The organism is Bacillus sp. FJAT-27225 (genome assembly GCF_001685025.1).
Taxonomy (GTDB): Bacteria; Bacillota; Bacilli; order Bacillales; family Cytobacillaceae; genus Bacillus_D.
The window spans coordinates 57,672-115,342 of sequence record NZ_MAYU01000024.1 but is presented as its reverse complement, the minus strand read 5'-3'; the positions used below and the strand labels follow the sequence as shown (position 1 = coordinate 115,342).

At 41.0% G+C, this 57,671-nt stretch carries 46 protein-coding genes and 1 riboswitch (2 of these 47 cut by a window edge); of the genes, 18 read left to right on the top strand and 28 right to left on the bottom strand.

Annotated features, from left to right (window positions below):
* From A8F94_RS21595 to A8F94_RS21570, 5 genes are all read right to left on the bottom strand, one after another.
* A protein-coding gene (locus tag A8F94_RS21595; protein WP_066205527.1) for a DUF2179 domain-containing protein crosses the window boundary here: on the bottom strand, positions 1-509 show its 5' portion. Its footprint begins 10 nt before the window's first position; only the first 509 of its 519 coding nucleotides appear in the window; it begins with the start codon at positions 507-509; its stop codon lies off the left edge, out of view.
* A 110-nt stretch (positions 510-619) separates the two neighbouring features.
* Positions 620-1,360, bottom strand: coding sequence for an amino acid ABC transporter ATP-binding protein (locus A8F94_RS21590; protein WP_066205520.1), 741 nt, complete (start codon positions 1,358-1,360; stop codon positions 620-622).
* An 11-nt stretch (positions 1,361-1,371) separates the two neighbouring features.
* Positions 1,372-2,145, bottom strand: a complete 774-nt coding sequence (locus tag A8F94_RS21585; protein WP_066205517.1) for an amino acid ABC transporter permease — start codon at positions 2,143-2,145, stop codon at positions 1,372-1,374.
* Positions 2,146-2,204: 59 nt separating this feature from the next.
* Positions 2,205-3,047, bottom strand: coding sequence for a transporter substrate-binding domain-containing protein (locus A8F94_RS21580; protein WP_066205514.1), 843 nt, complete (start codon positions 3,045-3,047; stop codon positions 2,205-2,207).
* Between the two features lie 103 nt (positions 3,048-3,150).
* A riboswitch (Lysine riboswitch) is annotated at positions 3,151-3,333 on the bottom strand.
* 613 nt (positions 3,334-3,946) lie between these two features.
* Positions 3,947-7,030 carry an efflux RND transporter permease subunit gene (locus A8F94_RS21570; RefSeq protein WP_066205509.1) on the bottom strand — a complete coding sequence of 1,028 codons (3,084 nt, stop codon included), beginning with the start codon at positions 7,028-7,030 and terminating at the stop codon, positions 3,947-3,949.
* Between the two features lie 98 nt (positions 7,031-7,128).
* Here A8F94_RS21570 and A8F94_RS21565 point away from each other — a divergent pair, with 98 nt between their 5' ends.
* Positions 7,129-7,965, top strand: a complete 837-nt coding sequence (locus tag A8F94_RS21565; RefSeq protein WP_066205506.1) for a TetR/AcrR family transcriptional regulator — start codon at positions 7,129-7,131, stop codon at positions 7,963-7,965.
* A 40-nt stretch (positions 7,966-8,005) separates the two neighbouring features.
* On the opposite strand, the gene A8F94_RS21560 is transcribed toward A8F94_RS21565, so the two are convergent.
* Both A8F94_RS21560 and A8F94_RS21555 read right to left on the bottom strand, forming a co-directional pair.
* Positions 8,006-8,677 carry a YdeI/OmpD-associated family protein gene (locus A8F94_RS21560; RefSeq protein WP_066205503.1) on the bottom strand — a complete coding sequence of 224 codons (672 nt, stop codon included), beginning with the start codon at positions 8,675-8,677 and terminating at the stop codon, positions 8,006-8,008.
* Positions 8,678-8,767: 90 nt separating this feature from the next.
* A complete protein-coding gene (locus A8F94_RS21555; RefSeq protein WP_066205501.1) occupies positions 8,768-9,805 on the bottom strand; it encodes a hypothetical protein in 1,038 nt (345 codons plus the stop codon).
* A gap of 654 nt (positions 9,806-10,459) precedes the next feature.
* Between A8F94_RS21555 and A8F94_RS21550 the strand changes: the two genes are divergently transcribed.
* Together A8F94_RS21550 and nspC are read left to right on the top strand one after the other, a co-directional pair.
* Positions 10,460-11,659, top strand: coding sequence for a saccharopine dehydrogenase family protein (locus A8F94_RS21550; RefSeq protein WP_066205496.1), 1,200 nt, complete (start codon positions 10,460-10,462; stop codon positions 11,657-11,659).
* 1 nt (position 11,660) lies between these two features.
* Positions 11,661-12,788, top strand: coding sequence for a carboxynorspermidine decarboxylase (nspC, locus tag A8F94_RS21545; protein WP_066205493.1), 1,128 nt, complete (start codon positions 11,661-11,663; stop codon positions 12,786-12,788).
* A gap of 148 nt (positions 12,789-12,936) precedes the next feature.
* On the opposite strand, the gene sucD is transcribed toward nspC, so the two are convergent.
* Genes sucD through A8F94_RS21525 form a run of 4 tightly spaced genes read right to left on the bottom strand, consistent with a single transcriptional unit; the run spans position 12,937 to position 19,176 of the window.
* Positions 12,937-13,842, bottom strand: coding sequence for a succinate--CoA ligase subunit alpha (gene sucD, locus A8F94_RS21540; RefSeq protein WP_066205490.1), 906 nt, complete (start codon positions 13,840-13,842; stop codon positions 12,937-12,939).
* Positions 13,843-13,857: 15 nt separating this feature from the next.
* Positions 13,858-15,018, bottom strand: a complete 1,161-nt coding sequence (gene sucC / locus A8F94_RS21535) for an ADP-forming succinate--CoA ligase subunit beta (protein WP_066205488.1) — start codon at positions 15,016-15,018, stop codon at positions 13,858-13,860.
* 27 nt (positions 15,019-15,045) lie between these two features.
* A complete protein-coding gene (gene odhB, locus A8F94_RS21530) occupies positions 15,046-16,323 on the bottom strand; it encodes a 2-oxoglutarate dehydrogenase complex dihydrolipoyllysine-residue succinyltransferase (RefSeq protein ID WP_066205481.1) in 1,278 nt (425 codons plus the stop codon).
* An 18-nt stretch (positions 16,324-16,341) separates the two neighbouring features.
* The gene (locus A8F94_RS21525) at positions 16,342-19,176 is read right to left on the bottom strand and encodes a 2-oxoglutarate dehydrogenase E1 component (protein ID WP_066205475.1); all 2,835 of its coding nucleotides are present in this window, start codon (positions 19,174-19,176) and stop codon (positions 16,342-16,344) included.
* A gap of 328 nt (positions 19,177-19,504) precedes the next feature.
* On the opposite strand from A8F94_RS21525, the gene A8F94_RS25965 reads away from it, so the two are divergent.
* The gene (locus A8F94_RS25965; protein ID WP_175384492.1) at positions 19,505-19,672 is read left to right on the top strand and encodes a hypothetical protein; all 168 of its coding nucleotides are present in this window, start codon (positions 19,505-19,507) and stop codon (positions 19,670-19,672) included.
* A 92-nt stretch (positions 19,673-19,764) separates the two neighbouring features.
* On the opposite strand, the gene A8F94_RS21520 is transcribed toward A8F94_RS25965, so the two are convergent.
* A complete protein-coding gene (locus A8F94_RS21520; RefSeq protein ID WP_066205473.1) occupies positions 19,765-20,670 on the bottom strand; it encodes a LysR family transcriptional regulator in 906 nt (301 codons plus the stop codon).
* 178 nt (positions 20,671-20,848) lie between these two features.
* Here A8F94_RS21520 and gdhA point away from each other — a divergent pair, with 178 nt between their 5' ends.
* The 4 genes from gdhA to A8F94_RS21500 all read left to right on the top strand — a co-directional run bounded on the left by gdhA (position 20,849) and on the right by A8F94_RS21500 (position 25,125).
* A complete protein-coding gene (gene gdhA, locus A8F94_RS21515; protein ID WP_066205469.1) occupies positions 20,849-22,231 on the top strand; it encodes an NADP-specific glutamate dehydrogenase in 1,383 nt (460 codons plus the stop codon).
* 154 nt (positions 22,232-22,385) lie between these two features.
* Entirely contained in the window at positions 22,386-23,603 is a 1,218-nt protein-coding gene (nagA, locus tag A8F94_RS21510) for an N-acetylglucosamine-6-phosphate deacetylase (protein WP_441294210.1), read from the top strand.
* Complete coding sequence (nagB, locus tag A8F94_RS21505) at positions 23,590-24,327, top strand: glucosamine-6-phosphate deaminase (protein ID WP_066205461.1); 738 nt, start codon at positions 23,590-23,592, stop codon at positions 24,325-24,327. Before nagA ends, nagB begins: the two co-directional genes overlap by 14 nt.
* Positions 24,328-24,402: 75 nt before the next feature.
* Complete coding sequence (locus tag A8F94_RS21500) at positions 24,403-25,125, top strand: GntR family transcriptional regulator (protein ID WP_066206087.1); 723 nt, start codon at positions 24,403-24,405, stop codon at positions 25,123-25,125.
* Between the two features lie 313 nt (positions 25,126-25,438).
* Here the strand turns inward: A8F94_RS21500 and A8F94_RS21495 are convergent, their stop codons facing one another.
* From A8F94_RS21495 to A8F94_RS21480, 4 genes are all read right to left on the bottom strand, one after another.
* Entirely contained in the window at positions 25,439-26,380 is a 942-nt protein-coding gene (locus A8F94_RS21495; protein ID WP_066205458.1) for an aminoimidazole riboside kinase, read from the bottom strand.
* A gap of 26 nt (positions 26,381-26,406) precedes the next feature.
* Entirely contained in the window at positions 26,407-27,840 is a 1,434-nt protein-coding gene (locus tag A8F94_RS21490) for a glycoside hydrolase family 32 protein (protein WP_066205455.1), read from the bottom strand.
* 156 nt (positions 27,841-27,996) lie between these two features.
* Entirely contained in the window at positions 27,997-29,400 is a 1,404-nt protein-coding gene (locus tag A8F94_RS21485) for a sucrose-specific PTS transporter subunit IIBC (RefSeq protein ID WP_066205453.1), read from the bottom strand.
* Positions 29,401-29,584: 184 nt separating this feature from the next.
* Positions 29,585-30,574 (bottom strand): LacI family DNA-binding transcriptional regulator, encoded by a 990-nt coding sequence (locus tag A8F94_RS21480; RefSeq protein ID WP_066205451.1) that lies wholly within the window; start codon positions 30,572-30,574, stop codon positions 29,585-29,587.
* Between the two features lie 210 nt (positions 30,575-30,784).
* Here A8F94_RS21480 and A8F94_RS21475 point away from each other — a divergent pair, with 210 nt between their 5' ends.
* From A8F94_RS21475 to A8F94_RS21465, 3 genes are read left to right on the top strand one after another with little or no spacing between them, the layout of a single operon-like run.
* Positions 30,785-31,411 (top strand): TetR family transcriptional regulator, encoded by a 627-nt coding sequence (locus A8F94_RS21475; protein WP_066205447.1) that lies wholly within the window; start codon positions 30,785-30,787, stop codon positions 31,409-31,411.
* 11 nt (positions 31,412-31,422) lie between these two features.
* On the top strand, positions 31,423-32,133 hold the full coding sequence (locus tag A8F94_RS21470) for a hypothetical protein (RefSeq protein WP_066205444.1): 711 nt from the start codon (positions 31,423-31,425) through the stop codon (positions 32,131-32,133).
* Positions 32,130-32,765, top strand: coding sequence for a CPBP family intramembrane glutamic endopeptidase (locus tag A8F94_RS21465; RefSeq protein WP_066205441.1), 636 nt, complete (start codon positions 32,130-32,132; stop codon positions 32,763-32,765). Before A8F94_RS21470 ends, A8F94_RS21465 begins: the two co-directional genes overlap by 4 nt.
* A 118-nt stretch (positions 32,766-32,883) precedes the next feature.
* Here the strand turns inward: A8F94_RS21465 and fabF are convergent, their stop codons facing one another.
* From fabF to A8F94_RS21440, 5 genes are all read right to left on the bottom strand, one after another.
* On the bottom strand, positions 32,884-34,125 hold the full coding sequence (gene fabF, locus A8F94_RS21460; protein WP_066205438.1) for a beta-ketoacyl-ACP synthase II: 1,242 nt from the start codon (positions 34,123-34,125) through the stop codon (positions 32,884-32,886).
* A 196-nt stretch (positions 34,126-34,321) separates the two neighbouring features.
* Positions 34,322-35,497: a M20 family metallopeptidase gene (locus A8F94_RS21455; protein ID WP_066205435.1), complete on the bottom strand. Its 1,176-nt coding sequence runs from the start codon at positions 35,495-35,497 to the stop codon at positions 34,322-34,324.
* A 2-nt stretch (positions 35,498-35,499) separates the two neighbouring features.
* Positions 35,500-36,744, bottom strand: coding sequence for a Zn-dependent hydrolase (locus tag A8F94_RS21450; RefSeq protein WP_066205425.1), 1,245 nt, complete (start codon positions 36,742-36,744; stop codon positions 35,500-35,502).
* Between the two features lie 3 nt (positions 36,745-36,747).
* Positions 36,748-37,956: a hypothetical protein gene (locus A8F94_RS21445; protein ID WP_066205421.1), complete on the bottom strand. Its 1,209-nt coding sequence runs from the start codon at positions 37,954-37,956 to the stop codon at positions 36,748-36,750.
* Between the two features lie 368 nt (positions 37,957-38,324).
* Entirely contained in the window at positions 38,325-38,708 is a 384-nt protein-coding gene (locus A8F94_RS21440) for a hypothetical protein (protein ID WP_066205419.1), read from the bottom strand.
* 317 nt (positions 38,709-39,025) lie between these two features.
* Between A8F94_RS21440 and A8F94_RS21435 the strand changes: the two genes are divergently transcribed.
* Positions 39,026-39,949 (top strand): EamA family transporter, encoded by a 924-nt coding sequence (locus A8F94_RS21435; RefSeq protein WP_066205416.1) that lies wholly within the window; start codon positions 39,026-39,028, stop codon positions 39,947-39,949.
* 111 nt (positions 39,950-40,060) lie between these two features.
* Here the strand turns inward: A8F94_RS21435 and A8F94_RS21430 are convergent, their stop codons facing one another.
* Positions 40,061-41,482, bottom strand: a complete 1,422-nt coding sequence (locus A8F94_RS21430) for a M20 family metallopeptidase (RefSeq protein ID WP_066205412.1) — start codon at positions 41,480-41,482, stop codon at positions 40,061-40,063.
* 36 nt (positions 41,483-41,518) lie between these two features.
* Positions 41,519-42,733 (bottom strand): MFS transporter, encoded by a 1,215-nt coding sequence (locus A8F94_RS21425; RefSeq protein WP_066205403.1) that lies wholly within the window; start codon positions 42,731-42,733, stop codon positions 41,519-41,521.
* A gap of 260 nt (positions 42,734-42,993) precedes the next feature.
* Here A8F94_RS21425 and A8F94_RS21420 point away from each other — a divergent pair, with 260 nt between their 5' ends.
* Entirely contained in the window at positions 42,994-44,175 is a 1,182-nt protein-coding gene (locus A8F94_RS21420) for a NupC/NupG family nucleoside CNT transporter (RefSeq protein WP_066205396.1), read from the top strand.
* 155 nt (positions 44,176-44,330) lie between these two features.
* Here A8F94_RS21420 and A8F94_RS21415 read toward each other — a convergent pair whose 3' ends face one another.
* Entirely contained in the window at positions 44,331-45,203 is an 873-nt protein-coding gene (locus A8F94_RS21415; protein WP_066205388.1) for an MBL fold metallo-hydrolase, read from the bottom strand.
* A 420-nt stretch (positions 45,204-45,623) separates the two neighbouring features.
* On the opposite strand from A8F94_RS21415, the gene A8F94_RS21410 reads away from it, so the two are divergent.
* Positions 45,624-47,513, top strand: coding sequence for a M48 family metallopeptidase (locus A8F94_RS21410; RefSeq protein WP_066205385.1), 1,890 nt, complete (start codon positions 45,624-45,626; stop codon positions 47,511-47,513).
* A gap of 312 nt (positions 47,514-47,825) precedes the next feature.
* Positions 47,826-49,217, top strand: coding sequence for an amino acid permease (locus tag A8F94_RS21405; RefSeq protein WP_066205382.1), 1,392 nt, complete (start codon positions 47,826-47,828; stop codon positions 49,215-49,217).
* A gap of 190 nt (positions 49,218-49,407) precedes the next feature.
* Here A8F94_RS21405 and A8F94_RS21400 read toward each other — a convergent pair whose 3' ends face one another.
* On the bottom strand, positions 49,408-50,292 hold the full coding sequence (locus A8F94_RS21400) for a LysR family transcriptional regulator (protein ID WP_066205376.1): 885 nt from the start codon (positions 50,290-50,292) through the stop codon (positions 49,408-49,410).
* Between the two features lie 136 nt (positions 50,293-50,428).
* Here A8F94_RS21400 and A8F94_RS21395 point away from each other — a divergent pair, with 136 nt between their 5' ends.
* The 3 genes from A8F94_RS21395 to A8F94_RS21385 all read left to right on the top strand — a co-directional run bounded on the left by A8F94_RS21395 (position 50,429) and on the right by A8F94_RS21385 (position 54,618).
* Positions 50,429-51,619: a coenzyme F420-0:L-glutamate ligase gene (locus A8F94_RS21395; RefSeq protein ID WP_066205372.1), complete on the top strand. Its 1,191-nt coding sequence runs from the start codon at positions 50,429-50,431 to the stop codon at positions 51,617-51,619.
* A gap of 411 nt (positions 51,620-52,030) precedes the next feature.
* Positions 52,031-53,440: a YfcC family protein gene (locus A8F94_RS21390; RefSeq protein WP_066205366.1), complete on the top strand. Its 1,410-nt coding sequence runs from the start codon at positions 52,031-52,033 to the stop codon at positions 53,438-53,440.
* A gap of 20 nt (positions 53,441-53,460) precedes the next feature.
* Positions 53,461-54,618, top strand: a complete 1,158-nt coding sequence (locus A8F94_RS21385; protein WP_066205361.1) for a M20 metallopeptidase family protein — start codon at positions 53,461-53,463, stop codon at positions 54,616-54,618.
* Between the two features lie 444 nt (positions 54,619-55,062).
* On the opposite strand, the gene A8F94_RS21380 is transcribed toward A8F94_RS21385, so the two are convergent.
* The 3 genes in view from A8F94_RS21380 to A8F94_RS21370 are tightly spaced (each overlapping or abutting the next) and all read right to left on the bottom strand, a layout consistent with a single transcriptional unit that may run on beyond the window.
* Complete coding sequence (locus A8F94_RS21380; RefSeq protein ID WP_066205358.1) at positions 55,063-55,893, bottom strand: energy-coupling factor transporter transmembrane component T family protein; 831 nt, start codon at positions 55,891-55,893, stop codon at positions 55,063-55,065.
* Positions 55,884-57,626: an ABC transporter ATP-binding protein gene (locus A8F94_RS21375; RefSeq protein ID WP_066205355.1), complete on the bottom strand. Its 1,743-nt coding sequence runs from the start codon at positions 57,624-57,626 to the stop codon at positions 55,884-55,886. The genes A8F94_RS21380 and A8F94_RS21375 overlap by 10 nt, the downstream gene beginning before the upstream one ends.
* Positions 57,607-57,671, bottom strand: partial view of an ECF-type riboflavin transporter substrate-binding protein gene (locus A8F94_RS21370; protein ID WP_066205352.1) — the 3' portion only. The gene runs 508 nt beyond the window's last position; the window shows 65 of its 573 coding nt (coding positions 509-573); its start codon lies off the right edge, out of view; its stop codon occupies positions 57,607-57,609. The genes A8F94_RS21375 and A8F94_RS21370 overlap by 20 nt, the downstream gene beginning before the upstream one ends.

Genomic DNA, 57,671 nt, shown 5'->3' with positions numbered 1-57,671 from the left:
CGCTTTGTCCAAAATCCACCTCTTAAAGTACGAGGTTCATAAGATATAACAAAAGCAGACGGTGCGATGTCTTCTATTGTGCGCATTAACTTCTTCTCATTTGAACGTTTTGCAAGCACCTGCATGACAATCCGGTTTCCATCCCGTCCATCTGCAAGCCAGCTGGTTACCCCGTATCCCTTGTCTCTCAAAACTTGTGGGACACTCGATTCTTCTTTGTTGATAATGATTTGCAATGTTACATATCCCAAAGCAAGCCATTCTTCAATTTTACTTCCAAGATAAACACCACTACCCCAGCCTATACAATAAGCAATCAAGTTATATATTTTATCAATATTTTCAAGTACTATATTTAAACCGATCAAATAAATGAAAACCTCGACTACGCTTATGAGGGAAGCCAGGACCTTTTGTCCCTTCATTACAAACATCAAGCGGACAGTGAACAAAGAAACATACACTACATTAATAACGACAATGGTTACAATCATGCTCAATGGACTCATGCTAAAACTCCCTGTTTATGTATTTTGCACTTTAATTATTCCTTCCCTTTTCTTTCTATACTAAACTAAATGAAGAAAGAGAGCCTCTATGACTCTCTTCCTCAGAGATCCTAGTACTGGTTTAATGTCCGTTTCAGGAATTCCTTTGTCCGTTCTTGTGTTGGATTTGTAAAGATTTGTTCTGGATGGCCTTCTTCTGCAATGACTCGCTTATCCATAAAGACAACCCGGTCCGACACTTCACGGGCAAAGCCCATTTCATGGGTTACAATCAGCATGGTCAATCCTGATTCGGCAAGCTCCTTCATCACCTTTAGGACTTCTCCAACCATTTCGGGGTCAAGCGCGGAGGTCGGTTCATCAAACAGCATCACATCTGGCTCCATTGATAGCGCCCTCGCTATAGCCACACGCTGCTTCTGGCCGCCTGATAACTGGCTCGGTTTGGCATTGATGAAGCGGTCCATACCAACTACTTTTAAATACTTCAAGGCGATTTGTTCAGCTTCCTCTTTAGATCTTTTTAACACCTTCATTTGGCCAACCGTACAATTGCTTAACACATTGTGATTGTTAAACAAGTTGAATTGCTGAAAGACCATTCCGAGCTTTGTCCGATACAAAGCCAAGTCATGCTTTTCATCGAGAATATTCTCACCCTTATAAATGATTTCTCCACCGCTTGGCATCTCAAGAAGATTGACACAGCGAAGGAGGGTTGATTTTCCCGAACCAGAAGACCCGATAATGGTAACAACCTCCCCTTTACCAACCGAGAAGTTAATATCTTTCAAGACTTCATGCGCCCCAAATGATTTGCTTAAATGCCGAATATCAATGATTGTTTCCATGGCTATCCCCCCTAGCTCCTTCTCGTTTTCTTTGCAATATCATCAGGGGTTTCAACTTGCATCTGGTTCCCCATCATGATCATTTGATAGTTGTCAGGGCCATCCATTTTTCTTTCAATATAGCGCAAAATCCTCGTTACCGTGAATGTCATAATTAAATAAAGCAAGCTTGCTACAAAGAATGATTCAAAGTACCTGAAGTTGTTTCCGGCAATCGATTTTGTTTGAAAAAACAGTTCGGTAACTGAAATGACATTCAAAACGGATGTATCCTTAATGTTGATAACAAATTCATTTCCTGTTGCCGGCAGGATGTTCCGGATCGTTTGCGGAAGTACTACATTCATCATTGTTTGAAAATGGGTCATCCCAATCGCTTGAGCTGCCTCGAATTGGCCTTTATCAATTGAAAGAATGCCGCCTCGGACGATTTCCGCCATATAGGCCCCTGTATTAATCGATACAATGATCAATGCCGCGACCAGGACATTCAAATCTATGTTAAATGCCATTGCTGATCCATAATAAATGACCATTGCCTGGACAATCATCGGCGTTCCCCGGAAAAATTCAATATAAATTGAAAGAAGAATGTTTACCGTTTTTAATAGAACACGTTTTGAACCTTTATCCGGCATAGGAATCGTCCGGACAATCCCAGCCATAAGGCCAATCAACGCCCCAACAATTGTACCTATCAGGGCTATCAAAAGCGTAATGCCTGCACCACGCAAAAACATCGGCCAATAATCAGAGATTATACTAATAATCCAGTGAATACTCATGCAGCTTCTCCTTTCCATTATAAAACCGGCTGGTTTCAGCCGGTTTTATAATCGCCTTTTTACTTAGCAGCGGGCTGGTTTTTAATCGCTTCATCCATAATCGCAGTTTGTTCTTCTTCGGAAATACCGCTAAGAATTTCATTGATTTTATCAGTCAGGTCGCTTCCTTTTTCTAGCCCAACTGCAATTGCCGTATCATCAGCAGAAGTTTTGAAGCCTTCCTCAAATTCAACCATGACGAAATTACCGTTTGCCGAAGACGCACTAATTGCCTCTGGACGTTCAGACACGTAACCATCAATCATGCCTGATTCAAGAGCAACCCTCATAGCAGGGAAATTATCCATAGCTGTTTGTTTCTTCACTCCGTCAATCTGATCGATAACTGAATAGTGGAAAGTATTCAATTGCGCAGTAACCTTGGCACCACTAAAGTCTTGAATCGATGTTGCCTTCTCATATTTACTGCCCTTTTTCACTACCATAACAAGGTTTGAGTTATAATAGTTATCCGAGAAGTCGATTGTCTTTTTTCGCTCTGCAGTCGGTGACATTCCTGCGATAATTGCGTCAATTTTGCCAGATGTAAGTGCCGGAACGAGGCCGTCCCATTCGGTTTTGACGATAACAAGTTCCTTGCCAAGCCCATCTGCGATTCGCTTCGCAATTTCAACATCATAGCCTCCAGCATATTCAGATGCACCTGAAATTTTTACAGCACCATTATCGCTATTCATCTGTGTCCAGTTGAATGGGGCGTACCCTGCTTCAAGGCCTACTTTAAACGTATCTTTATCGGATGAGCCTGATCCAGAACCGCTGTTCTCACTGGAGCCGCAAGCTGCCAGTAAAAGAACCGCAGATAACATAACTACTAGAATGACTGAAAATCTCTTATTCATCGTTTCTCCTCCATTTTTTTCGTGCTTGAATACAAAAAGCGGCCTGAGATAGACTCAGGCCGCACATATATGTACGCAAGCACAGATTCCCTCTCTTTATCCCGAATGAGATAGCACAACTCAGATGAACTGGGAGTTCACTGAGACAGTCCTGCAGTTATTCACTGCAGACCCAGCAAGCAATACCGAGAATATTGCCCACTTCGGCGACATTTCCTTCTCCATAGAATCCCAGCTTTCTCGAGCTCATCTATGGACTGTTAAATATCGCGCCTCTACCTCACTGTTAAAAGTGAGGTTACTATTAAATTATATTGATAAGGCTATACTACTATTGCAATTCTGTCAAACGGAACTATTTTAAAAAAACGGTATTTCTTTCCTAAAATAATATAAGCCAGGTATCTGTAGGAATTCCTACTTTACCTGGCTTTTTTAATATATAAATTGAAATTATTTTTTAAAAATTTGTCTGTTGATTTCCGTTCCACAAAGGGAAGCTCCTATGAATAATCATTGCAGAGACAGGCGCCTTTTGCCTTTCGCGAGGCACTTCGCTTTCCGCGGGGCGTGCGGTGAGCCTGTCTAGCTGCGGCTCCTAGCTCCTCGAGGTCGCTTCGGTCCTTCAGCTGAAGTCAAAGAACGACTCCTGCATCAGGCCCTCCAGCGCTTGTCGGAGCTGGGCAGTCGCCTCCGCATTTCTTCTCCTCGCCGACTTTGGCGTCTGTGGGGTTCCACCTGTCACGCTGCTCCCGCAGGACATTGAGTAATCTTCCCTGAAAAAGCACCGCAGGAGAAAATGCGTTTTTTGCATTTTCGAACGAGCTTCGTGCCTTCCACTCCAATCAACTGATCTGCAAAAAAGTGTTTTTAAAACTTCAATATATATAGAAAGCTTTTTAATTTTCCTCTTCGTTCTTGCGGTCCTTTTTAAATAGCTTTGAAAGGACTTCATATACAATCGGAACAACGATGAGCGTAAGCAACGTGGAGCTGGTTAAACCGCCGATGACCGTAATAGCAAGCCCTTTGGAAATCAGGCCGCCGCCACCCTGGCCGATTGCAAGAGGGATAAGCGCACCGATTGTTGCTATGGCTGTCATTAGGATCGGACGGAGCCGTGTTGATCCCGCTTCAAGTATAGCTTCGCGCATGCTTAATCCATCACGCTCCATGTGAATGATCCGGTCGACCAATACGATTGCATTCGTTACAACAATCCCAATCAGCATCAATAGACCCATCATGACAGAAACTGAAATCGTCTCACCCGCAATCAAGAGACCGACGAATGAACCAATGACTGTAAATGGCAGCGAGAAAAGGATGGCAAACGGTGCCAAACCTTCCCGGAATGTAACCACCAGGATAAAGTATACGATCGCAATAGCTGCAAGCATGGCAATTCCAAGCTGGGTAAACGTCTCATTCATGTCCGCTTGAACCCCTGCAACCCCTACAGTTACACCTTTCGGAAGGTCGAGTTTATCAATTTCTTTCTGCACATCGGATGTTACCTTTGAAATATCCTTGCCGGTTGCAGTACCCGAGACAGTCGCATAGTATTCACCCTTGCTTCGGGCTAGAGTATTCAATGTCGTTCCTTCCTCGATTGTGACCAGTTCTGATAACGGCATTGTTTTTCCAAGAGCAGTCGGAACAGGAGTAGACAGCATTTCCTCAATTGATTTCGGCTGTAATGCCTGTTCCTGCTGAACGATCACATCAAGCGAATTGCCGTTCTTCTCTATTGTTGTCACAACTTCCTCTGTCTTGAGAGGGTTAAGCATCATTACGATTTGGCCAGCTGTTAGGCCGTACTGAAGCAGCTCATCCTGCTCGACTTTGAACGTATATTCAACAAAAGCATCCTCTGCAGAGGAGCTGACATCCTTCAGGCTCTCATTTTCCTTCATGATAGCCTCTACCTTCTTAACCGATTCATTCAGCTTATTGAGGTCCTCGCTATAGAAGGTATAGCTGACTTCATTTGGAGCAAGCGACATCGCTGAGAAGTTCTGGCTTTTCCACTCGCCCGATTGCCTAATATCCGTAACATATTTTTCAATCTCTTCACGAACTTCAGGGAAATGATCCATTTCCGGGTCAAAGATCAGATACATAAGCGCACCGCCAGCGCCTCCGCCCATCATCGCGGACATCGGGTCGCCTTCTTCATTTACGGAAATCTGCAGAATATCAATATCATCACGTTTAAGAAGCTCTTCCTCAACAGCTCTTACATTTTCAAGTGTTTCGTCCTTCAGTTCACCTGCTTTAGGTGTATAAGTCAAATACATAACCTTTTCTTCTTCGCTGCCCAGAAAACTAAACCCGATCAACGGAGTTAAGGCAATACTTCCAGCGAGCAGGACAATGGCGATAATAGATGTAATCACTTTATGGTTAAGAACCTTATCAAGGACGCCTTTATACCAGTTTGCAAGCTTACCTGCCTCTTTATGGCTGCTTTCTGTCTTTTCACTATAAAGCTTTTTCTTAAACAAGGTGTGTGACAGAGCAGGTACAATCGTAATCGCAACAAGCAGCGAAGCGCCAAGTGCAAAAGTCATCGTTAAAGCAAATGGAGCAAATAATTCCCCAACCATGCCACCGACAAAAATAAGTGGCGCAAATACGGCTACTGTTACCAATGTTGATGAGAAAATTGGTTTGAACATTTCAATCGTTGCTTCACGTATTAAGGCCCTGCCTGTCAATTTTTCATCCTTCAGATGTAGCCTCCGGTAAATATTCTCGACTACGACAATCGAGTCATCAATAACCCTCCCGATTGCAACGGTGACTGCACCAAGAGTCATAATATTGAGTGTGATTTCCATCCAGTTTAATAGCAGCAATGCCATGAAAATGGAAACCGGGATAGAAATGATTGAGATAATGGTAGACTTTACATCCCGCAGGAACAGGAGAATGATCAAGACGGCAATCAGTCCGCCAAAGACTGCTTTTTCAACCATTGTTGTTACCGATTCTTCGATTGGTTCTCCCTGGTCAAGGGAAACATCAATCACAAGGCCATCGATTTTATCCTCTTCTTCTTCAATCAAGTCCTTCACACTGTTTACGACATCAACAGTATTGGCCTGCTGCTCCTTTACAATCTGGATTGCGATCGCATCTTCACCATTTGTGCGTGATACAGATTGTACTCGGCCGACTGTTTCAATTTTGGCAATTTCACTAAGTTTGACAAAGGGTGATGGATTGCTCTGTGATGGAGTCACTGGAATGAGCATGTTTTTCAACTCATCCTCTGTCATGAATTTCCCATCAACCGCAACAGCCTCTTCACCTTCCTCAAACTCATATAGGCCAAGAGAAACAGCAAGATTGCTGGCTTGAATTATTTCTTTCACTTTATCTTTTGTTAAACCAAATTGCTCAAGTTTGGCATCATCATAGGTTAACTCTACTTCTTCAATATGCTGGCCGGTAATCGTTGCCGAACCTACACCGTCAAGCTTCTCAATCTTAGGGAGAAGGATCTCCTCAACTGTTGAGGTAAGTTCAACAATGTCCTCTTCCGTACTGCTCACACTTAACGCCACAACTGGCATCATATTCATGCTTAAAGCCGTTATTTGCGGCTCCTGAGCGCCTTCAGGAAGCTCAACTGCATCTAAGGCGGATTCCAATGCCCGTTTTGCTTCAGCCATATCAATTCCATACTCATATTCAACCTGAATACTGGACATATTGGAATATGAATTGGAATAGATAGCCTTGACATCCTCTAGCCCTTCAACTGCCCGTTCAATTGGCATGGAGACGTCTTCCATGACTTTCTCAGGAGTGGCACCTGGGTAAACATCCATAACCATTAAATACGGTATAGTAACATCGGGTATCGTTTCCATATTCATACGTGTTCCAGAATAAATTCCGGATACTGTTACAATAATCGTTAATAGCCACACAGCCAATTTATTCTTTAATACAAAATTAACTAATCCCTTCACTGGTGCACCTGCCCTTTATTGACTTAACTTACCCATTTACTTATACTAATGACTAACCGGTCATTTGTCAATGAGGCTAACTAGGAGAGAGATGAAAAATGATTAAAAAACAATTAATAATGGAAAAAGCGTTGGAACTTTTTGCGGAGCAGGGTTTTGAAGCTACATCAGTCCAACAAATCACAGAACGCTGTGGGATTTCCAAGGGGGCCTTTTACTTATCCTTCAAGTCCAAGGACGAGCTGATTTCGGCATTGATTGATCATTTTATGATGCAGTTTGTATCAGATATTGACTATATAGTCAAAAAAGAAGGGCCGACTGAAAGCCTTTTATACGAATTTTACTATTCTACTTTTGATACATTTCATAAACGCTCTAATTTTGCCAAAATCCTCATTAAGGAGCAAATGCAGTCCCTAAATGAGGAGCTTTTTTTGAAAATGCGGGACTATGATAATAAGATGGAGAAAAGCATTCAAACAATGATTGAGAGGCTGTATGGCGAAGAGATTGACGATATTAAATATGACTTAATCCTTACAATTAAGGCGCTGCTGAATACCTATTCCCAGTTATTCATCTTGTTTAATATTCCTTCACCTGATATGGAGCTCCTATGCAGGTCACTCGTTGAAAAAACAAACCTGCTGGCACTAAACGTATCCGTGCCTTTTATTACAAAAGATTTATATGAAACACTTCTCCGCCCGTTGAATGAGGAGATCTCCAGGGATCAATTGATTGAACTGCTTCACGAAAAAAGCGTTGAAATTGAAGAGCCTGTCGAAAAAGAATCGCTGTCTTTGTTAGCAAAGAATCTCGAGGAGCCTTTGTACAGCACAACCATTGTCAAAGGCCTGATTGAGAACATTCGCAACCACCCGCATTGCAAATGGGTGTCCTACTTGTTAAGACAGTACTACAAGATATAAAAAAGCGCCGGCTTGATTATATGGCCGGCGCTACTATTATTCATTTCTTCCCCGCTTTGAAAAGGTCCCTGGTTTTAAAGCCTGCAGCTAGGATTTCCTTCATTTCCCCGCGGCGCTTCGCTTTTGTTGCATCCTGTTTCGCACTATAGACATAACGGGCCCAGTCCTTTTTATACCCTGGAGTAAGGTTCTTATAAAAATCCAACAAATCAGGAGTGTCCGAAAGATCCTTTTCAATCTCCGTGATGAACTCAATATAATCATCCACCGACTGGCTGGGCTTCATTGCTCTGGAATTTTTCCCCTTCGCATCCTCCTTGAGGCCGACAACAGTAAAAACATCATCCAATCCCACCATACGGGAAAACTTAATGGTACTGCTGCCAACATATCCATCTTCAGCCGCGCCAAGACCCGGAAGAATATCATCCCGGTGGACGTATGTATCGTACACCTTGTTTCCCTTTTTTGCATAAGCGATATACAAGTAACCATTCCTATTCAATCTCTGGTTATCTGCAACAGCCAGGACAAGATTCTTCAGTGACTCCATATTGGCCACAAATGCAAAAATGAGATCGTACTTCCCTTCACTCAACCTCGTATCATAACCTTCTAGTCCTGGCAGATAGTCTTTTCCCTCTGGCATATCCAGAACAGCAAGTGTTTCGTATTTGTGCAAGTTCAACTTTTCTACAATCGTTTTTGCCATATTTATAACTCCTATACGAATAAAACGTACCTTGATTCTACAGTCTTGCCCAATCCGGTTTCAATTAGCGCAGCTTATTTTATCCTAAACTTATGCATCTTCTAATTGGAGAGAATGTAAGCTGGCTGCAAGTTCCGCACGGAAATGGCGCTGCCGTTCAGCGAATTCCCTCATCTGACGTTCAAATTGATTCTGTTCACTGTCCAGTTTCCCTTTTATCTCCGCAATCAGCCTAGTCAGTTCAGCCATTCGGTTTTCTGCTTGTTCTGCACGGAATTGCTCGAATTTGACCTGCTGCTGTAATTCTTCATTCAGTTTGACCTGTTCTTGAGTCAAAGTTTCCAATCGTTGATACACATGGAACAAATCATTTTTAAACTCGTTTATCTTGGAGCCTGATGTTCTCGCTTTTTCAAGCATGAGCTCTTCTTCCACTGTTTCATACTTATTCCGCCACTCTTCGATTTCGGCTGATTTTTCTGCCAGTGCTTGCTCCAGGCTGATTTGTTTTCTCTTATATAGCTCAAGGTCCATCAAAAGCTTTTCATACTTCGTTTTTTCCAGCTGAAGATTGTTTGCAGTAAGGCTATGCTGTTCCAGCTCAGCAAGTTTTTCCTTAAGAGACCTGTTTTCCTGCTTGAGTTCATTCGAGTATTCCTGTAGCCTTTCTCTTTCCTTTCTGCCACTGGCAGCTTGGTTTTGCAGGTAGTTTAGCTCTTCTGCCATCTGGCCAATTTGATTTTCCAATTCCAATACTTTCGGATCCTGCTGTTCATTTATCAAATGAACAGCATTGTATTTTTCTTTATAAAAGGAAAGTTCCCTTTGGGCCAATTCAAGTTTTTCCTGGAGGTTCAGCTTTTCCTCAAGCGCCTCAGCCTTATGGTGCTCCAGTTCCCTCTGAAGTTTGTTTCGGGATGCCATCATCTCTTGCATGTTCCGCTTCAGGCCTTGTTCCATTTGCTGATATTTCGCCTCAATGCTGTCTAAGTATTCCTGTACATCCTTTTCATTAATTCCGCCAATAAACTTAGATCTAAAGTTTGACTTGATCGTATCCTTATTAATCTTGCGCCGTAACTCAAGCAGTTCTTCCTCTACCCCGGTTTGTTGTAAATCCTTTACCAATCTTCTCCCTCCCGCTTCGCAATCATTCTAATTAACTACTATGTTAACATACGGTAGTACTATTTACATAATTTTCTATTATCTCCACCCTTTTCCGTAGTCTATTAGTCTGGTTCATTTATAATTTTTTTATTTTTCCTCATTGCCTATTTAAAAATATATTGATACTATATAAGAGCATTAATTGGAAGGCTGAGAATTCACTATCTATCAGGGGTCTCTCCAAGCAGATAATTTTTGACCACCTCTTTCATGAAGAAGTTAAGGCCATACGGACAGCCGGGTCAAATGCCGATTGGCAACTTTAGTTGCCCTATTGATTGAGTTAAAAGCTCAAATTTTATAAGTTGGTTACTTTACAACCAGTGCATATGCACACAACTTGTGAAACGGTCAATAAGAGTGGTAAAAGTAATTATTTGCTATATAGACTCTGATCTAAACGATATGTTGAATATTAATGAGCTTTCTCCCTGAAGTTTTAAAAAAGCCCAGGGTCCGTGTATCAGTTTGGCTTTTTCGCCATGGATATGTCTGCTTATTTAATAGGATAAATATATCAAAGCAAGTGTTGTGCGCCATTATGCGTATTGCACTTGCTTTTTTTGTTGTTTCGGCAAGTTGTCAAAATTTAATTAGTTGGGAGATTAGGAAATGGGAAAAGCACTTATTATTGGCGCCGGCGGGGTAGCCTCAGTTGCAGTTCATAAATGCGTTCAAAATAGTGAAATATTCGAGGAAATCTGTATCGCAAGCCGCACGAAATCAAAATGTGATGAGTTAAAGGCAAAACTCGATGGCAAAGGCACAAAAATTACTACTGCCCAAGTTGATGCAGACAATGTTGATGAATTGATTGCCCTGATTAATGAAGTAAAGCCAGATATCGTTATGAACCTTGCTTTACCATACCAGGACCTGACGATTATGGATGCCTGCCTGGCAACGAAGACAAATTATATGGATACAGCAAACTATGAGCCGGAAGATACGGCAAAGTTTGAATATAAATGGCAATGGGACTACCATGAAAAGTTCCGTGAGGCTGGCATTACTGCCCTTCTTGGCAGCGGCTTCGACCCCGGTGTAACTGGTGTGTTTTCTGCTTATGCACTAAAACATCATTTCGACACAATCGAATATATCGACATTCTTGACTGTAACGCAGGTGACCATGGTTACCCATTCGCAACAAACTTCAATCCTGAAATCAATATTCGTGAAGTTTCTGCAAATGGCAGGTTTTGGGAAAACGGCGAATGGATTGAGACAAAGCCAATGGAAATCAAGCGTGTTTATGACTTCCCTGAAGTTGGCGAGAAAGACATGTACCTTCTATATCATGAAGAGCTCGAATCTCTTGCTAAAAACATCCCGGGCATTAAGCGCATCCGTTTCTTCATGACATTTGGCCAAAGCTATCTCACTCACCTTAAGGCCCTTGAGAATGTGGGGATGACCTCGATTGAGCCAATCGAATTTGAAGGTAAGCAAATCGTTCCGCTTCAATTCCTTAAGGCTGTATTGCCAGACCCAGCCTCACTCGGGCCTCGTACAAAGGGTAAAACCAATATCGGCTGCATTTTCCGGGGCAAAAAAGACGGAGAAGATAAAGTGTACTACGTGTACAATGTATGCGACCATGAAGAATGCTTCAGGGAAGTTGGTTCTCAGGCAGTTTCCTACACCACTGGCGTACCGGCAATGATCGGTGCGATGATGCTGATGAGCGGCAAATGGGATTACAAAGGGGTCTTTAATATCGAAGAGTTCGATCCAGACCCATTCATGGAGGCATTGAACAAATGGGGACTCCCATGGAAGGAAAGCTTTGACCCAAAGCTTGTGGACTAAGATGAAATTTGAAGAATTGCCAACTCCTTGTTATGTAGTAGATGAAGGCCTTTTGGAAAAAAACCTTAAAATCCTGAATGGCGTCATGAAGCGGACAGGATGCAAGATTGTATTAGCCCAGAAAGCATTCTCAATGACATCTTTATATCCTCTAATTGGAGAATATTTAAGCGGCACTACAGCAAGCGGCCCGTTCGAGGCCCGTCTTGGCTATGAAAAAATGGGTAAAGAAAATCATGTCTTCTCAGCTGCTTACCGGGATGATGAAATTGATGAAATCATTGAGATTTGCGATCATATCATTTTCAACTCCAACACGCAGCTTGAAAGATTTAAGGACAAGGTTCTTGCAGCTGGCAGAAAGGTTGGTTTGAGAATCAATCCAGAATGCTCAACACAAGAAGGCCATGCAATTTATGACCCATGTTCACCAGGTTCAAGATTTGGGGTTACGATTGAACACTTCCGCCCCGACCTCCTGAATGGCGTTTCCGGCCTGCACTTCCATACACTTTGCCAGCAAAATTCGGATGCATTGGAGTTAACCCTGAACGCTGTTGAAGAAAAGTTTGGGCCATGGCTCTCTCAAATGGAATGGATTAATTTCGGAGGCGGACATCATATTACCAGGGAAGACTATGATATCCCGCTCCTAGAAAAATGCATTAAGCGAATGCAGGATAAGTACAGCCTGGAAGTTTACCTTGAGCCAGGGGAAGCCATTGCCCTCAATGCCGGCTACTTGGTAACGACTGTCCTTGATACGGTTAAGAACGGAATGGATATTGCCATTCTTGATACTTCGGCATCCTGCCATATGCCGGATGTCCTTGAAATGCCTTATCGCCCCCCTCTTCTTGGTTCAGGCGAAGTTGGCGAAAAGCCCTACTTGTATCGCCTTGGCGGACAAACCTGCCTGACTGGCGATGTCATCGGTGACTATTCGTTTGACAAGCCTTTGGAAATTGGCAATCGCTTGGTATTTGGTGACATGGCCATTTATACAATGGTTAAAAATACAACCTTTAATGGTATGCCACTCCCGGCCATCGCCATCCAGGACAAAGACGGTAATTGCAGAGTCGTTCAAAAGTTCGGCTATCAAGACTTTGCAATGAGGCTTGCTTAATCAGCTAAAAAATAAAAGCCCGGATTTTTTATACTAAAAGTCCGGGCTTTTATTGTATTCTCTTTTCAACTCGGGGTATTTTGTTGAGGAGTTCCACCCTCTGTTATGAAACAGCCCCAAGAAACAGAAGAATTCAAGTTTTAAAGGATTATGATACTGTTTTACACTTTTCCAAGAGGCCTTTCTCTTTTAGAACCTTGATTAATGTTTCACCCATGACAGCTGGTGTTTCTGCTACTTCAATTCCACATTCATTCATTACGCGGATCTTTTCCTCTGCTGTTCCTTTTCCGCCAGATATAATGGCTCCTGCGTGTCCCATCCGTTTTCCGGGAGGTGCTGTCCTTCCGCCAATAAAGCCGACAACTGGTTTCGTCATATTTTCCTTCACCCACTCGGCGGCTTCTTCTTCAGCAGTTCCACCGATTTCCCCGATCATAATAACAGCATATGTTTCAGGATCCTCATTAAAGGCTTTTAACACATCAACAAAGTTTGTTCCATTCACTGGGTCTCCACCGATCCCAACTGCTGTTGTCTGGCCAATTCCAGCCTGGGTTAATTGGTGGACAGCTTCATATGTGAGTGTCCCTGAACGGGATACAACACCAACATGGCCTTTTTTGTGGATATATCCTGGCATAATGCCAATTTTACATTCATCAGCAGTAATCACACCAGGACAGTTTGGCCCAACCAAACGCGTTTTCTTACCTTCCATATAACGTTTAACCTTTACCATATCTAAAACAGGAATATGTTCCGTGATACAGATTGCCAGCTCCAACTCCGCGTCCACTGCCTCCAGAATTGCATCTGCCGCATACGGGGCTGGAACATAGATGACAGATGCATTAGCTCCTGTTTCCTCTACAGCTTCTTTAACTGTATTAAAAACAGGTACACCTTCAACTTCAGTTCCCCCTTTTCCGGGGGTGACACCTCCGACAATTTTCGTACCATATTCGAGCATTTGTTTTGTATGAAAAAGGGCTGTAGAACCTGTGATGCCCTGAACAATAACTTTTGTATCTTTATTTATAAAAACACCCACTATTTTGTCTCCTTTCTACCCCACTAATGAAACGATTTTCTGGGCACCGTCCGCCATTGAATTCGCTGCAATGATCTCAACATCCGATTCAGCAAGGATTCTTCGGCCTAAGTCAACATTTGTACCTTCGAGACGCACGACTAAAGGTACACTTAACCCAACCTGCTTGGCAGCCTCGACTACGCCCGTCGCAATGACATCACATTTCATTATCCCGCCAAAAATATTCACAAAAATTCCCTTGACGTTTTTATCAGAAAGGATGATTTTAAATGCCTCTGTTACTTTTTCTGCAGTTGCACCGCCACCAACATCAAGGAAATTAGCAGGTTCTCCGCCATAATGCTTGATGATGTCCATTGTTGACATGGCAAGACCTGCACCATTCACCATACATCCAATATTTCCATCTAATGCAACGTAGCTTAAATCATACTTAGATGCTTCAATTTCCTTCGGATCCTCCTCTTCTAAATCCCGAAGCTCCAGGATGTCCTTATGGCGATACAAAGCGTTAGAGTCAAAGTTCAATTTCGCATCCAAAGCAAGTACTTGTCCATCGCCAGTGATAACGAGCGGATTGATTTCTGCAATGGAGCAATCCTTGTCAATGTAGGCATTGTATAAGGCCAACATAAATTTAACCGCTTTGTTTACAAGCTCTTTCGGAATACTAATGTTAAATGCGATTCGGCGAGCCTGGAAGGGAGTCAAACCAATGACTGGATCGATTTCTTCCTTGAAAATCTTCTCAGGTGTTTTTGCTGCTACCTCTTCAATCTCTGTGCCGCCTTCCTCGGAAGCCATCAACACAACTCGGGAAGTTGCACGGTCAAGTACTAAACCAATATAGTATTCTTTTTTTATATCGCAGCCTTCTTCAATAAGCAGGCGTTTCACTTCTTTCCCTTCAGGACCTGTTTGATGGGTAACAAGTGTCTTCCCTAGTATCTCCGATGCATATTGGCGGACCTCTTCAAGATTCTTTGCGACCTTCACTCCGCCGGCCTTCCCTCTTCCCCCGGCATGGATTTGTGCTTTCACAACACATACGCTTGAACCGAGCTCTTTTGCAGCATCCACTGCTTCCTCTACAGTAAACGCTACCTTTCCTTTCGGGACTGAAACCCCGTATTGTTTAAGGAGTTCTTTTCCCTGATATTCATGAATATTCATAGTATGCCTCCTAGCAGGTAAATCTTTCTATGATTCTAGTAGTAATTTCTCTGGATCCTCCAGTAATTGCTTGATTTTAACCAAGAATCCAACTGCTTCCCTTCCATCGACAATACGGTGGTCATAGGAAAGGGCAATATACATCATAGGACGGATTTCTATTGTTTCATTGTCTACAGCGACAGGCCGGTTTTGAATAGAATGCATACCTAATATTCCAACCTGCGGGGCATTTAAAATAGGGGTAGAAAACAATGATCCAAATGTTCCCCCGTTTGTAATTGTGAATGTGCCGCCCTGAAGATCAGATAAAGCAAGTTTTGACTCTTTTGCCTTTAGTGCGAGACTGGCAATCTCCTTTTCTATTTCAGCAAAGTTCAACCGGTCAGCATCTCTCACCACAGGAACAACTAGGCCCTCTTCGGTAGAAACAGCAACTCCAATATCATAGAACTTCTTAATCACCAGTTCATTTCCTTGAATTTCTGCATTCAGCAACGGATACGTTTTAAGCGCACTGACCACCGCTTTTGTAAAAAATGACATAAATCCAAGCTTTACATCATGTTCCTTAAGGAAAGCATCTTTCCTTTTCTTTCTTAAATTCATTACCGCAGTCATATCTACTTCATTAAATGTGGTTAATATCGCTGCCGTATGCTGGACTTCAACAAGATTTTTGGCAATTGTAGCGCGGCGGCGCGACATTTTTCTTCTTTCCACCGGTTTACCAGATTGTTCAATGGCTCCTGTTTGTTGTACTGCTGGCTGTGCTGGAGCCGGCTCCGGACTGGCAGCCGGACGGGGCTCAGGCATATAATTCAATACATCCTGCTGGCGTACCCTTCCAAGCGGATCCTGGGGAACAACCTTTTGCAGATCAATTCCCCGTTCTCTCGCTAACTTTCTTGCTGCTGGAGAAGCAATAACATTGTTAGTTGAATCAGGTTTAACGCCAGCAGTTGGCGCTTCATTTGCTGCCGGTTTTTCCTCGGTGGCCGTCTCTTTTTTTGCTGCTGGTATTTCTTCTGCGTCAGGCGCTTCGGTTACTTGGGCTGCAGGACCATTGCCAGCTTCGTCAATCACTGCAACTGTTTCCCCAACCACTACTGTATCGCCTTCATCCTTCAAAATTTCTTTTAAAACTCCGCTAAACTCAGAGGTAATTTCAACATTCACTTTATCTGTTTCCAGTTCCAAAATATAATCTCCTGTTGAAACAACATCACCAGGGTGTTTAATCCATTGTGCAATAGTTCCTTCTGTTATTGATTCAGCTAATTGAGGGATGACGATCTTCGCCATGTCCTTACACTTCCTTCCTTAAGCATGGACAGTTTTCTTTTTTTCTGTTTTTGTTAATGTAGAGTTGATAATTCTTGTCTGCTCGTTTTTATGAACCATTGGATCTCCCTCCGAAGGGCTGGACATACTTGGTCTCCCAATATAGGAAACTTTCATAGAATCAGGCAACAACTGCTGCAGATGTGGGGCAATATAGCTCCAGGCCCCCATATTTTGCGGTTCTTCCTGGGTCCAAACAATTTCCTTTACGTTTTTGTATTGCTGGATAACCTTCTTAATTTGTTCCGCTGGGAAAGGATATAATTCTTCGATTCTAATAATATCCAGCCAATTAAAGTCTTCCGAATCTTTCACATGATCACCTAGCTCTACTGCCAGGCGTCCTGTACAGAAGACAATACGTTCTACTTGATCCCGTTCGGTTCCGAGTCCTGGCTGCTCAATATACGCTTTGAAGTGGCCATTTGTAAATTCCTCTAAATAAGAACCTGCAGAAGGATTTCGCAATAAGCTTTTTGGAGCCATTAAGACTAACGGCCTTACTGCATCTGTGTTCAAAATCGCTGCTTGTCTTCTTAAAAGATGGAAGTATTGTGCGGAAGACGATACATTCGCAACAGTCCAGTTATTTTCAGCAGCCATTTGCAGAAAACGTTCCAATCTAGCACTGGAATGCTCAGGCCCCTGTCCTTCATAACCGTGTGGCAGCAGCATCACAATTCCTGACTTTTGGCCCCACTTGGAACGTCCGGAAGAAATAAATTGGTCAAGAATAACTTGCGCACCATTTGCAAAATCACCAAATTGAGCTTCCCACAACACTAGTGTTTCTGGGGAAATCACATTGTATCCGTATTCAAATCCGAGTATCGCTGCTTCCGATAGTGTACTATTATGAACAGCAAAGGACGCATTTGCTGCACTGATTTTATGCAATGGGCTATATTTTTCTCCCGTCTTTTCATCCGATAAAACAATATTGCGGTGGGAGAACGTCCCTCTCTCCGTATCCTGTCCCGTTAACCGAATTGGTGTGCCATCCTTTAAGATGGATGCAAACGCTAATACTTCCGCATGGCCCCAATCGATTTTTCCATGATTCTCAAAAACATCCAATCTGCGTTTCAATATTTTTTGCAGTTTGCCAAACACATTGAATCCTTCCGGCCACTTAAGAAGCTCCGAATTAATTTGTGTTAAAGCTTCTTTTTCAACCGCAGTCTCAATTTTCGCTATTTCATGGATATCTTCTGCTTGTAATTCAGAAAGGGGCCGAACCTCAGCAGGTTTCTTATCGACTTTTTCATATGCCTGGGTGAACCCTGCTGCTACCTCTGTTTCAATCTGCTTGATTTCCTCGTCGGTTACAGACTTTTCTGTTATCAGTTGCCGCTTGTATAAAGAGGTTACCGTTGGGTGGCTCCGTATCACCTTATATGTTACAGGGTTAGTGGCCATTGGTTCATCCATTTCATTGTGGCCTAGCCTTCTATATCCAATTAAATCTATTACTATATCTTTATTGAATTTCTGACGATATTCAAACGCTAACCTAATAGCTGCCAGGCATGCCTCAGGCGTATCCGCATTGACATGGACAACCGGAACGTTAAACCCTTTTGCCAGATCACTGGAATATCGCGTTGATCGTGAATCCTCACTTTCCGTTGTAAAGCCAATCCGGTTGTTTGCAATAATGTGAATGGTTCCGCCAGTTTGATACGCATTCGTTCTTGAAAAATTCAGCGTTTCTGCGACAACCCCCTGGCCTGGGAATGCTGCATCCCCATGCACTACTAGAGCGAGCGCTTTCGAAGTATCCTGTTTTGGGTATCCTTTTACAGAACGATCATCTTGAGCGGCCCTTGTGTATCCTTCTACAACTGCACCGACAAACTCCAAATGGCTTGGGTTGTTTGCCAGGATCACCTTAATCCGCTTGTCCCCGAATTGCCTATTCTTCACAGCACCCATATGGTACTTGACATCTCCAGTAGAACCAATGGTTTCAGAATAATCAGGGTTATCGTTCACCCATGTTGAATGTTGAAACTGTGAAAAAATGGCTTCATATGGTTTTTCCAACACATGCGCGAGAACATTCAACCTTCCTCTATGCGCCATGGAAATCATGACATTTTTAATTCCAGCTTCTGCAGATAAATGAACGACTTCTTCAATGGCAGGAACAAGCGCTTCCAACCCTTCGACAGAAAAACGTTTTTGGCCAACATAGGTTTTTTGAATAAATTGTTCGAATCCTTCCGCTTTGTAAAGTTTCCTTAATAGTTCTGCTTTCCTCGATGCCTGAACTGCAGGTCTACTAAACTCATTTTCAATTTTTTGCTGCAGCCATTGTCTCTCTTCTGGCTCAACATGCTGAAATTCAAATCCACTATTGCCCGTATATACTTGTTTAAGAAATTGAATCGCAGTTAATCCATCTGAAAATTGGCCTTTCCTCTCCGGACAAATGAGTTCCGCAGGTACCTCTCTCACATCGGCTTCAGTTAAACCATAGTGGGACAGCGTAATCAGATCCGTTGATGGCCTGGATTCCAATGGATAAATATTCGCTTCCAAATGGCCCTTTGTTCGTATATTCTCCGCCAGCTCCAATACCTTTGTAAGCTTTTTCATTTTCTTGTAAATGAATTGAGGGGATACATTTTGCTGCTGATGTTGCTCATTCATTTGTGAAGATTTAATTTCCGGTTCTCCCCACTCCGCAAATAATCTTCTTAAGCTTTCATCCACTAATTCTGAGTTAGTCACAAACAAATCATACTGTTCCAACAAATAACCAAGATTAACTCCATGGACGTTGTTCCACGGGCTAATTGGATTACTCATATTTTTACACCCCTTGTTATCTTACTAAAACAATTTTCGCAATCTTCGATAAGATTTGCAACTTACTTGTCTTGGAAAAAGCCAATCCATTATCCCTTTACAAAAAGAGTTTGATTAACAACTCCTTTATAGTGTTTTTGCGGAATACCGTTCGGGGGCAATGTTCGCCTTCAGGACTTTACAATCAGGCTTCCTTAATCAGATGCTTCACTTCCTTTTTAAAAACCATGCCTTTGCTAATTATTCAGCCCCCATATGTTTTTGATTCCCTTAAGTGAATATTTCATTCTTCTTTTTCCATACTATAGTGCAGAAGGAGGCAAACAACATGGCAAAGCGGACAAAGAAAAATGACCCGGAGCAAAAGAACAAGCAGGGGTTTGATTCCAGCAGAAAGGATTCCGAATTCTCCAAGGAATTTGGAAGCGCCAATGCAAATCAGGCTAAAAAGCAGAAGGATAAAGAGCAAAGAGCCTATACGAACCAGGATGCTTAAAGGTTTAACTTGAAAAGGCTGTTCCAAGTGATTACTTGGAACAGCCTTTGTGTTGGTCTCTGTATAAACCTCGTGAACCATATCTTAAACCATCACATTTGAAATCTATTCAGCCTCGCAAAGAAATCACAAATAAATTCGTAAAATATTTTCTCTGTTGGGGGAAGCTTACGCTCACTTGGTATAATGATGCCTACTGTACGAGTAGGCTGGGGTTCGACCACGGGAACCCTGACAGTTGAACGCGGCAGATTTTCAATCAATGTAACTTCTGGTATAAGCGTGACTCCCAAGCCAGCCGAAACCAATCCTTTTATAGCGTCTATATCGTCACCTTCAAATGAAACAGTTGGGGAAAAGCCGATCTGTTTACAGACATTTTCTACAACGTCACGCAGGACATATCCTTTTGGAAACAAAATAAAGGAGTCCTCCCTCAATTGATTCAGTGCAATTGACGATTCCCTCGCTAAACGATGATTTAGCGGCAATAGGGCAACGATGTTTTCTGTAAATAAAGTTTTTCCCTTAATCCTTTTTTCCTGTTTTGGCATTGGGCCAAGCAGTGCCATATCCATATCCCCCTTAACCACCCCATTAATCAAGTCATAGTAGGAGCTTTGTTTTAGTTCAAACCTTACACGGGGATACTGCTCCCGAAATGCTGATATAATTGTAGGCAGCGTATGGGCAGCAAGACTGCTTGGAAATCCAATACGGATACTGCCTTGTTCAGGGTCAAGGTACTCCTGAATTTCCCGCTTCGCATACTGAATCACATTCATGGCTTCTTCCATATGCCCCAAAAAAACTCTTCCAATAGGGGTTAATCTTACATTCCTCCCTTCCCGGATAAATAAAGCAACACCGAGTTCGGATTCCAGATTAAAAATCTGCCTGCTTACAGCGGACTGTGCCACATGCAATGACAAAGCCGCCTCTGTTACATGCTCCCGTTTAGCGACTTCAATAAAATACTGTATCTGTCTTAACTCCAATACTTTTACCCCCTTTATCTTTATTCATCTCTTTTCGGCATCATTCTCATCTAATTTTCATATTGTTTAGATTAATTATCAATTATACAATAATAAAATCAAAATAATGAAGCGTACGAAGTCTATAGTAGGAAAAATTAAAGGATATACACTTTTTCCAAAGGGGTGCTATGCAAAGATGACTCTATCACTTGAACACAAATCAGCCGAAATACAAGCGGCCAAAGAATATGTCAATGTAGTATTTGAAACAGTGAAAAAGCGTAATCCCTATGAAGACGAGTTTCATCAGGCAGTTATAGAAATTTTTGATTCCCTCGTGCCTGTTTTCGCTAAATATCCAAAATACATGGAGCAAAACTTGCTTGAAAGAATTGTTGAACCGGAAAGGCTTATTACCTTCAAGGTCCCTTGGGTGGACGATCAGGGAAAAGTTCAAGTGAACCGAGGGTTTCGTGTACAATTTAACAGTGCCATTGGACCATACAAAGGCGGCTTGCGTTTCCACCCTTCTGTGAATGCCAGCATTATTAAGTTTCTCGGTTTTGAGCAGACTTTCAAAAACTCCCTTACAGGGCAGCCAATTGGTGGAGGTAAAGGTGGGGCCGACTTTGACCCAAAAGGAAAATCCGATGGAGAAATCATGAGGTTCTCTCAAAGTTTTATGACAGAGCTTTTCAGGCATATTGGGCCTGATATTGATGTGCCAGCTGGAGACGTCGGTGTAGGCGCAAGGGAAATTGGATATATGTTTGGACAATATAAAAGAATTCGCGGCGCGTATGAAGCTGGTGTCCTGACAGGAAAGGGACTTGGATACGGAGGAAGCTTAGCACGGACCGAAGCTACAGGTTATGGTACTGTTTACTTTGTCGAGGAAATGCTAAAAGACAATGGGCTTTCCTTTAAAGATAGTACTGTTATTGTATCTGGCTCCGGCAATGTATCCATCTACGCAATAGAAAAAGCGGAGCAGATGGGTGCCAAAGTCGTTGCATGCAGTGATTCAAATGGTTATGTGTACGATCCAAACGGAATCAATCTTGATACAGTGAAACGACTGAAAGAGGTCGATCGGAAAAGAATAAGTGCGTACGTAAATGAACATCCACAGGCACAGTATGTAGAAGGGTCATCAGGTATCTGGTCCATTCCTTGTGATATAGCCCTCCCATGTGCGACGCAAAATGAAATTAATGAAGAATCGGCGAAAATCCTCGTTTCCAATGGAGTGAAGGCTGTCGGTGAAGGAGCAAATATGCCATCTACACTTGGAGCAATCGAGGTGTTTTTAAAAAATGAGGTTCTCTTTGCTCCTGGCAAAGCAGCCAACGCAGGTGGCGTCGCTGTTTCCTCATTGGAAATGGCACAAAATAGTGCACGTTTATCCTGGACTTTTGAAGAAGTCGATGCAAAACTCCAGCAAATTATGGTGAATATTTATCAAAACACCGTCAATGCCGCAGGAGAGTATGGTTGTCCTGGTAACCTTGTTGTCGGCGCTAATATTGCTGGGTTTATAAGGGTTGCTGATGCTATGGTGGCACAGGGAGTCATTTAATTTATTATGAGGGGTGATTGCTTTCGATTGGAGCAATCGCCCCTTTGTATTTTAACTATGCATTACAGGAGAGAGGTTCATTCTTGCTTCCTAATTGGTATAGACAACTATATATCTAAATGATAAAATTTTAGTAGGAAGAAGGGGTGAAAACATGATGGATAATAAAATATCTGTCCCTTTATTGCTAAAGGGAATACATATTTACTCTGATGGCAAATGGATTCATGATGGGTACATTAAAATAAGAAATGAAAAAATAGTCGAACTTGATGCAATCGAAAACCTGTCTTTAGATGAGGAAGGTTGTAAGGTTGTTGACTTGCCCCCCCACTTTAAGGCAATTCCAGGTTTTATCGATGTTCATATCCACGGGGCCAATGGGGCAGATGTTATGGATGCCACCATTGAATCATTAAATGTGATGGCACAGGCACTCCCAGGTGAAGGGACGACAAGTTTTCTTGCTACCACTATGACCCAGGGAGAACAGCAAATTGAAGCGGCTTTACTTAACGTTAAAAACTATATCAACACTGATCAATCACCCGGAAAGGCTGAAATTCTGGGAGTTCACCTTGAAGGCCCATTTGTAAATAAAACAAAGGCTGGAGCCCAGCCAATCGATCATATCGTAGATCCAAATGTTGAGCTTTTTAAAAAATGGGAAACGCTTTCTGGCTCTGCTATCAAATTAGTTACTCTTGCCCCAGAGCTGCCAGGCGGGCTAGAACTCACTCATTATTTAAAATCCAAGGGTATCGTGGCTTCAATCGGCCATAGCGATGCAACATACGAAGAAGTAATAAAGGCTATTGAGGCTGGCGCGACCCAGGCAACTCATTTATACAATCAAATGAGAGGGTTGCATCACCGTGAACCAGGTGTTGTTGGGGCTGTATTTTTAAAGGAAGAATTAAAGGCAGAATTAATTGTAGATGGGATACATTCCCGCCCTGAGATGGTAAAACTGGCGTACGACCAAAAAGGTAAGGCAGGAATTATCTTAATCACTGATTCCATGCGTGCAAAATGCTTAAAAAACGGGCATTATGACCTGGGAGGCCAGGATGTATCAGTAAGCGATGGAAAAGCGACCCTTAGCGATGGAACCCTTGCCGGAAGTATTTTAAAGCTTAATCATGGGGTAAAGAATATGATAGAGTTTTCTGGCTGCCAAATTGAAGATGCAATCGAAATGGCATCAGTAAACCCAGCAAAACAATTAAATATCTTTGATCGGAAAGGCAGCCTGTCCAAGGGAAAAGATGCTGATATTGTTGTTCTTGATGACAACGGGGATGTTTATATGACCATTTGCCGTGGAGAGCTGGCCTATTTTAAAGGAGGAGAACAGGATGAAAATCATTGAAGCCAAGAATTATGAAGACATGAGCCAACTAGCTGCTTCTTATATTATTAAAAAAGTTATTGCACAGCCAAGGATCAAGCTTGGGCTTGCGACTGGCGGTACACCTGTTGGCGCTTATCAAAAACTAATTGAGGACCACAAAAAAAATGGCACTTCATATCAGTCGGTTACAACTTTCAATTTAGATGAGTATGTTGGATTGTCCGGAGAAAATCCAAATAGCTATCGTTTTTATATGAATGATACTTTATTTAACCATATCGATATCCAGAAGGAAAACACCTTCATTCCCCATGGCGATGCAGCAGATTCCCAAAGAGAAGGCGAGGAGTATGAACGGCTGCTTAATAAGCATGATGGAATTGATTTACAGATTTTAGGTATTGGTACTAACGGCCATATCGGTTTCAATGAACCCGGCACGCCATTTGATTCAAAAACACATGTAGTTCAATTAACGCCCTCAACACGGGAAGCTAATGCACGATTCTTTAATGGGATTGAGGAAGTCCCAACTAAAGCAATCACTATGGGAATCGGGACGATTATGAAAAGCAGGGAAATCCTGCTGCTAGTATCTGGAGAACAAAAGAAAGATGCGCTGCATAGGCTTTTGACAGGCTCTGTAGATGAAGAATTTCCAGCATCTGTGTTGAAACAACACTCAAATGTTACAATTATCGCCGATAAGGCTGCAATTGCGGATTTAAAGGTTAACCAGTAGCTCTCACCTTTTGTGTTCTTTTAATGAGAAGCAGCCTTTTTAGTCCAAAAAGAAGGGATGCAAGTGAGAAAGAAAATGATTAATAAAAAATCACCAATCCCTATATATTATCAGCTACAAGAGCTCATAAAGGACCTAATTGATAAGGGCGAGCTGAAGCCTGGCAACCTGCTCCCTCCGGAAAGAGAGTATGCAGAAAAGTATCAGATTAGCAGGATGACTGTGAGACAAGCATTGTCCCAGCTCGTCCATGATGGATATCTTTATAGGATTCAAGGTAAAGGCACATTCGTTTCAGAACGGAAGATTGAGCAGCCGCTCTATCGATTAAGAAGCTTTACCGAAGATATGGTCGCCAGGGGCCTAAAGCCTGCAAGCCAGTTACTTTCTTTTGAAATTATTCCTGCTCCTGCTCAAATTGCAAGTCACCTTTCTATTCAGGAACATGGGCCGGTGTATGAAATTAAACGGATCCGGTTGGCTGATGATGTTCCAATGGCCTTTGAAACAAGTTATATATCAACAAACCTGGTTAAAGGCCTAACAGAACACCTTGTTAAAAAATCGGTTTATGCTTACATCGAAGAGCAGCTGAATGTTGAAATAGACTATGCCTCTACAGTGATTGAATCATCCATTGCAAATCACGTCGAGGCCAACTTTTTAAAGGTCAAAAAAGGGTCTCCGATTATGCTTATTCAGCAGCAAACATTTCTAAAGGATGGAACTCCGGTTGAATATGCTCGTTCCTCCTATCGGGCTGACCGCTATAAATTCATGATTCATATGAAACGATAATAATAAGTGTGAGCCATGTTAAACACTTTGTTGATTTCCGCTTCACAAAGGAAAACTTCATGGAATTATCCTCACAGGGACACATAGGAAAGCTCCTCAGAATAAAAAACGCCTCGTGACAGACGCCTTTTGTCTGTCACGAGGCGTTTTTTCCTGTCACAATGGCTTCGCTTTCCTCGGTTGGACCTGGGAGCCAGATTTGCTGCAGCGCCTTCTGCTTCAATCAACTCGGTTAAACACAACATTATCCTTTTAGCCTAGTCAAATGAAAAGGTATGTACGTATCATACGTTCACACCTTTTCATTTGACTATTAAAATTGTTTTAACCGTTCTTTGATATCTTGCAGGTCCGGCAGGCCTGTCATAGCTCCTTTTTTAGTAGTAGCTAATCCCCCGGAAACACTTGCAAACTGGATAGCTTCCCGGATTTCCACATCGGTCAATTCTGCAAGATTTTTCTCAGACTCATTGATTGAATAAAGAATACCTGACACAAAGGCATCTCCCGCTCCAGTGGTATCCACCACCTTACATTTTATTGCAGGTATCATTCCAATCTGATTTTTAAAACGATAGACGCTTCCTTTTTCGCCTAAAGTTACCAGGATAAGAGGTAAATCGGGCAATTGGGCAATCCCTTCTTCCACATTTCCGGTTCCAGTTAAAAACTCAAGTTCATCCCCGGAAATTTTCAAAATATCTGCTTTAGGAATCGTGGCTAGTATCGTCTCTTTTGCATGTTCAGCGGAATCCCATAATCCCAACCGGAGATTTGGGTCATATGAGATGAGCATCCCCATATCCCTCGCTTTTTCTATCGCCTTGAGGGTGGCTGACCTGGCAGGCTCGCTGATTAACGAGATTGAACCAAAATGGAGGATCTTGTTTTTTTCAAATAATCTATAGTCCAACTCTTCTTCTCTAAGGAATCGGTCCGCACTCGGATTAATATAAAAACTGAAGTCTCGTTCACCTGAAGGCTCCAATGTCACAAACGTCAGACCCGTCCTGGCTTCCTCTGTAAGTTTTATCGATTCCGTATTGACTCCGTATCCAGTTAATGTCTCGAATAGATATTGCCCCAGAACATCATTTCCAACCTTCCCAATGAAAGAAGAAGCTCCACCAAGTTTGGCAATACCAACAGCGACATTTGCTGGGGCCCCTCCTGGAGCCTTTTGATAGGTTGAATTTTCAGGGCCCAGAGGGATAAAATCAATTAGCGCCTCTCCCAAACATACAACACCATTCAACTTTTCCCACCTCTTTCATAATAAATTCATCCTAAATCCCAATGGGTCAATCTGCATTCAGCTTCACCCTGAAACGTAATTGTCTCATCCTTTGGATTTGGAAAATACCGGGCCGTAAATACTACTTCTCCCTCATTAACAAAAATCTCAAGTGAGGAACGATCCATAAAAACATGAAGATTTGCCACAGAGTTGAGTGGGCAAGTCCTGGTTTCTATTGCCCCTGTTTTTACATTTCGCCTGCTTAAGTTGATAACCTTTTCGTCCGGGTCATAATTTAGGAAAGCTTCATTCCGGAACGAAATCTTAAATGGCTTGGCTGTGGGTATAAACTCAAACAGCAACTCACAAGAGCTCCCTCTCAATTCATCAAGTTGTGCTTCTTGCCCTCGCCTGCCAATATCTTGAACTTTTTTATTTTTCCTGAGTTTCTTTAATTCTTCAACCGGGCTTTGGTAAACCTTGCCTTCCCGAAGGGTCAACTCTCTCGGTATTGTTAATGCATGAACCCAATGATTCTCGACTGTTGGCTGATAAGCTTCCGTTTCATCGGTAATCCCCATCCATGCATAAAGAATGGTTCTGCCAGAATCATCCTTAAAGGTTTGCGGGGCATAAAAATCAAAGCCGCGGTCTAGCTCGGTAAAAGGCCCATGCCTAAAGTCACCATTTTCATAATCGAGTTTACCTACAAAATATCCCGACTGAAATATATTTTGATATTCATATCCACTAGGCTCCAGCCCCTGTGGCGAAACCAGCAGTACATCTTCCCCATCCAAGTGAATAAGGTCAGGGCATTCCCACATATATCCGAATTCTCCAAGGTCATTCATGTCGGATCCGGCAATTCTCCCCACTTCATCCCAATGGTATAAGTCGGTGGAAGAGAATAAAACAGCCGTTCCCTTTTCATTCTCCGTTTGGGCACCGATAATCATATACCAGCGCTCTTTTTCCTTCCAAACCTTTGGATCGCGAAAATGTGCTGTATAGCTTTTTGGAAGTTTAAGAATTGGACCGTGTTTGTCAAAATGGATACCATCTGTGGAAACAGCAAGGCATTGATACGTTTCTCGTGTCCCATCGTCCAGCTTTACATTCCCCGTATAAAATAAGTATAGTTTTCCATCCGCCTCAATTGCACTTCCGGAGTAGCAGCCATTTCGCTCATACCATTCACTTGGAGCCAAGGCAATCGGCTCCTCACTCCATGTGACCATATCCCTGGATGTATAATGCCCCCAAAATTTGGCGCCATGCGACGTGTTAAAGGGATTCCACTGATAAAACACATGATAGACCCCTTTATACTGAATTAATCCATTTGGATCATTCAATAGCCCAACAGGCGGCATAATGTGATAATTGAATCGATACGGATCCTGTAAAACCTTACTCTTATATTTATCTACTGTGTTATAAGCCTCTTTTATAAGGAGAATTTCTTTCTCAGACATAATAGAACCTCCTTGATGTGTCTTCTCCCAAAAACTAGTATTTGCAAAGTATGACCGTCAATAAACGGCATAGTTTCCTTGTTTCTTGATAAAGTAAGCCTAATACTTTCCTGCCTAAAAAGAAAAGGCAAGTGAATTCTTGCCTTTTCTTCCTGCTTACTGTTCAATTTCCTTTTTTATCTTATCTGAAAACCCGAACATCCAAGTCAGTACGAATGCCACCGCAATTGCAATAATATTCACCAGGATATATTGCAGAAGCTGTCCATTTAAATAGAGCAGGGCACCAGGAATAACAGTAACCGCCATCCCTGTTGCCTTAAGCCCAAGGATGGATGCCATGAATCCGCCAACTCCTCCGCCAATCAACCCCATAATAAATGGTTTTCCATAACGCAGGTTGACCCCAAAAATCGCTGGTTCTGTAATTCCTAAAAATGCCGATAACGATGATGGCAAAGCAAGAGCCTTCAGCTTGGCTGATTGGGTTTTTAAGCCGACAGCAAGGGCAGCCCCGCCCTGTGCAGCAACAGAACACGTCACGATTGCATTGTACGGATTATTTTTGAACTCTGAGAGCAATTGGATCTCAAGCATATTGAAAACATGGTGGACACCTGTAATGACAATAAGCTGGTTCAAACCGCCAAGCAATAGACCGCTAATTCCAAACGGCCATGAAAGGACTTCTATTGCGACATGTAGGATCCCTTGTTCAACCGTATGAAAAATAGGACCGATGATTAATAAAGATAAAATGATCATGACAAGAAGGGTCAAAAATGGCGTAACAATCAAATCCAACACTTCAGGAACACGTTTCCTTATTGCCCGTTCAAGCTTCGCGCCAAGAATACCGGCAATAAATGCGGGTATTACTGATCCTTGATACCCGACGACTGGAATGAAGCCAAGGAAAAGAATTGGATCTGCACTTCCTCCTGCAACGGCATATGCATTTGGCAGAGAAGGTGAAACGAGCATTAGACCAAGTATTAAGCCGATAATCGGTGTTCCGCCGAATACTCTGAAAGTTGACCAGGCAACAAGAGCAGGCAGGAATACAAACGCTGTATCAGTCAATACCTGGGTGAATAATAGGAAGTTCTCAGAAATATCCTCAGGCTTCATCCCGAATAGAGCCAATATTTGCTCCTGCATAATCAAGCCGCGAAGACCCATGAATAACCCGGTAGCTACCAGGACGGGAATGATTGGGACAAAAACATCCCCAAAGGTACGGATTGCCCTTTGAAATTTGGAGCCGCTTTTTACAGCTTCTTTTTTCTGGTCAGAAGCAGTCTTCGTATCAAGTCCAAACTTGGAAACTTCCTCATAAATTCGGTTAACCGTGCCAGTTCCAAAAATAATTTGGTATTGTCCGGAATTGAAGAAAGCTCCCTTGACCTTATTGATATCCTCTACTTGTTTCTGATCGATTTTCTCTTTGTCATTAACCATAATCCGAAGCCTGGTAGCACAATGTGCAACAGATTGAATATTGTCTTTCCCACCGACTGCTTCAATGACAGCTTCTGCTATTTTGCGATTTTCCTCCATTACGTTCACTCCTTTTTTAATGGAATCGATTACATCTTGATGAAAAAAATAAAAATGTCAGCTAAACTTTAATACCCTAAATTTCCCTTTATATTCATAAAGGTTTGTTGTGGAATCGATTCCACAATAGTTAAAAATAAAGTGTAACCGCGGCCCACCTAGTATGGAATCGATTACACTATCATTATATACTTGAACGTTCAATAAGTCTATGATTTATTATTTTCAGCACATTTTCATTTTTTTCGCCGTTGATTTGTTTCAACAATAATCTTGCTGCCTCCCGCCCTGCATCTTCTGTTGAAAAATCAATGGTTGTTAAAGGTGGGGTAATAAATCTGGAAAGCTCCGAACCTCCCATTCCGGCTACAGCAATATCTGTTGGTACTGTAAACCCGATTTCTTTTATATACTGCAGGGCACCAATAGCAAGCCTGTCGGTTACGGCAAGGACAGCAGAGGGCTTATGTTTTGTTTTTTCAACAATCGTTTTCATGGATTCATAACCTGAATGAACATCAAATTTTCCCTTTTGAATCCAGTTTTCTTCAACTGACAACCCATGTTCTTTCATCGCATCCATATAACCTGCTTTACGAAGATATCCAACTGAACGGTCTTTTTCATCTACGCCTATAAAAGCAATTCTCGTATATCCCTTTCCAACGAAATAATCGATCATATCTCTGGAAGCCTTGTAATCATCAAACAAAACATTTGCCAATCCCGAAATATGCTGTCCTACGGTGACAAAGGGAATGTTCAACTGATGGATCTCATTAATCAATACCTCATTGATATTGGTGGCAGAAAGAATGATTCCATCTACATTCCTGCTTTTCAAAAGCTTTAAATACTCGATTTCTTTCTTAGGGTCGAGATTTGTGTTTGTTAGAAGAATTTGATAGCCCTCTCTTGCCAATATCTCGTCGAGGCCTCTGACTAGGCGGCTCGATGTTTCAGTACTGATTTTTGGAAGGACGACGCCAATTACCTTCGTCCTTTTAGTCCGCAACGATTTGGCATATTCATTCGGTATATAGCCTGTCTCTTCGATTACCTTCAATACCCTTTTCTTTGCTTCCTCACTGATATATCCGGAATTGTTGAGGACTCTGGAAACAGTTGTCCGTGATACATTGGCCCTCTCAGCTATTTCCTTAATCGTGATCATGTTTACATCCTCCTGGGACAACTAACTAGTCTTATCACTATATTACATAATTTTTTTTATATCCAATAGATACTTTTATAAATAGCGGCAGCAATCCTGCTTCCCTAATTACGCAGCCATTATAAAAAATTTAAAATTTATATTGACCTAATTGGAAAAACTTTCTATTATAAGAGTCATAAATGACTCTTAATAAGGAGGTCTATTTTCTTGTCACCCATTGTTTCCAATCAACACCGAGAAGAAAGAAAAAATATGATTCTACAATCAGCCAAAGAGGTTTTTATTAATAAGGGATTTAATGCTACTACAATACAAGATATTATCAACCATTCTGGTGTGAGCCGAGGAGGTGTGTATACGTACTTTAAAAACACGGAGGATGTCTTTATTGAACTTTTAAAGAAAAGAGATATGGAAGATGTATGGGATATGGAGAGTATTTATAGCCTAGTGGATACGAATTGGGAGGCTTTGACGTATGTTTTAGACAGGATACAGGAAAATATCCTCAATCAAAATGACCGTTTAGTTCCTGCCATTTACGAATACTATTTCACGACTGGATGGGAGACAAAGAAACATCTGCCCTATTTGGAGTCCAGAATCAGGCAAGCGTGGGATAGCCTAGTGGAGATCCTTCAAAAAGGGATAACTGAAAAGGAGTTTACCCCTTCGCTCCCTATCGAGGATATAGCCAAAACAATTATTACCTTTTATGACGGAATCATTTTAAGCTGTTTTCATTTGGGTCCAGATAAATTGAAATTACCTAATCAATTTCAAGTATTCCGTACTTTTCTTTCCACCTGTTTATTTGGTTCCCAACAAAAATAATAGAGGTTTTTATGGAAAAAACAAAATTAGGCGGAGCTTCCGCTATCCTTGTAGGGATTTTTTATTTGCTTACAGTCATTTTAGTTTTACTCTCCCCACCAGGAGAAAATGCTGTTGCCGACCATGTAACCCACATGTATCCCCTAATGGCGGTTCATTATCTATTAGGATTTTTGGGGGTTTTCGGTATCATGGTCGTATTAACAATATCCCGAACGATTAAAAAACAAACCTCCGGCAGCGAATGGTATCCTTACTCGAAAGTGATGGCTGTTATTGGGTTTGCTTTACTTGCAATTAACAATTTCCGCCAGACGGGTTTGGACCATGAACTAAGCCATGACGCAATGCAAAGTGGAGGTCCTGTTTTGGAGTCGGTGGTGATTGGTTGGGTAGGACTCGTAGAATTAAGTCCACAAGGCTGGATTGATTTTGGGTTTGTGGGTATATGGATTTTAACCGTAAGTGTATTTTCCCTTAAAAGGAATAATCAGAAGGTTTTATCCTATTTAGGCTTACTTGGTGGAACCTGTTTCATTTTAACTGTGCTCGGGAATGTAACAGGTCTTTCCATCCTTGTTATGGCTGGAATGGGCTTAGGGGGGTTAGTGGTCGTTCCTGCCTGGTTTATTTATTATGGCATCCTCTTATTAAAAAAACCTGATTCACCTGCCTCCCTTTCAAGTTCAAACGAGTTGATCGAAAAGGTAAAATTCAGATGAAAGATGAAAAAAAGCCATTTTATGAAATGATCTTTTTACTGATTTTAATGGTAGTCACTTTTTATCTATTTTCAGATTTTTTTGGCCTAGCATCCCTTCTTCCCCTTGTCTATTTTGTTATCGAAAATAAGGTTAGAAAATCACCCGATAAGGATTTGATTTTTAAGCATAAAGAGATCCTCCGGGATTTTAAATCAAGTTGGTTTCCTTTTATAGCTGTTGCATTTATTTTACAATTCGTTTATTTTTTTGTATTTATTAATTTCTCGCCGGAATTGATAACCCAAGTAAAGGAACGGACATCTTTCATTACATCATTTAATGTAAAATTGGTTATAACTCTACTAATCCTCGCATTAGCAGAAGAAATTGTGTTTAGGGGTTTGATCCAAAAAAGGCTAGCCTGGAAAATGAATAAATTTGCTTCAATCTTTATTACCTCTATTTTGTTTGCACTATTGCATACCTCCGAAGGAACACCCGCTGTAATAGTGACCGATTTATTAACGGTTTTTATCGACAGTGTATTTTATGGTTATCTTTTTTATAAGACCAATAATCTATATATTTCATGGTTAGCACATGCATTAGGGAATATAACCGCAGCATTTCTTCTACTACACTTTATTTAATATGCGGTCTTACTGCTTTGCAAGCGCGGTGCCCCAGTCATCAAAAAGGTGCCCATTCCATGCAGGTAATGACTGCAGGACCGGACACCTTTGTATGTTTCCACTATTTAAATGCGGTTTACTCGCTAAATCTTTTAAAAATTAATGAAACATTATGGCCACCGAAACCTAGTGAGTTTGATAAAGCGATTTGTATATCCTGCTTCTTAGCAACGTTAGGAACATAATCTAAATCAAGTTGTTCATCAGCTGTTTCATAATTAATTGTTGGAGGAATGGTCCCATCCTTAATGGCTAATACAGAAAAGATTGCTTCTAAGGCACCTGTGGCCCCCAGCAAATGTCCTGTCATCGATTTCGTCGAACTTACTGAAAGAGAATAAGCATGTTCTTTGAAAACTTCCTTGATCGCTAATGTTTCGTACAAATCATTATAATAAGTAGATGTTCCATGAGCATTAATATAGTCCACCTGTTCCGGAGAGATTTTGGCATCTGCTAATGCTAGTTTCATGGATCGTTGCGCACCTTCTCCTTCAGGCGCAGGAGTTGTAATATGATGCGCATCTCCGGTAGCACCATATCCAATGAGCTCTCCATATATGTGAGCTTCCCGGGCAAGGGCGTGATTTAACTCTTCTAATATCAAAATTCCAGCGCCTTCCCCAATAACAAATCCATCTCGGTTCTTATCAAATGGCCTGCTTGCTGATTTTGCATCCGGGTTTTTAGAAAGAGCGGTCATATTAGAAAAACCTGCAACCGTCATTTCTGTTATCGTTGCCTCCGTTCCGCCGGCAATCATCATATCCACATCCCCGTTTTGAATCGACCGGAATGCATCACCTATTGAATTTGCACCTGATGCACAGGCCGTGACGGAACAATTGTTGATTCCTTTTGCACCAAGGTGAATGGAAACTTGCCCTGCCGCCATATCCGGAATAAACATCGGAATCGTAAAAGGATTCACTCTTCTTTGGCCCTTCTCTAAAAATTTCAGATGTTGTGCCTCGAACTCACCTAAACCGCCAATTCCGGACCCTATCCAAACTCCGACTCGTTCGGGTTGAATATCGACACCTATCTGAATGCCTGCATCCTCTACTGCCATTTTACTCGCAGCAACAGCGAACTGGCTATATCGGCCCATCCTCCTTGATTCCTTTTTATCCATAAATTCTTCTGGTGCAAAGTTTTTTACTTCGGCAGCAATTTTAATATCAACTTTTTCAACATCAAATAGCGTGGCGGGTCCAATTCCAGATACACCGTTTTTTATGTTAGTCCAAGTTGTAAAAGCATCATTCCCTAAAGGAGTGACTGCCCCAATACCAGTAACCACTACTCTTCTATTCATTTGTTTCGCTCCTATACTCAATATTATTCTAATTATAACTTTAACATGATTGGGCTCTGCTTTACACTCTGTCAGACGACTGTCTTTCCTGCCACATTTTGTCTAGTAAAATAAGGATGCCAGAAACTCAACGGACAGATGTACACGTTGGGTTTCTGACACCCTTTTGAATAGTTCCGTATTAAATTATAAATTTTTATTCATTCAAATATGCCCAGGCGTATTGCGCATAGAGCTCGGCACCGGTTGCGAGGGCGTCTTCATCCACGTTAAATTTACCGTGGTGGTGGGCCCATTGTGTGTCTTTTTCCGGGTTGCCGCTGCCTACGAGGGCAAAGCTGCCAGGCGCCTTCATCATATATTCGCTGAAGTCCTCACCGCCCATTGTTGGCTTTTCGTGATAGATAACTTCCGCGCCAAATGCCTCGGCGGCTGTTTTTTGAACGAGTTTTGCACTGTATTCATCGTTAATGACAGCCTGGGTGCCGCGCGTATAGTCTACCTGTGCAGTTGCGCCGTAAACGGAAGCTACTTGTTCTGCATAAGTCTTAAGCTGCTGCTCGATATGGTCCCTCACCGCCGGATCGAAACAGCGAACCGTTCCCTCAATGACTGCATTTTCTGCAATAACATTGAACCGGGTGCCGACAACCATTTTTCCAATCGTCAACACAGCTGACTGCAGCGGATCAATCGTCCGTGACACCACCGATTGAACATTCATCACAAACGATGAAGCAACAATCGCTGCATCTATACAGGCATGCGGCATCGCGCCGTGTCCGCCCCTCCCTTTAAAAGTTACGGTAAATAGGTCCGCTGAAGCAAAGGATGGTCCAGCTGTGCAGGAAACTGTTCCTGTCGGCAGCTGTGACCAAATATGGATACCGAATACATTATCCACTTGGTCCATTGCTCCTTGTTCCACCATAACCTTCGCTCCTGCAGCCACTTCCTCAGCCGGCTGGAAAATTAACCGGACATTGCCCGGTAATTCTTCCTTACTATCATTTAGTGCTTTAGCGGCAATCAGCAGCATCGCTGTATGGGCATCATGTCCGCATGCATGCATTTTGCCCTCTTCCTTTGATGCATACGGAAGATCTGTGTTTAATTCTTCAACCGTCAAGGCGTCCATATCCGCGCGCAAAGCAACCGTCTTCCCCGGCTTCCCGCCTTTGATGGTGGCAATTACTCCTGTCGGTTCCGTTTTGCGGTAAGAGATACCAAGATTCTCGAGGTACTCACAAACAAACGCTGTAGTCTTATATTCCTCAAAAGAAAGTTCCGGTTCACTGTGAAACTTTCTGCGTAACTCAATTAATTCATCATTGTATTCTTGAATGGCTTCTTTTATTTTTGCATGGATCAAGTCTATTCCGCCTCCGTTAATGTCTTAGCTGCTTCATATAAAATCTCTGTTGCTTTTGCGATGTCTCCTGCGTCCGACCATTCTTCGGGACAATGGCTGAGGCCGTCCTTGCTCGGAATGAATAACATGGCCACATTGGTCACATCGGACATAACCATTGCGTCATGTCCTGCACCGCTGTTAATCGCACAGTACGGAAGGTTTAGTTCACTGCATGTCTCTTTAAATAAGGATAGGATTTTCTGATTCATTGCCTTTGGCGGCATATATAGTTGCTGCTGAATCGAAGTTGTGATTCCATTTCGGTTAAAGGTTTTAATCCATCCACTTACTTTCTCAATCGCATTAAGGACACGCTCTTCTTTCCCAGACCGTATATCGACTGTAAATACTACCTTATCCGGAATAACATTCGCGCCGTTTGGCCAAACGTTTAAGCGGCCGGTGGTGATGACGGTGCCTTCCCCTTGATCGGAGGCCAATTCCGGGAAGCGCGCAATCATGTTAGCGGCGGCTACTAACGCATCCGCCCGGCGGTCCATTGGAGTAGTACCTGCATGCCCTGCCTGTCCCTCAACAGTAACCTCTAGTTGGGTCAATCCGACAATTGCCTCAACCATACCAATTGGGATCCCTTTTTCTTCAAGAATAGGCCCTTGTTCAATGTGAAGTTCCAGAAAAGCCTTTATTGTTTTTGGATCTCTTTTTTTCGGAAGGGATGGATCGAGGCCGATGCTCTTCATCGCTTCCTCCGTTGTGATACCATCTTTGTCTCTTAAATCTAGAAACTCTTCCTCACTCAACAGGCCAACGATGCCTCTTGAACCCATCAGCCCGCCGCCAAATCTGGTACCTTCTTCTTCTATCAAGGCAACCACTTCCAACGGATATTTGGGGGTGAGGCTATTTTTAGAAAAAGAATGAGCAACCTCCAGTGCTGCCACCACTCCGGCAGGACCATCAAAGGACCCTCCGTTTGGCACCGAATCAAAATGGGAACCGATCAAAACACTCGGTGCATCCTTTAATGTACCGTCGAGCCTGCCAAAAATATTGCCGAGACCGTCTTCTGTCACCTCAAGACCATATTCACGCATTTTTTCTTTAATATATCCGCGCGCCTGTAAGTCCTCTTTACTATAAGTCAGGCGGGTTGTCCCTTTGCCAGGTGTAGCGGTGAATCGGCTTAAAGCCTCGATATGTCTTTCAATTCGCTCCTGTAAACCGTTCAATGTGTTTCCCTCCATTTATTACAAGAATCCAACAAAGATGCCTGCAAGGATAACCGAGACGATTGTAACTGTGATGAACCCACCAACAAGCATTGGCGGCAGCATATGGCTTGTCAGCATTTCTCTTTCTTTTTCATCTTCGGTTAACGACTTGATTACTTCATTTGTAATAATATAGTCGGCAGGAAATCCATAAAGAGCGGTCAATGACACGGCGAACGCCATGTGCTTGCTCACTTTTAAAAGCTTTCCGGCGATAAAGGAGAAAATATACATCCCGATAACAGCAAGGACGATTGCACCAATCAGCGGGTAGAGAATATCGACCATCATTTCTGGTGTCGCTTGTTTTAAGCCGTCAAAAATAAACAGCATCAATACCATAAGCGCCATTCCAAAACCATTGGCTTTCTGTAAAACTTGTCTTTCCAAAAATCCTGCACTTGAGGCGATAACCCCAAATAGTAAACACAGAACAAACGGGCTAATGGAAACGACTGGTGCTGCCAGAGTTGAGACCAGATAGGCAAGAAAACCTACAAAAGCCAGCCTAAACAGTTTAAAGAAATCTGTATTGTATTTTTCCGGCATATTCTTAAAAAGTTTTAATTCTGGTTGAGAAGTCTCTACTGTTGCTGCCATCTCGGATTGCGGAGAATTCTGTTCGTTAATGGCTGAAATTTGTCCGTTGCGGTACAGGTCTAACAGCCTTTTCCCCTCTTTTTTTAGTACGACGGAGGTGATTGGATAACCGGCAAACCCCTGCGCAACATAGATGACGATCGCAAAAACGGATAGGGAGACGAGACCTGCTTCCCTTGCCCCTTCCGACATGATAAGTGCGGATACGACACCACCCACTAATGGAGGGATAGCGACCACGACAGTTTCAAATCCGAAAAGAAGAGTTCCAATCGTCATCAAAACAGCGATAATACCAAGAATTCCAAAAAGGGCAATAACAATGGTTTTCCATTGGTTTTTCAATTCTTTCAGGGATAACAATGTCCCCATATTAGTAATGAGCAAATACATCATCATGGTAGCGACTACTGGCGGTACACCAGCAACTGATACAATGTCTTCCGGAAAAAACGTCCAATAGCCAAGGAGGAACAGGACGGCACAGACAAACATTGATGGCACCCAGGCTTTCGTGCGAACAGCAACCAGATCCCCTACTAATAAAATTCCTACAATAATGACTAAAGCCAGCATTTGAGACATAAGCCCACTTCACTTTCCTATAGAAGTTAATATTTCGTCCTGCGAAAAATTATGTAATAGTAGAATAATAGTACATTTAGTATTATTCAGTCAATTCTAAATTTTACTATTTGAAAAGTAATCGTTTTCAACATTTTTATTCAAAGGATAAATAAACTATTGTTTTTAAGAGTTATTAAAAAATAATTTTAAATAAACCTTTAAAGGACTTTTTCGAAGAAATGAAAACAGCACCTTCCACACAAAATGGAAGGTGCTGTTTTTGTTTTTATAAAAATCTTCACCGCGATATTTTTATGGATCTTTAATATATTAATTCCATCCTTTTGGTTAGGAGGTAAATCAAATTATTCTGTTAATTTTTACCTCTAAGTCTTTTTGAAAAAGATTTTAAAAGGTAATAAAAGTGCAGCTAGAGATAGTAGTAAAAAGATACTATCAGGCATGAATGTATTAAAGCCAATTATATGAAGCATAAAGAATAAAGGATATACCCAACATACATACCAGGACCACCGAAGTCCTTTACGAAACCCATTTAAAATAATTGCAAAACCAAAAAATGACATACCTAGCACTAATGAACCACGCAGTTTTAATTCAATTCCAGTAGCTGTTTGATCATCCGATAAATATGCTTGTAAAACTGACCCTTCACCTACAGGTCCATTTTCTCCGGAAATACTGATTATAAGCATTAGAATTTGTATGAAAAGCAATAGAAACCAAGCCTTTGTTTGTAAAAACTTCATTTCAATCACCTCCTTACTCCTAATTCAATTAATTAAGGAAAGGTGTTATTTTTAGACAGTTTTATTAAACATATAGGCCATTTAAGTAACATATTATCATCTAAAAACCTTCTTAAAGAATGATATTATGGTGCCATTTGATTTATTCCATTTATATTGTGTACATAGTACTTTCAGCTCGTGAATCCTTATTATAACTAATTAAGCATCAGGGAAATATTATCCTTGATGCTTTTCTACCTTTAACCCGATTACGTATACTCATTTTTATGTTATTATTATTTAGTTAATTTTGAGCACCAAGGGAGGTCTACTAATTGAATTTAAATAAAGGAATTTTATTTATTTTACTAGGTGCTGGGTGTTTTGGCTTTACACCGATATTTGCTAAGTTAGGTTTTAGCAACGGTTATTCACTGGGGCAAATTAATATTGTTCAAATGATTGTCGCCACAATATTATTATGGTCTTTTGCTCTCATTAAACGTTCCAGTTTCAAAGGACTTAATAGAAAGAATCTTTTTCAAATAATGAGTACCGGCTGTTTTATTGGCTTAACCAGTATTTTTTATTATGGATCAATGCAATATCTGCCGGCTTCATTGGCCATTATTTTAATGTTCCAATTCGTATGGATTGGAATTATTCTCGAATGGATTTTCAGTAAAATTAAACCGGCACCTGTCACGATAGTATCCATCATGGTCATTTTAATCGGAGTCTTTTTTGCTTCGAATATTGTAAATGGAGATATTCAAGGTTTGCCTGTAAAAGGCTTTATATTTGGTATTCTATCTGCATTTACGTATGCAGGTTTTATTTTTTTCAGTGGGAAGGTCGCTGTAAATGTAGATCCATTGGTGCGAAGCTCATTGATGGTTACAGGATCAGCCATTTTGGTGCTCATTCTCTTCATGAATGACATCCCAACTGTTACATTTGAGGGAAGCTTATTAACTGCGGCCATTGGAGCTTCGCTATTTGGAACCGTCCTTCCGCCATTATTTTTTGCGGTTGGTTCACCTTTGGTTTCAGGAGGAGTTGCCAATATTTTAACATCGATTGAATTGCCTATTGCCATCCTATCTGCGAGCCTTATTTTGTCGGAAGCAGTAACTCCTCTTCAATGGTTTGGCACAGTTGTGATTCTGGCAGCTATTGCTTTAAATGAACTCGGTCCAAACTTCTTCCGAATCAGGAGGCAGCACTTAGGAGAAAACTTTAGAAGTCCCCGTTCATAAAAAGAAAAGAGCAAGCGCCTTGTCCTCACCCGTCCTTCGTAAGTTTCCTTCAGATCTCAAATAAAAGCCTGGCTTCCAATTGGACAGCCAGGTTTGTTTATATAAATTGAGTTAATCTTTTCGAGGCGGTTCTTGTTGGTCTGGTATAAGCGAAAAGTACGGTTCTCCGCCAAGCCGTTCCTGATGTTCAGCTTTTGCCTTTTGTAGGAGGTCCGGATTTTCCATTACCTCGATAGCAGTGCATGCAATGACTTTACTTGCTTGCAGCATGCCTTTGTGGGCAATTGGCATGGCACCCTGCGAAACGACTTGCCAAGTATGGAATGGAGTCCCAAGTGCCCAGCAGGCTGTCATACATTGCATGGTTGGAACAATCCAGCTGACATCCCCGACATCAGTTGAACCTGACAGCATCACTTCTTTCTCGCTAAATGAAGGAATAAGATCAGCTATGTGCTTCCCTTTTAGCTTTGCTGCTGTATGTTTATCCATTCCTGAAAAAGCAGCTTCCCGCTCTTCAGGGGACAGTGAATCTCTTATTTTTTCCGCATATGCTTGGTCAAACTCATCATAGGAAGGAACACCAATCGCGATTAAGTTATCATACATGACTTTTGCGAGTGTGTTATTCGGAATCAGGTCCGAAGCAGCCCCCTGAAAGACAACCTCCATACTTGTTCCAGTCATCAAGGCTGCGCCTTTGGCAATATCATTTACCCTGTCGTATAAGTCGATTACTTGCTTCTTTTTCGGAGCGCGGATCAAATAGGCTACTTCTGCGTGGGCTTGTACAACATTGGGCGAATTTCCGCCTGTATCGGTAATCGCATAATGGATCCTTGCCTCTGGAATCATGTGTTCCCTTAAATAGTTGACCCCTATATTCATCAACTCGACCGCATCAAGAGCACTGCGCCCTAAATGAGGGGCAGCAGCAGCATGAGCGCTCTTTCCATGAAAAATGAACCGAACAGCGTAGTTCGCCAGTGAGCTGAAGTTCATAATAATAGGCTTTGTTTCCGGGTGCCATGAAAGGGCAAAATCGACATTATTAAACAAACCGGCTCGTGCCATATACACTTTTCCAGAGCCATTTTCTTCGGCCGGACAGCCATAGTAACGAACCGTTCCTTTCAAGCCTGTTTTCTCCATATACTCTTTTGTTGCAACTGTTGCTGCAAAAGCTCCGGTTCCCAGTAAATTATGCCCACATCCATGTCCGGGACCCCCGGCTATAATTGGTTCATGTTCCGTAATCCCCTTCCTCTGGCTTAAGCCTTGAAGAGCATCATATTCCCCTAAAATAGCGACTACAGGTTTTCCACTGCCAAAACTCCCTATAAAACCAGTTTTGAGCCCGGCAACATCTCTTTCGACCTGGAATCCTTCCTCTTCGAGGGCTTGGCACAAATAATCGGCAGAATTATGTTCTTGAAAGTAAATTTCTGGCGTTTCCCAGATTTTATCGCTAAGTTGAATAAATGCTTCTTTTCTGTTTTCGATATAATCCGAAATAAACGTTTGTTTTTCCATTCCAAACCCTCCCTTCCTTATAATCGTGGGCAAAACCTATATTTTATTAGTAAGCAATTCTCCCTTTTCATAATTTATTGTTAAAAGAGATACAGCACATATAAATGCGAAAGCAATAAGCATCCAAAACGCCGCATTGAAAGAGCCGTTAAATGCATCAACAATAAAACCAATTGCTAGGGGTGTAACGAAACCAGCAAGCTGCCCACCTGTGTTAACGAGACCCATACTGGAACCAGCTACGGATGATGGCAAGTTTTTCAGTACGATTGCTGGCAATAAAATGACGACAAACGAAATAATCAACATAATGATGGTTTGGAAAACAATAAAAGCAGTTACAGTTGAAGCGGTAAACATAAGGTACAGTAAAATCGAAATACAAATACAGGCTAATGCGCCGGCTGCCCTTTCCGATCCTTTTGTTAACTTGTCAATCCAATACCCACTTAAATAAATCCCTACAAGCTGGGCCACTCCTGGAATGGTCTGCAGCCATCCTAATGAAACAAGATTTAATCCCCGAACGTTCACCAAATAGGTAGGAAGCCAAGTGGCAAGCCCCCAATTAACGGCATATAAGGAGAAATAAGCAATAAATAAATTCAACATGAGAGGCGTCTTAAACAACTTTATAAATGAACCTTTTTGAACAGCTTCGAATTTCTGTTTATCTATTTTCTCATCGTCTGGAAGCTTGATGTAATACCAATAGTATCCTGCAATAACAATGCCGATGAGTCCAATCACAATGAAAGTGGTCCGCCATCCAATCGTTGTAAGCAAACCAACCGAAAGAACCGGGATAATCAGTGCAATAATTCCGGCAGATGACAACATGATCGACATCGCCCTGGCCCGCATTTCTTCCGGAAACACTTGCGATATGATTTTTGAGCTGGAAGGCTGAAATCCGCCTTCGCCAATTCCAAAGAGGAAACGAATAATTACCATCGAAGCCATTGACCATGCTGCCCCCGTCAACCCGGTAAAGATAGACCATAAAACAACAGAGGCAATTAATACTTTCCTGGCTCCAAACCGGTCTGCCAACCATCCTCCTGGCAGTTGCATAAGTGCATATCCAGCAAAAAAGCTGCTGAGCAAGATTCCTGTTGATGATGCACTAAGGTCCAAATCTTCCGTAATGGCCAAAACAGCATAATTCATAATGTACCGGTCCAAATTCCCTAAAGCCCAGCCTAAAAAAAGTAAAGTTAATATCAAGTTTCTTTTCTTTAGTGATATCAATGCTTACAACCCCTAATTTTCATCTATACCGCTGATCCCCTGCTATCCTTCATAAAACTCTCCAAGTATTTTTCCCAAAAAAAGAAAAAACGCTCATGCGTTTTTTTCCTTTTTAATCTGTATGGTTCTTTTTACTAAGTTATGGACAAAATATCCATTGCAATCACTAGTGAAAGAGGTTACTATGTCTAGCGGTACTTACTAGTGGTAACTAACTAGAAGCGTGTACATATTGTTTTATTTCATCAGGAGGGTTACATATGCATTATGGTATTTCTTTTTTAGGTATTCTTGTTGTATTGTTTTTGGCTTGGTTGGCAAGTTCCAATCGGAAAGAGGTCAAATTCAAACCAATTATCACGATGGTTGTCATTCAAATCATCTTATCAATCATACTGTTAAATACAGATTTTGGGCTTATCATCATCAATGGCATATCGGCTGTTTTTAGCATACTGCTCGAATATGCAAACGAAGGGATTTCCTTTGTGTTTGGCGGGATGGCCAACGAGGGAGAGGCTCCATTCTTTTTAACTGTATTGCTGCCAATTGTATTTATTTCTGTATTAATTGGCATACTCCAGTATCTGAAAATTTTGCCGTTCCTTATGAAGGGAATCGGATTGGTATTAAGTAAAGTGAATAGGATGGGTGTGCTTGAATCCTATAATGCAGTTGCTTCCCTGATGGTCGGACAATCGGAAGTTTTCATCACGTTAAAAAAACAACTCGGCCTCCTTTCAAAACAGCGATTGTATACTTTATGTGCTTCTGCGATGTCGACGGTTTCTATGTCCATAGTTGGCGCTTATATGACGATGCTCGAGCCAAAATATGTTGTTACAGCTGTAGTTTTAAATTTATTCGGCGGTTTTATCATAGCTTCTATTATTAACCCGTACGAAGTAAAACCAGATGAAGATATGTTAGAAATTCAGGATGAAAAAAAGCAATCGTTCTTTGAAATGATTGGAGAGTATATTCTTGATGGTTTCAAGGTTGCCGTTATCGTCGGAGCAATGCTTATTGGCTTCATTGCCTTAATGGCGGCAATCAATAACGTGTTTGAGTTACTATTTAACGTTTCCTTCCAGAGGCTAATAGGTTATCTTTTTGCTCCAATTGCCCTTATAATGGGTATTCCTTTATCAGAGGCCGTTAGTGCAGGGGGGATTATGGCGACTAAGCTGGTGACAAATGAATTTGTCGCGATGATGGATTTATCCGGAGGCGACCATCAGTTCAGTGACCGCACACTTGGGATTCTTTCTGTATTCCTGGTTTCCTTTGCCAACTTCTCATCGATTGGTATTATTACTGGAGCAGTAAAAAGTCTGAATGAAGAGCAAGGCAATATCGTCGCAAGTTTTGGGTTAAAGCTGTTATATGGCGCCACACTTGTAAGCATACTTTCAGGCATTATCGTTAGCTTCGTTCTATAAAAGTGCTCGGTTACCGCGGTAGTTGCGTTTAAAAAGGAAACACCTCGTCCATTAGGCAGAGGCAGCCCCAACATGCCGTAGTTGCGAATTCTAATTTTTTTCACCAAAGAAGGCAGTGGATACTCCCACTGCCTTCTCTCTAATAAAATGAAACCTCATTTATAAACACTGCCTGCTAATTGATACCCATTTACAAAGTCCGCGATTGTTTCCATTTCGTCTTCTGTAAGTTCCCTCTTTACATGCTTTTCATATTCCTCAATTATTTTCTGTTTGTCGCCACCACAACTATCTGTGTATTTCGCAATTGTTCTAAGCTTGTCTGCTTCCTGATTAAATTCCTCTTTTGAAATGGGCTTTTGATGTGAAGGTATATATGTATCTGCATCAAATGATTCTAAAACATCTAACAGCCGAAGTGTTTCCTTGATTGTATAGTTTTGTTTTTCGGAATACATATTCGGATATATGCAATCAGCAAGAAAGAGAATCTTTTCTTCTTTAACATACACGATTACTGAATCCGAAGCGTGGTCTCCCCCAACATACTGTACAATACAAGTTATCCCACCGAGATCAATTTCGACCCGTTTATCAAACGTTAAATCCGGCAACACAATCTTGATATCCCGGTGGTTTTTGTATTCCTCCTTAATTGCATTCGCACAAAATTCAATTTCCGTTCCTTCTTTCACTCGTTCATCCAATGCCTCGTCTGACCACGAAAACGGGATTAGCTTCTCCATTTCTTTTTTAGTTTTTTCAGAAGCAATTGAAACTGTGTTAGGTAATGCGGAAAGTCCAAAGATATGGTCCCAATGCCAATGAGTAAGGACCACAATATCAGGATTGGGAACATCTCTTTTTAAAAGTTCACTGATAAAGTAATTTGCATGGTCTTCCGAGTTGCCTGCATCAATCATTAAGGTTTTTTTATCCCCCACTACCATACCCAGGATGGGCCGGTCGGTCACCGATATGGGAGTGATATACCAAAATCTCTTGCCTATTTTATTAATTAAATGCATATCGTGCAGCCTCTTTTCTTTTATAAAGTTGTTAGTCGGTTTTCCTACTATTTTATTTTCCCTCAGTTTGTATATACAATCTATAGGCCAAATCTTCCCTTAACAATTTCTTGGAACCAATATAAAAATTAAATAGTTCTCTTCTATAGAATAGATATATTTCATTTTTTATAAACTTCTTTTGCCCCGACCTTCAGTTTAAAAATTTTAACAAATCCTAAGTACTAGACCGACTATAATTTTCTCCTTTATTTTAGCTGCTATTCCAGCGATTTCCGTCCTTATGAAAAAAACCAAAAACATGAATGTGTTAAATATTACCACGTCAGAAATGGTAATTTTCTAAAAATCGGGACTACAATATTTGGAAAAAACATGCTTTAATCGAGTTAGATTCAATAACCGGAAAGGTGATGGAGAATGACGAATGAGGAGTTTGAATTACTGGTAAGGAAACTGGAAACAAAGGCGGAGAAGAATCCAGGTACCTATCGTTCTAAAGTGCTACTATTAACGGCACTTGGCTATGGATATATTTTATTCTTTCTTGGCTTGGTTTTATTTTTACTGACTATTTCCGTCCTGTATTTAGTTGATGGGCATTTCTCGTTTGGCAGCCTAAAAGCATTGGTGATAACCGGGGCTTTATCTTTTTTCATTATTAAATCTCTTTTTGTTAAAATGCCGCCTCCCGAAGGGTATTATTTAAAAGAAAATGAAGCGCCTGAATTGGACAAAACAATCTCGGACATTAGCAATATACTTAAAACACCAAAAATTCATGCGATTGTACTAGATGATGATTTTAATGCCTCTGTTTTACAGCATCGTAAATTTGGGTTGTTCGGCCCAAAGAAAAATATTCTGCGGATTGGGATTCCGCTGATGTCCGGCCTGACCCGGGAACAGTTCACCTCCGTAGTAGCCCACGAACTTGCGCATATTTCCCATTCCGATACATCGTTCGGTGCGCTGATTTATCGTGTGAGAATGACTTGGGCTCAACTCATGACTTCCCTTGAAAAAAACGAACAGTTTGGAACATTCCTGTTCCGCAAATTTATCAAATGGTTTTATCCAAGGTACTCGGCCCATACGTTTGTCATGGCCCGCCAGCAGGAATATGCTGCAGATGCGGCAGCCGTCAGAGTAACCTCACCGGAAACAGTCCGGGATACGTTATGTTCGATCTCCATTGGTGCGCATTACTATTATGAAAATTACTTTGAAGAACTCTTCGAAGAAGGTTCAAAAACGAACGTTGTGCCGCAGCCATATTCCCAATTTTTCAATAAATATCAAAAGATTGATTCAATGGTGGCAGAAGCATTTCTAAAAAATGAACTTGAAAGGGAAAGCGGCGTATTGGATACCCACCCTTGCCTTACTGACCGGTTAAAAGCTATCGGAATGAAATCCGATATCCCCCGAAATGAGGAATCGGCATTTGATTACTTCTTTGCCAATCCGGATTCTATCTTGCAGCAATTCAATCAATCATGGTTTGAACACAACGGCGAAAGATGGAGGGAACAAATTGCTTCCTATGATGAAGCAAAAAATAGATTGAAAGACTTAGAAAATAGTGAGGATCTTGATCTCCAAGACAAATTTGAAAAGGCGATTCTGACCCGCAATCTAATTGGGTATGAACCGGCTGCAGCTTTGCTGGAGGAAATTATTGCCGAATATCCCGATGAACTTATTGCCCCGGCTTACCTTACACTCGGAACTATCTATCTGCATAAAGAAGAAACCGCCCAAAAGGGTGAGAACTTTATCAGAAAATCGGTATCAATTGATTGGGAGCTAAAGGAAGAGGCTTTGGAGGCTCTTAGCGAATATTACTATTATACTGGCCAATTGGAAGCATTTGAGGACGCCCAAGCTCAGCTTGAAGCATGGCCAGACACACTAAAGCAGTTCGAAGAAGAGTCCGGGTCCGTTAACTTGGACGACCAGTATGTCCCACACGATAAAGATCATGAGGAAGTTGCGGAAATTGCTGATGAACTCAGTCATCACAGTGAAATTGTTGAGGCCTATCTGGTCAGGAAAGTCATTGAGTTAATTCCGGAAAGAAAGGCGTATGCCCTAGCCTTGATGGTGGAAATTCCGGAAGACACTGACCAGGAAGAATACACCGACCAGCTACTGGAAAAATATGCTCAAGAGCTCCAAATCGCCGAAAACATCCATTTTTACATTCTCAACGGTTATGAGGATTTTGAGAAAAAGGTGAAGGAAGTCGAAGAATCTCACATCTTCGGGCATCGTAAACAACAAAAACCTGCTTCGCTAAGTGTATAGGAGCATTGAAAATAGTAGGGCCAGGGATCAGCCATAAATTGGGTGATCCCTGGCTTTATTTTATGGGCTTCCCCTTTTCCCCCCTTACTCTTTAACGGCATGGAAATGGAGCCGAGCAGGAGATTGTTTTTCTACCCTCTTTTATTAAGATTAGATTTATTCCCTCTTGTACAAACTATTTTTGCACTCTTAACAATTATTTTAAGTTGCGATATTATTCGACAAAAATATTGGTAATTTGACAAAATCCATTGACCTAAGGCTTATAAGTATATAGAATTTTAACATATTTTCTAAAAAATGAGGGTTTGTATGAAAAATATATTATTCAGGAGAAAAAATTTAGAGGAGTTACTAATAAAGAAGGGTTCTATCCAGCTGCAGCAAACGTTAGGAGCTTTTGATTTAATTTTGCTTGGAGTAGGTGCGATTGTCGGAACAGGTATATTTATTCTGCCAGGGACAGTAGCTGCGGTGCACGCCGGACCGGCTATAATTTTTTCCTTTATTATCGCTGCTATTGTCTGCGCATTGGCAGCCATGTGTTATTCAGAATTTTCATCATCCGTACCAGTAACGGGTAGTGCGTATACGTATTCGTACATCGTATTTGGTGAATTAGTCGCTTGGTTAGTTGGATGGGCTTTGCTGTTGGAATATGGCTTGGCAGTTGCAGCGGTGGCAACTGGTTGGTCTGCATATTTAAGTGCTTTGTTGGAGGGCTTTAATATTACAATTCCAAAGGCCATCTCTGGTTCGTTTAATCCCGCAGATGGAACATATGTAAATGTACCAGCTATAGCCATTATATTGGCCATTGCGTATATATTAACGCTTGGAATTAGAGAATCAACGAAGTTCAATATGATCATGGTATTCATTAAAGTAGGGGTTATTCTCTTATTTATTGTAGTAGGCATTTTCTATGTTGAGCCTGCTAATTGGCAACCGTTCATGCCGTTCGGAGTGAATGGCGTTATAAATGGGGCAGCTCTTGTTTTCTTTGCTTATCTGGGGTTTGATGCTGTTTCGTCAGCTGCTGAAGAGGTAAAGAACCCAAAACGTAATATGCCAATTGGAATTATTGGATCATTATTTATTTGTACAATCCTTTATGTTTCTGTTTCGCTTGTTTTGACTGGAATTCTTCCATACACACAGCTAAATGTAAGTGACCCAGTTACCTTTGTTATGCAGATGGTTAATCAGGATTGGGTGGCTGGCGTTATTTCACTTGGTGCCGTTATCGGGATGATGACAGTTATCCTTGTTATGGCATATGGCGGAACCAGACTTCTTTACGCGTTTGGCCGTGATGGATTGCTGCCGAAAAGTATGTTTGAGCTTAGTAAAAAATATAAAACACCCGTTAAAAATACGTGGGTGTTTGCAACACTTGTAGCTTTTTGTGCCGGCTTCATCCCGTTATCCAGCCTAGCGGAACTAGTAAATATCGGAACTTTAATTGCATTTACAATCGTATCAATCGGGGTTATTTACTTAAGAAAAAATAAGAATCTTCCATCCGGTGGTTATAAGGTACCATTATTTCCTTTCTTACCGATTTGTTCATTCTTACTCTGTTTATTCTTAATTACCCGGCTCTCATTTTTTACATGGGTTGCATCTGGTATCTGGTTTCTATTGGGACTAATTTTCTATTTTGCTTACGGTAAAAAGCATAGTGTAATGAATAAAGGATAAGAATTACTTAGGAGTGAGCTTACATTGTCATAAAGACAAGGTAGCTCACCTTTTTTAAATGCCATGGAGAGAGCAATAAGCCCCCTCTATCAACGGGCTTTATTAAAAGTACTAGAGATCTCATCGACTTTTATATCCTCATTTTTTGGGTATGGCTCCCCGTGATCCATCTAAATGAGTTTTTACTGCTTCAGACATTATTTATTCTTTCTACAAACTTCTTCGCTGCGCGCGACAATGGTACATTTTTTAAATAGCATATGCCTATACTCCTTTTGGGGATTTCCTCTTCTAGCCTTATCTCGTATAAATCTCCTCTTTCTAAATAATGGCTTGAAAACTCTTTTATGACACAAGAAATACCTAAATTTATTTTTGTAAATTCTAAAACTAAATCATATGACCCAAGTTCAAAAACAGGTGAAACATGAAAGCCCCTCTTTTTAAGGAAATTTTCGACAAACATTCGTGAATTCGATTTCTTTTCTAAAAAAATTAATGGCAGCCCCATTAAATACTCTAAACTAACCGGCTTATTCGTTAATTTTTTAAATTTTTCTCCACAGACAAAAATATCTTGAATCTCCTTACACGGTATGACTTGAAGGTGGTTGTCATAGATTGGCAAATTACATATCCCCACATCTGCCTTTCCGGATTTAATAAAATCACAGATTTCTGTTGTGGTTCCATTTAATATATTTAACTTGATTCCAGGGTACCTTGCATGAAATTCCTCCAAATAAGGTAATAAAAAATAGCGGGAGATGGTATCCCCAACCCCGATACGTAATTGTCCAGTCTTTAATGTTTTAAATTCAAATATCTTTTCTTCTGCGACATTGATCATTCCTAGGGCTGACTTAATATGCTCATTTAATAATTTTCCTTGATCTGTTAATACTATACCCTTAGATGTTCGATAGAAAAGTTGTATTTCTAATTCCTTTTCAAGTTTCATAATAGCCTGACTAACTGCAGATTGTGTCATATATAATTCCTGTGCTGCTCTAGAAAAACTGTTATTTCGGCTAACGACATTAAATATACGATATAAATCCAATTTCCCAACCATATAAGTTCTCCTTATACTCGATATAACAAATATTAATTTTACTTATATCACTTTAGAGAGGTATAGTAAACTTATAACGTTTAAAAATAAGTACTTAATTCTATATAAAGTGTAATCAATTAGAGGAGAGGTTAAATTGACAAGAGCTGTTGGAACAGTAGTTCGTGGGCTACGCGGTCCCATCATCAACAAAGGTGATAATATTGAGCAAATTGTTGTTGATACAGTAATAAATGCAGCAAAAGTTGAAGGATTTTCGATTGAGGATCGTGACATTGTAACAATAACTGAATCCATTGTCGCTCGTGCACAAGGAAACTATGCGACAATTGACGATATAGCTACAGATGTTAAAGCAAAATTCGGTCACGAAACGATTGGTGTCATTTTTCCAATTCTAAGTCGCAATCGTTTTGCAAGCTGCTTAAGAGGAATAGCAAAAGGGGCAAAGAGTATAGTCTTAATGTTAAGCTATCCATCTGATGAAGTCGGGAACCACCTTGTAGACATCGACGAACTAGACAATAAAGGCATTAATCCATGGACAGATGTATTATCTGAAGCTCAGTTCCGTGAACATTTCGGTTTTATCCAACATCCATTTACAGGTATTGATTACATCGAATACTATAAATCCCTGATTGAGGCAGAAGGTGTAACTTGCGAAGTTATTTTCTCAAATAACCCAAAAACGATTTTAGACTATACAAAGAACGTGTTAACTTGTGATATACACTCACGTTTCAGAACAAAACGAATCTTAACAAACAATGGTGCGGAAAAAGTATACGGACTTGATGATATTCTTTCAGAATCAATTAATGGCAGCGGCTTTAATGAAGCTTATGGTCTACTTGGATCAAATAAAGCAACTGAAGACAGCGTAAAACTATTCCCAAACAACTGTCAACCAATCGTTGACGGGATTCAAGCAAAAATCAAAGAAGCAACAGGTAAAACCGTTGAGGTAATGGTTTATGGTGATGGGGCATTTAAAGACCCAGTCGGGAAAATATGGGAGCTTGCAGATCCAGTAGTGTCACCTGCTTACACTAAAGGACTTAATGGTACTCCAAACGAAGTGAAATTAAAATACTTGGCGGATAACAACTTCTCTCATCTTCAGGGAGAAGAGTTAAAACAAGCTATTTCTGAATTCATCCATAATAAAAAAGACGACCTAGTTGGTGCAATGGAAGCACAAGGTACTACACCTCGTAAACTAACAGACCTAATTGGATCCTTATCTGATTTGACTTCAGGCAGTGGAGACAAAGGAACACCAATGGTCTATATTCAAGGTTACTTCGATAACTATACAAAATAAAATCAAAACAAAAAGGATGTCTCCTAAATTCAGACATCCTTTTTTTACTTTAATTACTCTAAGCTGTAGGACAATTTAATTTTCCTGCTTTAATAGTTGGTAAGCGATACGGTTCACCTAATACCTAATTTCCATATAATAGCCCGCTGGCGAAATTGTTGCCTCTCTCATTCCTTTAGGTTGATCTATTTCCGAATAGTTCCATTACCCAAGTCCACCATAAGCATAATAATTTTTATATACCACTATTTAATTATGCAAAAGTATAACTGATTAAATTTCGCTTTCATCCCATCAAATGAATTATTTTAAAAAAATACCAATATTATTGCATTGTATTGAATATGAATATAAATTAAAATAAACTGCATTAATATACAATAAAGGATTAACGTAAAGGAGTTTATATACATGCATCAAGAACACTCAAAAAGGACAATTAAGGACAAAAGAGCTCTTAACATAAATGCGTTTGTTTTACTATTTGGTGTTATTGTTATTTCGGCAGTCCTAACATATTTTTTACCTGCAGGCGAGTATGAGCGATTTGAAGAAAATGGGCGAACTTTAGTGGTTCCAGATTCATTTCAATATACAGAACCATCACCGGTTGGATTTTTAGATATTTTTAATAATATTCATATTGGGATGATTAATGGAGCTGGTATAATTTTCTTCGTTTTAATTGTAGGGGGAGCATTTGGAATTTTAAAATCTACGGGTGCCCTCGATGCTTTCATTATCTCTATGACAAAGAAATTAGGAAATAGAGAATTACTGCTTATTCCTGTACTTATGTTCTTTTTTGCGGTAGCCGGGGCCTTAATGGGATTGGCTGAAGAAACGATTGTCTATATTGCCATAATTGCGCCATTAGCCGTATCGTTAAAGATGGATGCTATCGTTGGATATGCAATTGTTTCATTGGGTGCTGGAGTAGGATTTATGGCTGCTGTTCTCAATCCCTTTAATATTGGAGTTGCACAAAGTATTGCAGAATTGCCTACGTTCTCCGGGATAGGCTTAAGAATCGTGCTCTTTTTTGTTTTATATTTGGCTGCAGGACTATATGTATACCGATACGCGAAAAAAATTAAGGCCAATCCGAATCTTAGATTTTTAGGTCACTTTACAAATGAAGATGAAGTTAAAATAAAGACAGATGTCATTTTAACTTTCCGGCATAAAATAATATTAACCTTATTCTTACTAAATTTTGTTGTTTTAATTTTTGGTGTTATTAAATATGGATGGTACATTACTGAAATAGCAGGATTGTTTTTATTATTTGGAATTATATTTGGGGTTGCAGGAAATTTATCCCCCAGCCAGATTGCAGATAGTTTTATTGATGGAGCAAAAGAATTAGTTGGAGGAGCTTTAATCATTGGATTTGCTCAAGCAATTCTCGTCGTTATACAAGATGGAAAATTAATCGATACGATACTGTACTCTGCTTCTAGCTTACTTAGTGAGCTATCACCTTTTTTTACCGCCATCGGAATGTTCTTTTTGCAACTTTTCCTAAATTTCCTAGTGCCGTCGGGAAGTGGGCAAGCAGCCCTTACAATGCCAATTATGGCACCATTAGCTGATCTTGTTGGTATAACAAGACAAACGGCTGTACTTGCTTATCAACTTGGAGATGGTATTTCGAATTCATTATTTCCTACTTCAGGTGTCTTGCTTGCAGGACTAGCTGTTGCTGGAATTCCTTTTACAAAATGGATTAAGTGGGTTTTACCATTTACCTTTATCCAAATCATTATTAGTATTATTTTTCTGATTATTGCACAAGCCATTCAATATGGCCCATTTTAGTGAACGAATGGAGGTACTTTATGTTTCAATTACACTACGCGGATCAGCAGCTAATTGACTGGTCGATTAAACAACGCAGACATTTTCATATGTACCCTGAATTATCGGGGAAAGAATACCAAACAGCGGCTTACGTCAGAGAAAAATTAGGCGAATTCGGAATTCCGATAATGGAGAAATTCTCCGAGCCCAACGTCATCGCTTATTTTAAAGGAACAGATGGTGAAAAAACGATCGCTTTGCGGGCAGATATGGATGCTCTTCCGATTATTGAAGAAGGAGACAAGCCCTATACTTCAACAGTCTCTGGCGTCATGCATGCATGCGGTCACGATGGTCATACTGCTACTTTACTTGCAGCTGCAAAGTGGATGAGCGAAAATGCACATTTGGTTAAAAATAATATTGTTCTCATTTTCCAAAGTTCTGAAGAAATGTCACCAAGCGGGGCACAACAACTTGTAAAAGAAGGACTATTAGATAATGTTGATGCCATTTACGGTATTCATTATATGTCAAATATTCCTTTGGGCAAAATTGGATTTCCGGTAGGTCCTTTCATGGCATCAAGTGATGACTTTGATATTGTTATTGAAGGTCAAGGTGGCCATGCTGGTAACCCTCATGAAACGGTGGATCCTATTTATATTGCAAGTCACCTTATACAAGCATTTCAGTCGATTGTTAGCCGTAATTTAAATCCTATACATGGTGGCGTCATTTCAATTACTGGAATTCAAACGGGTATGTCCTACAATGTAATTCCTGATAAAGTGATACTTTCAGGAACAATAAGAGCCTTAACGCAAGAGGGTGCCGAATTAATGCTTCAGAAAACAGCTAAGTTAACGGAGTCTATTTGCGAAAGCTTTGATGCAAAAGGACATTTAAAATTAATCGAGGGAACTCCTCCACTATACAATCACCAAGAAGCGTGCGATGTTGCTAGAGGAATTATAGAGAACACCTTTGGCAATGAAGTCTTCTCATCAATTGAACCTGTATTCGGGGCAGAAGATTTTGCCTTCTACGTGAAGGAAAAAGTCGGAGCATTTATTCATGTCGGGATGAAAAGCGAAAACAGCTCGTACCCTCACCATCACCCAAAATTCGATTTAGATGAAGCTGCGATTCCAGCGGGTATCGAACTGATGATTCAACTTGCAGTAAATGCGTAATTAACCATCTTCAAGGAACAAAGAACTTAATTCTCTTTATTCTCTGCGGAGAATTTTTGATTCTTGGGCGGCTATCAGATTTTGTTAAATCATACAAAAATAAATTAAAGTATATTGTTATCACAGATGACGGCCTAGTTGGTGCCAAAGAATTTGGAAGAGCAACAGCTAATACAATAAACTAATTTAAATCATGATAAAAGCCTTTGGTGTATACCAGAGGCTTTTTCAATGTTTACTCTTTTTTTATTCCTTTATTAGTAATTATCTTATCTAACTACTGATTATCAGGCACAATTTCCACCCTCTGCTTTACCATCACTTGTGATTTGGCTCACCATGGCATATCAAAATTAGGTTTTCCATTATTATTTCGCTCATTTGCGGTACATGCAGTAAATGTTGATAAATAGCAAAGAAACTCGCCGATTTTGCGAGTTTCTTTTATATAAACGGATTATAAAACCTTCCACCATCATGAAAAGTGATAATGAGTGACAAGATCAGTATAGCAATAACTAAAATAAGTGCTGCGTAATCTTTTTTCCTAAATGGTCGCGCACTGTACCATGTGCGTTTCTTGTTTTTTCCAAACCCCCGCAGTTCCATTGCATTACTGATCACTTCAATTCGATCCAAACTGGATAAGATAAGTGGTACGATAATTGAGGCGGTATTTTTTATTCGTTTGGACAGCTTTTCTTTTCTCGACATGTCGATTCCTCTTGCCTGCTGGGAAATCGCAATATTGCGGAAGTCCCGCTGAATGTCAGGGATATATCTTAATGCAAGTGCCACAGAATAAGAAATTCGGTAGCTGACACCAATTCGGTTAAGGGAAGCGGCGAACTCACTCGGGTGAGTTGCAACGATGAAAAGGATCGCTACCGGAATAACCGTAAAATATTTGATTGTGATATTGAATTGATAGAAAAGCTGTTCCAGTGTCACGTTATATCGTCCAACAATTTCAACTAACACATGGCTGGTGCCATATATTTTCACGCCCTCTTGCGGAGAAAAAAGGTAAATTGCAATATTGTTAATTAGTAAAAATATTAATATAAAAATGAGTACAAACGAAACTTCCTTTAATTTTATTTTTGATAACACAAAAACATAGATACTTGCAGCCAACAAAAACAGGAGCACCCGAGTATCATAGGTAAGCATTGCGGCGGTTGACCACATGATAAAGCACAGGAGTTTTGTCACTCCTGTAAGCTCATGGATGGGCGAACGCCGCTCAATATAGGCCAACATTTCTACTGCCACCTTATACGGACCTCCTTATCATAGGCAATAAACCGGCCAACGAATTCCCTCGGTTCGTCAATCCCTGCATTTATGGCCAATTCGAACAACGAAGTTTCTTTTAAATTGGCTTTATCAATCACCTCTCGATTGGTAAGAATATTTACAGATGTATCATCAGCAATCTTTTCACCGCCGACAATTACAATCGCCCTTGGTGTATACTCAAGCATTAAGTGCATATCATGGGTAATCATGATGATCGTAATCCCCTGCTCGTTTAAGCCCTCTAAGAACTCCATAATTTCTGTATAATGTTTGAAGTCTTGACCGGCTGTAGGTTCATCTAGAATAATAATTTCCGGTTCCAGCACTAGAATGGAAGCAATCGTAACTCTTTTTCTTTGTCCAAAGCTTAAAGCAGAAATCGGCCAGTGCCGAAACGGATAAAGACCGCAAACCGTTAATGTTTTTTCCACCCGTTCCTTTATTTCTGCTTCTGGCAGCCCCCTTAATACAAGACCGAGGGCCACCTCATCAAAAATCATATGCTTGGAAATCATCTGGTTTGGATTTTGCATGACGAGGCCAATTCTGAGTGAACGCTCCTTGATTGTATCATTTGTAATATCCTTTCCATTAAAAAGGATGCGGCCTGACGTCGGTTTTTCAAAGCCGCAAATGAGCTTGGAAAGTGTTGATTTTCCTGCGCCATTTTTACCGGCAATCGCCATCATTTCTCCTTTATAAACGGAAAATGATACATTTCGGATCGTTTCCTGACCAGGCAGATAGCCGAAGCAAATGTTCTCGAGTTCCAAAATAGGAACTGTCGGTTCCTTCGGTTTAGGCGGGCTCATTGCTTCAAACCAAGCCATGAGCCTATCCTTGAACAGATTGATTTGAAACGAATGGAGATGTGCGGGCTTCATTTCTTCGGTAACCTGTACGCCAGCATATTTTACAGCTTTTACATATAATGGCTCACGAAGATTCGTGTTTTCTAATATGGACGAAGACAATATTTCATCGGGGTTCATATCCGCTACAATCCGGCCTTCATCCAGGACGATGATTCGGTCAACAGGGCAATCCAAAACATCTTCAATCCGGTGCTCAATGATGACGACCGTTGTATCCGTTTCTTTCTTAATACGATCAATAAGGGCAATCGCATGCTTACCTGTTGCTGGATCAAGATTGGCTACCGGCTCGTCAAAGAGAAGAATATCAACATTGTCTACCATTACACCTGCAAGCGATACCCGCTGCTTTTGCCCACCAGATAATTGATGTGTTGAAGCATGTAAATAATCATTCATCTCAACCATTTCTGCAACTTCCGCTACGATTGATTGCATATTTTCCTGCGGACGGCAGTCATTTTCTAACGCGAATGCAATATCCTCTCCAACCGTAAGCCCGATAAATTGTCCGTCCGGATCCTGTAAAACGGTGCCGACCATTTTGGATAAGGAAAAAATGTCGAGCGTTTTGGTTTCCTGGTCCAGGATTTTTAAACTCCCGGTTACATCCCCTTTATAGGAAAAAGGGGCAAGACCGTTTATACAATGGCCGATTGTACTTTTCCCCGACCCTGAAGGCCCAACAATTAGTACTTTTTCCCCTTCATAAATGGTCAAATCAATGTTTTGGAGGGTAGGTTCAGTCTGGCTTCGGTATTTAAAGCTGAAATTTTCAAATTGAATAACGGGACGCCGGGCACCAGCCGGTTTAATTGTTGATGGAATCATCTTTTTTCAGACTCCCGCTTTGGACCCTTGTTTTTGCATAGGCGA

Coding starts and splice junctions, on each gene's coding strand:
- A8F94_RS21485 (WP_066205453.1), bottom strand. CDS start 29,400: ATGGAGGAAAATCGCAAAATAGCAGAAGCTGTCATTGAAGCAGTCGGT.
- A8F94_RS21550 (WP_066205496.1), top strand. CDS start 10,460: ATGGGAAAAGCACTTATTATTGGCGCCGGCGGGGTAGCCTCAGTTGCA.
- A8F94_RS21405 (WP_066205382.1), top strand. CDS start 47,826: ATGAAAAATATATTATTCAGGAGAAAAAATTTAGAGGAGTTACTAATA.
- A8F94_RS21400 (WP_066205376.1), bottom strand. CDS start 50,292: ATGGTTGGGAAATTGGATTTATATCGTATATTTAATGTCGTTAGCCGA.
- sucC (WP_066205488.1), bottom strand. CDS start 15,018: ATGAATATTCATGAATATCAGGGAAAAGAACTCCTTAAACAATACGGG.
- A8F94_RS21580 (WP_066205514.1), bottom strand. CDS start 3,047: ATGAATAAGAGATTTTCAGTCATTCTAGTAGTTATGTTATCTGCGGTT.
- A8F94_RS21390 (WP_066205366.1), top strand. CDS start 52,031: ATGCATCAAGAACACTCAAAAAGGACAATTAAGGACAAAAGAGCTCTT.
- A8F94_RS21500 (WP_066206087.1), top strand. CDS start 24,403: ATGATTAATAAAAAATCACCAATCCCTATATATTATCAGCTACAAGAG.
- A8F94_RS21430 (WP_066205412.1), bottom strand. CDS start 41,482: ATGGAAAAACAAACGTTTATTTCGGATTATATCGAAAACAGAAAAGAA.
- A8F94_RS25965 (WP_175384492.1), top strand. CDS start 19,505: ATGGCAAAGCGGACAAAGAAAAATGACCCGGAGCAAAAGAACAAGCAG.
- A8F94_RS21525 (WP_066205475.1), bottom strand. CDS start 19,176: ATGAGTAATCCAATTAGCCCGTGGAACAACGTCCATGGAGTTAATCTT.
- A8F94_RS21560 (WP_066205503.1), bottom strand. CDS start 8,677: ATGGCAAAAACGATTGTAGAAAAGTTGAACTTGCACAAATACGAAACA.
- A8F94_RS21480 (WP_066205451.1), bottom strand. CDS start 30,574: ATGATCACGATTAAGGAAATAGCTGAGAGGGCCAATGTATCACGGACA.
- A8F94_RS21590 (WP_066205520.1), bottom strand. CDS start 1,360: ATGGAAACAATCATTGATATTCGGCATTTAAGCAAATCATTTGGGGCG.
- A8F94_RS21470 (WP_066205444.1), top strand. CDS start 31,423: ATGGAAAAAACAAAATTAGGCGGAGCTTCCGCTATCCTTGTAGGGATT.
- A8F94_RS21410 (WP_066205385.1), top strand. CDS start 45,624: ATGACGAATGAGGAGTTTGAATTACTGGTAAGGAAACTGGAAACAAAG.
- gdhA (WP_066205469.1), top strand. CDS start 20,849: ATGACTCTATCACTTGAACACAAATCAGCCGAAATACAAGCGGCCAAA.
- A8F94_RS21420 (WP_066205396.1), top strand. CDS start 42,994: ATGCATTATGGTATTTCTTTTTTAGGTATTCTTGTTGTATTGTTTTTG.
- A8F94_RS21440 (WP_066205419.1), bottom strand. CDS start 38,708: ATGAAGTTTTTACAAACAAAGGCTTGGTTTCTATTGCTTTTCATACAA.
- A8F94_RS21490 (WP_066205455.1), bottom strand. CDS start 27,840: ATGTCTGAGAAAGAAATTCTCCTTATAAAAGAGGCTTATAACACAGTA.
- A8F94_RS21450 (WP_066205425.1), bottom strand. CDS start 36,744: ATGGAGGGAAACACATTGAACGGTTTACAGGAGCGAATTGAAAGACAT.
- nagA (WP_441294210.1), top strand. CDS start 22,386: ATGATGGATAATAAAATATCTGTCCCTTTATTGCTAAAGGGAATACAT.
- A8F94_RS21585 (WP_066205517.1), bottom strand. CDS start 2,145: ATGAGTATTCACTGGATTATTAGTATAATCTCTGATTATTGGCCGATG.
- nspC (WP_066205493.1), top strand. CDS start 11,661: ATGAAATTTGAAGAATTGCCAACTCCTTGTTATGTAGTAGATGAAGGC.
- odhB (WP_066205481.1), bottom strand. CDS start 16,323: ATGGCGAAGATCGTCATCCCTCAATTAGCTGAATCAATAACAGAAGGA.
- A8F94_RS21385 (WP_066205361.1), top strand. CDS start 53,461: ATGTTTCAATTACACTACGCGGATCAGCAGCTAATTGACTGGTCGATT.
- A8F94_RS21445 (WP_066205421.1), bottom strand. CDS start 37,956: ATGTCTCAAATGCTGGCTTTAGTCATTATTGTAGGAATTTTATTAGTA.
- fabF (WP_066205438.1), bottom strand. CDS start 34,125: ATGAATAGAAGAGTAGTGGTTACTGGTATTGGGGCAGTCACTCCTTTA.
- A8F94_RS21375 (WP_066205355.1), bottom strand. CDS start 57,626: ATGATTCCATCAACAATTAAACCGGCTGGTGCCCGGCGTCCCGTTATT.
- A8F94_RS21565 (WP_066205506.1), top strand. CDS start 7,129: ATGATTAAAAAACAATTAATAATGGAAAAAGCGTTGGAACTTTTTGCG.
- A8F94_RS21465 (WP_066205441.1), top strand. CDS start 32,130: ATGAAAGATGAAAAAAAGCCATTTTATGAAATGATCTTTTTACTGATT.
- nagB (WP_066205461.1), top strand. CDS start 23,590: ATGAAAATCATTGAAGCCAAGAATTATGAAGACATGAGCCAACTAGCT.
- A8F94_RS21415 (WP_066205388.1), bottom strand. CDS start 45,203: ATGCATTTAATTAATAAAATAGGCAAGAGATTTTGGTATATCACTCCC.